This is a genomic window from Bacillus sp. FSL R9-9834, assembly GCF_038006905.1.
Classification (GTDB): Bacteria; Bacillota; Bacilli; order Bacillales; family Bacillaceae_G; genus Bacillus_A; species Bacillus_A pacificus.
The window spans coordinates 2592988-2650658 of the sequence record NZ_JBBOWD010000001.1; the positions used below are offsets into that span (position 1 = coordinate 2592988).

At 33.6% G+C, this 57671-nt stretch carries 67 protein-coding genes and 1 pseudogene (1 of these 68 running past the window's edge); 16 read left to right on the forward strand and 52 right to left on the reverse strand.

Features of this window, described 5'->3' with window-relative positions; genetic code table 11:
• Window positions 1–31 precede the first annotated feature (31 nt).
• From MKY00_RS13390 to MKY00_RS13405, 4 genes are all read right to left on the reverse strand, one after another.
• Entirely contained in the window at window positions 32–631 is a 600-nt protein-coding gene (locus MKY00_RS13390) for an undecaprenyl-diphosphatase (RefSeq protein ID WP_016717640.1), read from the reverse strand.
• Between the two features lie 266 nt (window positions 632–897).
• Window positions 898–3444 (reverse strand): type I pullulanase, encoded by a 2547-nt coding sequence (pulA, locus tag MKY00_RS13395; RefSeq protein ID WP_016717641.1) that lies wholly within the window; start codon window positions 3442–3444, stop codon window positions 898–900.
• A gap of 482 nt (window positions 3445–3926) precedes the next feature.
• A complete protein-coding gene (locus tag MKY00_RS13400) occupies window positions 3927–5630 on the reverse strand; it encodes a M4 family metallopeptidase (RefSeq protein ID WP_016717642.1) in 1704 nt (567 codons plus the stop codon).
• A 382-nt stretch (window positions 5631–6012) separates the two neighbouring features.
• Window positions 6013–6513 carry an AraC family transcriptional regulator gene (locus MKY00_RS13405; protein ID WP_016717643.1) on the reverse strand — a complete coding sequence of 167 codons (501 nt, stop codon included), beginning with the start codon at window positions 6511–6513 and terminating at the stop codon, window positions 6013–6015.
• A gap of 268 nt (window positions 6514–6781) precedes the next feature.
• Between MKY00_RS13405 and MKY00_RS13410 the strand changes: the two genes are divergently transcribed.
• Window positions 6782–7054 carry a spore coat protein GerQ gene (locus MKY00_RS13410; RefSeq protein ID WP_016717644.1) on the forward strand — a complete coding sequence of 91 codons (273 nt, stop codon included), beginning with the start codon at window positions 6782–6784 and terminating at the stop codon, window positions 7052–7054.
• Window positions 7055–7445: 391 nt separating this feature from the next.
• Entirely contained in the window at window positions 7446–8750 is a 1305-nt protein-coding gene (secY, locus tag MKY00_RS13415) for a preprotein translocase subunit SecY (protein ID WP_016717645.1), read from the forward strand.
• 18 nt (window positions 8751–8768) lie between these two features.
• Here the strand turns inward: secY and MKY00_RS13420 are convergent, their stop codons facing one another.
• Entirely contained in the window at window positions 8769–9800 is a 1032-nt protein-coding gene (locus tag MKY00_RS13420) for a DnaA N-terminal domain-containing protein (protein ID WP_016717646.1), read from the reverse strand.
• 134 nt (window positions 9801–9934) lie between these two features.
• Window positions 9935–10852 (reverse strand): DMT family transporter, encoded by a 918-nt coding sequence (locus tag MKY00_RS13425; protein ID WP_016717647.1) that lies wholly within the window; start codon window positions 10850–10852, stop codon window positions 9935–9937.
• A 146-nt stretch (window positions 10853–10998) separates the two neighbouring features.
• On the opposite strand from MKY00_RS13425, the gene pdxR reads away from it, so the two are divergent.
• Window positions 10999–12432 (forward strand): MocR-like pyridoxine biosynthesis transcription factor PdxR, encoded by a 1434-nt coding sequence (pdxR, locus tag MKY00_RS13430; RefSeq protein ID WP_016717648.1) that lies wholly within the window; start codon window positions 10999–11001, stop codon window positions 12430–12432.
• Window positions 12433–12509: 77 nt separating this feature from the next.
• Here pdxR and MKY00_RS13435 read toward each other — a convergent pair whose 3' ends face one another.
• Window positions 12510–13436 carry an NADP-dependent oxidoreductase gene (locus tag MKY00_RS13435; RefSeq protein WP_016717649.1) on the reverse strand — a complete coding sequence of 309 codons (927 nt, stop codon included), beginning with the start codon at window positions 13434–13436 and terminating at the stop codon, window positions 12510–12512.
• Window positions 13437–13619: 183 nt separating this feature from the next.
• On the opposite strand from MKY00_RS13435, the gene MKY00_RS13440 reads away from it, so the two are divergent.
• Window positions 13620–14483 (forward strand): alpha/beta fold hydrolase, encoded by an 864-nt coding sequence (locus MKY00_RS13440; RefSeq protein ID WP_016717650.1) that lies wholly within the window; start codon window positions 13620–13622, stop codon window positions 14481–14483.
• A 109-nt stretch (window positions 14484–14592) separates the two neighbouring features.
• Here MKY00_RS13440 and MKY00_RS13445 read toward each other — a convergent pair whose 3' ends face one another.
• Together MKY00_RS13445 and MKY00_RS13450 are read right to left on the reverse strand one after the other, a co-directional pair.
• Window positions 14593–14928, reverse strand: coding sequence for a hypothetical protein (locus tag MKY00_RS13445; protein ID WP_001257756.1), 336 nt, complete (start codon window positions 14926–14928; stop codon window positions 14593–14595).
• Window positions 14929–14939: 11 nt separating this feature from the next.
• Window positions 14940–16109, reverse strand: a complete 1170-nt coding sequence (locus MKY00_RS13450) for a ParM/StbA family protein (protein WP_000025611.1) — start codon at window positions 16107–16109, stop codon at window positions 14940–14942.
• A gap of 210 nt (window positions 16110–16319) precedes the next feature.
• Here MKY00_RS13450 and MKY00_RS13455 point away from each other — a divergent pair, with 210 nt between their 5' ends.
• Window positions 16320–16721, forward strand: coding sequence for a hypothetical protein (locus MKY00_RS13455; RefSeq protein WP_016717651.1), 402 nt, complete (start codon window positions 16320–16322; stop codon window positions 16719–16721).
• 44 nt (window positions 16722–16765) lie between these two features.
• On the opposite strand, the gene MKY00_RS13460 is transcribed toward MKY00_RS13455, so the two are convergent.
• The 7 genes from MKY00_RS13460 to sleB form a co-directional block, all read right to left on the reverse strand.
• Window positions 16766–17302: a DUF1697 domain-containing protein gene (locus MKY00_RS13460; protein ID WP_016717652.1), complete on the reverse strand. Its 537-nt coding sequence runs from the start codon at window positions 17300–17302 to the stop codon at window positions 16766–16768.
• A 16-nt stretch (window positions 17303–17318) separates the two neighbouring features.
• The gene (locus MKY00_RS13465) at window positions 17319–18386 is read right to left on the reverse strand and encodes an aromatic acid exporter family protein (RefSeq protein WP_016717653.1); all 1068 of its coding nucleotides are present in this window, start codon (window positions 18384–18386) and stop codon (window positions 17319–17321) included.
• A 97-nt stretch (window positions 18387–18483) separates the two neighbouring features.
• Complete coding sequence (locus MKY00_RS13470; RefSeq protein ID WP_016717654.1) at window positions 18484–18981, reverse strand: GNAT family N-acetyltransferase; 498 nt, start codon at window positions 18979–18981, stop codon at window positions 18484–18486.
• A gap of 25 nt (window positions 18982–19006) precedes the next feature.
• Window positions 19007–19363 (reverse strand): lipoprotein, encoded by a 357-nt coding sequence (locus tag MKY00_RS13475; protein WP_000976539.1) that lies wholly within the window; start codon window positions 19361–19363, stop codon window positions 19007–19009.
• Window positions 19364–19475: 112 nt separating this feature from the next.
• Window positions 19476–20072 (reverse strand): YhcN/YlaJ family sporulation lipoprotein, encoded by a 597-nt coding sequence (locus tag MKY00_RS13480; RefSeq protein WP_000697993.1) that lies wholly within the window; start codon window positions 20070–20072, stop codon window positions 19476–19478.
• A 26-nt stretch (window positions 20073–20098) separates the two neighbouring features.
• Window positions 20099–21439: a germination protein YpeB gene (gene ypeB / locus MKY00_RS13485; RefSeq protein WP_000943716.1), complete on the reverse strand. Its 1341-nt coding sequence runs from the start codon at window positions 21437–21439 to the stop codon at window positions 20099–20101.
• Window positions 21440–21454: 15 nt separating this feature from the next.
• Complete coding sequence (gene sleB / locus MKY00_RS13490; protein ID WP_001249040.1) at window positions 21455–22234, reverse strand: spore cortex-lytic enzyme; 780 nt, start codon at window positions 22232–22234, stop codon at window positions 21455–21457.
• A gap of 295 nt (window positions 22235–22529) precedes the next feature.
• Here sleB and MKY00_RS13495 point away from each other — a divergent pair, with 295 nt between their 5' ends.
• Window positions 22530–22862 carry a DUF3889 domain-containing protein gene (locus MKY00_RS13495; RefSeq protein WP_016717655.1) on the forward strand — a complete coding sequence of 111 codons (333 nt, stop codon included), beginning with the start codon at window positions 22530–22532 and terminating at the stop codon, window positions 22860–22862.
• A gap of 180 nt (window positions 22863–23042) precedes the next feature.
• On the opposite strand, the gene MKY00_RS13500 is transcribed toward MKY00_RS13495, so the two are convergent.
• The 5 genes from MKY00_RS13500 to kynU form a co-directional block, all read right to left on the reverse strand.
• A complete protein-coding gene (locus MKY00_RS13500) occupies window positions 23043–23678 on the reverse strand; it encodes a Pr6Pr family membrane protein (RefSeq protein ID WP_016717656.1) in 636 nt (211 codons plus the stop codon).
• 16 nt (window positions 23679–23694) lie between these two features.
• Window positions 23695–24612 (reverse strand): serine hydrolase domain-containing protein, encoded by a 918-nt coding sequence (locus MKY00_RS13505; RefSeq protein ID WP_001009748.1) that lies wholly within the window; start codon window positions 24610–24612, stop codon window positions 23695–23697.
• A 116-nt stretch (window positions 24613–24728) separates the two neighbouring features.
• The gene (gene kynA, locus MKY00_RS13510) at window positions 24729–25568 is read right to left on the reverse strand and encodes a tryptophan 2,3-dioxygenase (protein WP_016717657.1); all 840 of its coding nucleotides are present in this window, start codon (window positions 25566–25568) and stop codon (window positions 24729–24731) included.
• A gap of 32 nt (window positions 25569–25600) precedes the next feature.
• A complete protein-coding gene (gene kynB / locus MKY00_RS13515) occupies window positions 25601–26230 on the reverse strand; it encodes an arylformamidase (protein ID WP_000858052.1) in 630 nt (209 codons plus the stop codon).
• 2 nt (window positions 26231–26232) lie between these two features.
• Entirely contained in the window at window positions 26233–27519 is a 1287-nt protein-coding gene (gene kynU / locus MKY00_RS13520; RefSeq protein WP_000287847.1) for a kynureninase, read from the reverse strand.
• A gap of 159 nt (window positions 27520–27678) precedes the next feature.
• On the opposite strand from kynU, the gene MKY00_RS13525 reads away from it, so the two are divergent.
• Window positions 27679–28290 (forward strand): TetR/AcrR family transcriptional regulator, encoded by a 612-nt coding sequence (locus MKY00_RS13525; RefSeq protein ID WP_016717658.1) that lies wholly within the window; start codon window positions 27679–27681, stop codon window positions 28288–28290.
• A gap of 35 nt (window positions 28291–28325) precedes the next feature.
• Here the strand turns inward: MKY00_RS13525 and MKY00_RS13530 are convergent, their stop codons facing one another.
• Entirely contained in the window at window positions 28326–28763 is a 438-nt protein-coding gene (locus MKY00_RS13530; RefSeq protein WP_000062910.1) for an NUDIX hydrolase, read from the reverse strand.
• Window positions 28764–28859: 96 nt separating this feature from the next.
• Here MKY00_RS13530 and MKY00_RS13535 point away from each other — a divergent pair, with 96 nt between their 5' ends.
• Window positions 28860–29663 (forward strand): arylamine N-acetyltransferase, encoded by an 804-nt coding sequence (locus MKY00_RS13535; RefSeq protein WP_016717659.1) that lies wholly within the window; start codon window positions 28860–28862, stop codon window positions 29661–29663.
• A 29-nt stretch (window positions 29664–29692) separates the two neighbouring features.
• Here the strand turns inward: MKY00_RS13535 and MKY00_RS13540 are convergent, their stop codons facing one another.
• The 7 genes from MKY00_RS13540 to MKY00_RS13570 form a co-directional block, all read right to left on the reverse strand.
• Window positions 29693–30151 carry an SRPBCC family protein gene (locus MKY00_RS13540; RefSeq protein ID WP_016717660.1) on the reverse strand — a complete coding sequence of 153 codons (459 nt, stop codon included), beginning with the start codon at window positions 30149–30151 and terminating at the stop codon, window positions 29693–29695.
• A gap of 115 nt (window positions 30152–30266) precedes the next feature.
• Window positions 30267–30506, reverse strand: a complete 240-nt coding sequence (locus MKY00_RS13545; protein ID WP_001080079.1) for a DUF3953 domain-containing protein — start codon at window positions 30504–30506, stop codon at window positions 30267–30269.
• Between the two features lie 136 nt (window positions 30507–30642).
• Window positions 30643–30900, reverse strand: a complete 258-nt coding sequence (locus MKY00_RS13550; RefSeq protein WP_000873848.1) for a DUF3977 family protein — start codon at window positions 30898–30900, stop codon at window positions 30643–30645.
• 112 nt (window positions 30901–31012) lie between these two features.
• On the reverse strand, window positions 31013–32863 hold the full coding sequence (locus MKY00_RS13555; protein ID WP_016717661.1) for a sigma-54-dependent Fis family transcriptional regulator: 1851 nt from the start codon (window positions 32861–32863) through the stop codon (window positions 31013–31015).
• Window positions 32864–33177: 314 nt separating this feature from the next.
• Window positions 33178–33516 (reverse strand): NIPSNAP family protein, encoded by a 339-nt coding sequence (locus MKY00_RS13560; RefSeq protein WP_016717662.1) that lies wholly within the window; start codon window positions 33514–33516, stop codon window positions 33178–33180.
• 26 nt (window positions 33517–33542) lie between these two features.
• On the reverse strand, window positions 33543–34085 hold the full coding sequence (locus MKY00_RS13565; RefSeq protein ID WP_029141129.1) for a GNAT family N-acetyltransferase: 543 nt from the start codon (window positions 34083–34085) through the stop codon (window positions 33543–33545).
• A 12-nt stretch (window positions 34086–34097) separates the two neighbouring features.
• Window positions 34098–34868 (reverse strand): DeoR/GlpR family DNA-binding transcription regulator, encoded by a 771-nt coding sequence (locus MKY00_RS13570; RefSeq protein WP_016717663.1) that lies wholly within the window; start codon window positions 34866–34868, stop codon window positions 34098–34100.
• Window positions 34869–35120: 252 nt separating this feature from the next.
• On the opposite strand from MKY00_RS13570, the gene MKY00_RS13575 reads away from it, so the two are divergent.
• Both MKY00_RS13575 and MKY00_RS13580 read left to right on the forward strand, forming a co-directional pair.
• The gene (locus MKY00_RS13575; RefSeq protein ID WP_000836196.1) at window positions 35121–35618 is read left to right on the forward strand and encodes a hypothetical protein; all 498 of its coding nucleotides are present in this window, start codon (window positions 35121–35123) and stop codon (window positions 35616–35618) included.
• 304 nt (window positions 35619–35922) lie between these two features.
• A complete protein-coding gene (locus tag MKY00_RS13580; protein ID WP_029141130.1) occupies window positions 35923–36519 on the forward strand; it encodes a hypothetical protein in 597 nt (198 codons plus the stop codon).
• A gap of 82 nt (window positions 36520–36601) precedes the next feature.
• On the opposite strand, the gene lpdA is transcribed toward MKY00_RS13580, so the two are convergent.
• The 5 genes from lpdA to MKY00_RS13605 all read right to left on the reverse strand — a co-directional run bounded on the left by lpdA (window position 36602) and on the right by MKY00_RS13605 (window position 41923).
• On the reverse strand, window positions 36602–37981 hold the full coding sequence (gene lpdA, locus MKY00_RS13585; protein WP_016717665.1) for a dihydrolipoyl dehydrogenase: 1380 nt from the start codon (window positions 37979–37981) through the stop codon (window positions 36602–36604).
• A 15-nt stretch (window positions 37982–37996) separates the two neighbouring features.
• Complete coding sequence (locus MKY00_RS13590; RefSeq protein WP_016717666.1) at window positions 37997–39196, reverse strand: dihydrolipoamide acetyltransferase family protein; 1200 nt, start codon at window positions 39194–39196, stop codon at window positions 37997–37999.
• Between the two features lie 27 nt (window positions 39197–39223).
• Window positions 39224–40258 (reverse strand): acetoin:2,6-dichlorophenolindophenol oxidoreductase subunit beta, encoded by a 1035-nt coding sequence (acoB, locus tag MKY00_RS13595; protein WP_000198893.1) that lies wholly within the window; start codon window positions 40256–40258, stop codon window positions 39224–39226.
• A 17-nt stretch (window positions 40259–40275) separates the two neighbouring features.
• Complete coding sequence (gene acoA / locus MKY00_RS13600; protein ID WP_016717667.1) at window positions 40276–41274, reverse strand: acetoin:2,6-dichlorophenolindophenol oxidoreductase subunit alpha; 999 nt, start codon at window positions 41272–41274, stop codon at window positions 40276–40278.
• A 169-nt stretch (window positions 41275–41443) separates the two neighbouring features.
• Window positions 41444–41923, reverse strand: coding sequence for a DinB family protein (locus MKY00_RS13605; protein ID WP_016717669.1), 480 nt, complete (start codon window positions 41921–41923; stop codon window positions 41444–41446).
• Window positions 41924–42088: 165 nt separating this feature from the next.
• Here MKY00_RS13605 and MKY00_RS13610 point away from each other — a divergent pair, with 165 nt between their 5' ends.
• Both MKY00_RS13610 and MKY00_RS13615 read left to right on the forward strand, forming a co-directional pair.
• Window positions 42089–42934, forward strand: coding sequence for an oxidoreductase (locus MKY00_RS13610; protein WP_029141131.1), 846 nt, complete (start codon window positions 42089–42091; stop codon window positions 42932–42934).
• 41 nt (window positions 42935–42975) lie between these two features.
• Window positions 42976–43485: a GrpB family protein gene (locus MKY00_RS13615; protein WP_016717671.1), complete on the forward strand. Its 510-nt coding sequence runs from the start codon at window positions 42976–42978 to the stop codon at window positions 43483–43485.
• 35 nt (window positions 43486–43520) lie between these two features.
• On the opposite strand, the gene MKY00_RS13620 is transcribed toward MKY00_RS13615, so the two are convergent.
• The 9 genes from MKY00_RS13620 to MKY00_RS13660 all read right to left on the reverse strand — a co-directional run bounded on the left by MKY00_RS13620 (window position 43521) and on the right by MKY00_RS13660 (window position 49320).
• Entirely contained in the window at window positions 43521–44117 is a 597-nt protein-coding gene (locus MKY00_RS13620; RefSeq protein WP_016717672.1) for a uridine kinase family protein, read from the reverse strand.
• A gap of 44 nt (window positions 44118–44161) precedes the next feature.
• Window positions 44162–44542, reverse strand: coding sequence for a DUF4181 domain-containing protein (locus MKY00_RS13625; protein WP_016717673.1), 381 nt, complete (start codon window positions 44540–44542; stop codon window positions 44162–44164).
• A gap of 19 nt (window positions 44543–44561) precedes the next feature.
• Entirely contained in the window at window positions 44562–45002 is a 441-nt protein-coding gene (locus MKY00_RS13630) for an NUDIX domain-containing protein (protein ID WP_016717674.1), read from the reverse strand.
• Between the two features lie 28 nt (window positions 45003–45030).
• Entirely contained in the window at window positions 45031–45354 is a 324-nt protein-coding gene (locus MKY00_RS13635; protein ID WP_074585608.1) for a DUF4181 domain-containing protein, read from the reverse strand.
• A 68-nt stretch (window positions 45355–45422) separates the two neighbouring features.
• Complete coding sequence (locus MKY00_RS13640) at window positions 45423–46247, reverse strand: PP2C family serine/threonine-protein phosphatase (protein WP_016717675.1); 825 nt, start codon at window positions 46245–46247, stop codon at window positions 45423–45425.
• Complete coding sequence (locus MKY00_RS13645) at window positions 46231–46716, reverse strand: HIT family protein (protein ID WP_029141132.1); 486 nt, start codon at window positions 46714–46716, stop codon at window positions 46231–46233. Before MKY00_RS13645 ends, MKY00_RS13640 begins: the two co-directional genes overlap by 17 nt.
• A gap of 102 nt (window positions 46717–46818) precedes the next feature.
• Entirely contained in the window at window positions 46819–46989 is a 171-nt protein-coding gene (locus tag MKY00_RS13650; protein WP_001992228.1) for a hypothetical protein, read from the reverse strand.
• 296 nt (window positions 46990–47285) lie between these two features.
• On the reverse strand, window positions 47286–48122 hold the full coding sequence (locus tag MKY00_RS13655) for an ABC transporter permease (protein ID WP_001084762.1): 837 nt from the start codon (window positions 48120–48122) through the stop codon (window positions 47286–47288).
• Window positions 48115–49320, reverse strand: coding sequence for a quaternary amine ABC transporter ATP-binding protein (locus MKY00_RS13660; protein ID WP_016717677.1), 1206 nt, complete (start codon window positions 49318–49320; stop codon window positions 48115–48117). Before MKY00_RS13660 ends, MKY00_RS13655 begins: the two co-directional genes overlap by 8 nt.
• A gap of 170 nt (window positions 49321–49490) precedes the next feature.
• Between MKY00_RS13660 and MKY00_RS13665 the strand changes: the two genes are divergently transcribed.
• Window positions 49491–50348 carry a glycine betaine ABC transporter substrate-binding protein gene (locus MKY00_RS13665; protein ID WP_016717678.1) on the forward strand — a complete coding sequence of 286 codons (858 nt, stop codon included), beginning with the start codon at window positions 49491–49493 and terminating at the stop codon, window positions 50346–50348.
• A 44-nt stretch (window positions 50349–50392) separates the two neighbouring features.
• Here MKY00_RS13665 and clpP read toward each other — a convergent pair whose 3' ends face one another.
• Window positions 50393–50974, reverse strand: coding sequence for an ATP-dependent Clp endopeptidase proteolytic subunit ClpP (gene clpP, locus MKY00_RS13670; protein WP_001992188.1), 582 nt, complete (start codon window positions 50972–50974; stop codon window positions 50393–50395).
• Between the two features lie 21 nt (window positions 50975–50995).
• Window positions 50996–51682: an RNA polymerase subunit sigma-70 gene (locus MKY00_RS13675; protein ID WP_016717679.1), complete on the reverse strand. Its 687-nt coding sequence runs from the start codon at window positions 51680–51682 to the stop codon at window positions 50996–50998.
• 143 nt (window positions 51683–51825) lie between these two features.
• Between MKY00_RS13675 and MKY00_RS13680 the strand changes: the two genes are divergently transcribed.
• From MKY00_RS13680 to MKY00_RS13690, 3 genes are all read left to right on the forward strand, one after another.
• On the forward strand, window positions 51826–52146 hold the full coding sequence (locus MKY00_RS13680; protein WP_001125397.1) for a 2Fe-2S iron-sulfur cluster-binding protein: 321 nt from the start codon (window positions 51826–51828) through the stop codon (window positions 52144–52146).
• Window positions 52147–52150: 4 nt separating this feature from the next.
• Complete coding sequence (gene rpiA, locus MKY00_RS13685; RefSeq protein WP_016717680.1) at window positions 52151–52813, forward strand: ribose-5-phosphate isomerase RpiA; 663 nt, start codon at window positions 52151–52153, stop codon at window positions 52811–52813.
• Between the two features lie 105 nt (window positions 52814–52918).
• The gene (locus MKY00_RS13690; protein ID WP_000555726.1) at window positions 52919–53353 is read left to right on the forward strand and encodes a GNAT family N-acetyltransferase; all 435 of its coding nucleotides are present in this window, start codon (window positions 52919–52921) and stop codon (window positions 53351–53353) included.
• 248 nt (window positions 53354–53601) lie between these two features.
• On the opposite strand, the gene MKY00_RS13695 is transcribed toward MKY00_RS13690, so the two are convergent.
• The 7 genes and pseudogenes from MKY00_RS13695 to MKY00_RS13725 form a co-directional block, all read right to left on the reverse strand.
• The gene (locus tag MKY00_RS13695; protein ID WP_016717681.1) at window positions 53602–54795 is read right to left on the reverse strand and encodes a macrolide family glycosyltransferase; all 1194 of its coding nucleotides are present in this window, start codon (window positions 54793–54795) and stop codon (window positions 53602–53604) included.
• A 55-nt stretch (window positions 54796–54850) separates the two neighbouring features.
• Window positions 54851–55495: a formylglycine-generating enzyme family protein gene (locus MKY00_RS13700; RefSeq protein WP_050558058.1), complete on the reverse strand. Its 645-nt coding sequence runs from the start codon at window positions 55493–55495 to the stop codon at window positions 54851–54853.
• Between the two features lie 65 nt (window positions 55496–55560).
• Complete coding sequence (locus tag MKY00_RS13705) at window positions 55561–56079, reverse strand: DNA topology modulation protein (protein ID WP_000755805.1); 519 nt, start codon at window positions 56077–56079, stop codon at window positions 55561–55563.
• A pseudogene (locus tag MKY00_RS13710) lies at window positions 56076–56168 on the reverse strand (aminoglycoside phosphotransferase); the annotation flags it as partial. The pseudogene MKY00_RS13710 and the gene MKY00_RS13705, both read right to left, overlap by 4 nt.
• A gap of 17 nt (window positions 56169–56185) precedes the next feature.
• Window positions 56186–56572 (reverse strand): ribosomal maturation YjgA family protein, encoded by a 387-nt coding sequence (locus MKY00_RS13715; RefSeq protein ID WP_016717685.1) that lies wholly within the window; start codon window positions 56570–56572, stop codon window positions 56186–56188.
• A gap of 65 nt (window positions 56573–56637) precedes the next feature.
• Window positions 56638–57345, reverse strand: coding sequence for a class I SAM-dependent methyltransferase (locus MKY00_RS13720; RefSeq protein ID WP_016717686.1), 708 nt, complete (start codon window positions 57343–57345; stop codon window positions 56638–56640).
• 21 nt (window positions 57346–57366) lie between these two features.
• Window positions 57367–57671, reverse strand: partial view of an MmcQ/YjbR family DNA-binding protein gene (locus MKY00_RS13725; protein WP_016717687.1) — the 3' portion only. Its footprint extends 49 nt past the window's final position; the window shows 305 of its 354 coding nt (coding positions 50–354); the start codon falls outside the window, past its right edge; its stop codon occupies window positions 57367–57369.

The following is a 57671-nucleotide window of genomic DNA, read 5'->3' on the forward strand; positions in this document are numbered from 1 at the left end:
GAATAGTAATGGAGATGATAAAGGACTGTACTTACAACCCCTTTGATTTGTTTTTGAATGGTAAAACTTGTTTCTCTACTCTTTCATATTGAGTAAGTAATTGCCTAATAAAAGAGAATTTCGGTACTAACCAATACGAAATTACCGCTGAAATACACCCTATTAAAGCCCCTACTGCAACATCAAAAGGATAATGAACCCCTACCCAAATACGAGAGATCGCTATACAAAGTGCAAGTATAAGCCATAGCCATCCAGTTTTTTTACGAACAAGCCAAAACGAAAAACAAATTGAAAAAAAGAGAATCGTATGGTCACTAGGAAATGAATTATCTACAGCATGGTCAACAAGTTTATTAACATCAGGCAATACTGCAAACGGTTGATAATTCAGATGGAATTTCCCTGCTATTTTCCCGATTACTTCAGCAATTACAAAAGCAACCATCGCTTGAATAACCATCATCCTACTTTTTCTGGACCCAGTAAACCAATAAGCTAAAATAATTAAAGCAAAAATATATACCATATATTCTGCCAAAAATACGATGGCCGGGTTTAGGAATGAATATTGTTTACCTAAATCATTAAGTGCTCGAAAAATATCAATATTGAATTGAGAAAAAGACATTTCAAATCCCTCCTTTTTCACTTTAATAAAAAAAGAAACAGGAAAACATCGAACTTTCTTACAAACATTCGTGCATTCTTACAGTTTTGTCATTTTCTCGTCACTTTGTAAATAGGTTCATCGTCTTGCCTTTTGCTATATTCATAAACTCGTATGTCTACAATTACGGAAACTCTAATCACACATAAAAAAGAGAAGAACTTTGGTGAGTTCTTCTCTTTTTTTATTTATTAAATTGTAATATAATTACAGTATGTGAAATTATATTATTTTAACTTTAAAACAAATGAACTTAACGCAGGAACTTTAATTTTATTATCATGGACAACATAAAGTGGTTTACTTCCCGCCTGCTTCCCGTCTACTAGTACTTTCCAAGGACCTTTCGATGGAAGTGTTATTTCAACAGCTTCTCTATTTGCATTGTGAGCCACCGTAAAGTATTCATTTTTATTCCCCTCTATTGTATAAGCTACAGTATTTTTCGGAGCATCAATAAATGATACATGTGTTTTTATTTGTTCTGCAGATGTCATTCGAAAAGCTGAGTACTTTTTGCGTAATTCTATTAAACCCTTCATATAATCTACTTCATTATTAAACGTTGCTCTGCGCAGCCAATCCATCTGGTTAATTGAATCTGGAGATTTGTAACTATTATGATCACCATATTTCGTGCGCATAAACTCTTGTCCCGCATGTAAGAACGGAATACCTTGTGATGTTAATAAAATCGAAGAAGATAATTTATGCATTTGTTTTCGCACTTCTTCACTGTCACTTGGATTAGTCAACTCAAGTTTATCCCATAATGTATGATTATCATGTGCTTCCACATAAGTTAGCACCTGCTCTGGATCTTGATAAGTCGACGAATTTGTATCGTAGTCAATCCCTGCCGTAATGCCTTTTTTAATACGATCTTCCATGTTTTCCTTTCCATTTATAAAACCATTTTCCTTCTCCTCAAATACACTACCTTTCAATCCATCACGTATATTATCGTTAAAATGAGCAATCCTTTTCATTTTCTCTGCATTTTTTTGATTTGCTTTCAGCTCAGCTGCAAGAGGTGTATTTAAATCCCATCCTTCTCCATGCAGTATAATAGAAGGGTCAATTTGATTAACAGCTTTACGTATTTCATTCATCGTTTCATAATCATGAATACCCATTAAATCAAAACGGAATCCATCTAAATTGTATTCTTTTGCCCAATATGTGACGGAATCTATCATAAATTTCCTCATCATTTTTCTTTCCGAAGCAGTATCATTTCCTACTCCAGTGCCATTTGCGAATGTTCCATCTTCATTGTAACGATAATAATAACCTGGAACTAACTTATGAAAATTAGATTCAGTAGCACTATACATATGGTTATACACTACATCCATTACAACACGAAGATTATTATCATGCAGTGTTTGAATCATTTGCTTTAATTCTGTTATTCGAACAGTTGGCTCATATGGATTTGTAGAATAGGATCCCTCTGGAACATTGAAATTTTTCGGATCATATCCCCAGTTATACTGTGGTTCGTTTACATTCTCTTCATTTACTGAAGCATAATCAAATATCGGTAAAAACTGAACGTGAGTAACACCAAGGTCCTTTATATGATCAAGTCCTGTTTTTACACCTTCTGGCCCTTTTGTTCCTTTTTCTGTTACACCTAAATATTTTCCTTTCTGTTTAATGCCACTTTCGGGCTGAATAGAAAGATCACGTACATGCAATTCATAAATAATAGCATCTTCTGGATTTATAAATTTTGGCTTTTTGTTTGCTTTCCATTTTTTCGGATTTGTTTCTTCTAAATCAACAATCGCACCTTTATCTCCATTTACAGAAGCAGCACGCGCATACGGATCAACGGCTTCAATCCACTTATCACCAATTTTTACCTTATACGTATAATAGAGACCTTTTTGATTCCCTTTAAGTTCTGCTTTCCAAGTGCCCTTTTCACTTTGTTGCATGTTTATTTCAGTACCTATTTTATCGTTCCATTTTTTATATGTAACTAATTTCGCTTCACTCGCAGTAGGAGCCCATACACGGAACTTTGTATGTTGTGGTGTATATATATTCCCTAAATCGTTACCACCATAATAAAATGAATGATCAAACTCCTCACTACGAATTACTTTACCGATTTCAGTATTCGTATCAGCTACGTTTTCGATTTTAACTTTGTATGTCTGTTTTAAATCAATTTTCTGCTCCGTAATTATTTTAAACTTATTCGTAATATTCCCACTGTTTCTATCATAAGGACTAATATTCTTAATTTTAATGCCTTCAATTTCAATATTTCGTTCCTTAATATGAAACGGGACATTAGTCGTTACAGTAATTTCATTGAAACTATCAATAGATGCTTTTTGAATTGATAGATCCGATGACGGCTTAGAATTATATACTTTTTCATCACCCGAAAGAATCCATACTTCAGCACGACCGTCCTTTATATTTTCAATCCAACGATCGCTACCATCTTTTTCCCACTCATTTGTACGAATGATAAATCCTACACGATTATAGTCACCATCTATATTAATCTTTGCGTACTTTCCAAATTCATCTTCACCAGTAAATTCATATGAGTTACCATTTGCATTTTCTCCCCATATCCAAAGCTTCCAGTCTTTTGTATTTCCAGACTGTTCTTTGTAATGAATGATAACTTCAGTTGTTTTCGAATTTGAAACTGCCTTTACACTTTGAAAAGAGAAAACAGATGATAACATAACGATTATAGTAAGTAATAAAACTGATTTGTTAATTAATCTTTTTATCATTTGCACCACATACACCCTTTCTTTAAATAGCATGAACGTTATATTCTGCTCGTACTACATTACAACTACTTAAATTAATCTAAAAATCTCTTTTATTTCACCCCCATATTGGCTGATTTCACATATGTATTTCAATGATCTTTTAATACGAAAACGTTTGCATTAATGTATAAAAAATAGGTTTGTTTATGTCTTCATATATTTGTAAATACTAAAAGATCAGGGAATCATTATAAAGCAATCGTTTGTTATCGCTTTCATTCTATAGCACTTCCTGTTAAGAGGTCAATATATTATTAATTTTCTGTTTTTATACACTATAAATCTTACATATTTGACGTAACTTTTAAAGATACCCTCCCTAATTATTGTTAAGTAAGTATATTTTCACTAATGCATAGTTACGTAAAAAAACAGCTAATGTCCTTTAAGGATATTAGCTGTTTTTCATAATGTAATAATAAATGAATAATAACTATATTTCTAACTTACTTAATTTTTGCTGCATCAAATGCCTTTTGTACCGCCTGAACTTCCGCTGTATTCGCACCATATTTACTAGTTGCCACTCGAATACATGCTGATCTCAATTCTTTGAAATTAGAAGTCATGTTTAACTCATCTGTATTTGCGTAATAGAAGATATCGAACATTTTATCTTCACCAATTCCTTTAACAGTTACACCATTATGAGTTCCGCCTTTTGCAATGAGATATGCAACTTTATTAATAATACTTGAGTTAAAGTGAACGCCGCCTTGATCCCATCCATTAAAATCGTTAAATTCACTGTAATCATCTGGATAAGGTACTCCAAGTGAAGATGGAACAGAAGCTGGGTTTTCCATATCACGGAAGACAGATCCAGTTTGTTCTCCCATCGTCCAGTTAAAGCTTCCATTATTTACGTATTTCTCAATAGATGTTCCCATAATATCAGATAGTGCCTCATTTATCGCACCAGATTCACCGTAATATTCAAGATTAGATTCACTAGAAGTAACAGCATGTGTAAATTCATGCCCAGCCACGTCATATGCTTTGACGATAGGATCTCCATATACAAGCATACTACCATTATTAGCACTTAATGCATTCTGCCAATTTTTCGGATTATTCGTCTCTTCAGAATCCCAAGCGTGTACAACTGAAACTACCTTTTGTCCCTTATTATCAAAGCTATTACGATTGTATTTATCTTTATAAAAATCAAAAACTTTTGTTGCTAAGTAATGAGCACTTACTGCTTTTGGATCGTTAAATGTTATCGAAGTACTAGTTGCTAATGTACCAGGATAATAGCTTTCTTCTTTAGTAATATCTCTGTAATTCACATCATATGTTTCAATTCCTTGCCCTCTTGTATAATCAGCCAAAGCATATTTGCCATTACTTTGTTTAGAAATACCAAATGAACGAGAGATACCTAAATCATCTTTGCCAGTGCCTGTTAATGACGTAAGACTGCTTTTTTTACTATTCTTTAAAGCGCTAACTAATTTGTCACTGGCTTTTAAGTTAGACTCTTGCACCATATTTTTTAACATATCACCATTTTGTGCATTTACTAAATATGTACCAGAAACATATTTTGGTGTGGCAGCTTCAAATGTAACCTGGTACGCATTGCTAGCTTGTCCATTCTTTTCATCCACAAAAATAACTTCCTTAACTTCTGGCTCAGAAATAAAATTGATATCGTTCCCGTACTTCTTATAAATATATTGTTTCGCTTCATCTTTTGATAGATTGATAGGCTTTTTCAATTCTTCTTGTTTTAAATTTTGCGCGCTATCGCCTGAAACACTTTTAATAACACCGTTATTATCTACGTGTGCAGTTAATTGATGGCCATATACTTCTTTTCCTTCATATGTTTGTTGTATACGTACAAGTGTAGTCCCATCATATGAATCACGTTTTTGAAGAACTTTATAATCTACTCCAGTTTCTCCATTGACTTGCTTTGAAGAAAGGGCTTGTTCTGTTTTCTCCTTAAGAGCATCTTTTACTACATTCTCTGGTGCCTTTTGTGACGGTTGTGTAAGTTCACCTGAACGGAATGATTCCTCCTGAATTTGAACTTGTAGTTGATCTGTTTCCTCTGCATGACCTACTCCATACGGTGCTACTGCTGTTAAAGCTAAACCTGTTGTTAATGCTACCTTAGTTAACGTCTTTTTGTTTTTCATTTTTTCACCTCGTATAATTTTGAAATAGAAAGCTTGTACAAAGTATACTTCCTGTTCCTGTCGAAAAAAAGGGAAAATACACAATTTATGTAACATTATGCAAAATTACATAATGTAAGGACGATGATTCAAATTAAGAACAACTTATATAAGTGCATGAATTTCAATAAAAAAAGAGCACTTTAAGGTGCTCTTCAAATACGATTATAAATTATGCATTGTGTCATTTATTAGTATATGCTCGTCTCATTTAATTGTTTATTTAATGATTTCTCTACCCAATAACCTTTTAAAAATACATCATCCAATACACCGGTATCCTCCGTTACTGTTTGATTAGTAAATAAATAATATAGTAAAGATAATGCTAGAAAGAAACATACTACTTATTTGCATTCATATTTATTGGTACTTTTTTAATTGGCACAAATAAATCAACCTTTAACTTTCCTTCTAAATCTTCTGCAACATTATTTAAGCAAAACTCTAAATTATCTCTATCATAATCTGCATCATACTCACTATTTGGTAGCCACTCTGCGTACATGTATTGATACGCTACACTTAATTTATGAGGTTCATCATAGAATTCGTATAGAGCGTATAGACCTCCATCTACACTTTTAAATTGCACACCCTCATGTTGTTCTTTTTCAAAGTTTTCAGGTATGGTCACGCAAGCATCATGTCGGCACATATGGCTTGCAACAAGTTCAGGATTATCTAATGAGATTCCGATAAATGATTGCTCCGGTGGATAAAGTTTATTTTCATTTGCCCACTGTAATAACCTTCCCCAGTGATCTTGTGGTTCAAAATAACTACCAGTTCGTCTTATATAGGCTACTTTTAATGGTGGTAATTTTTTTATAGTCACTTTCATTTATATCAGCCCCTTTATAACTATCTACTCCATTTATTTAGACTTCATTAATAAATATCCCTTCATTAATAGTACAAAACTCCAATGAAAACACGCGGAAATATGCTACAAATAAGAACAATGAATGAATAGATACTGATTTTAAAGAGCTGGATGTTTTCACAAAAAATATTCTTTTATACTAAATGGCTTGATAGAATTCTTTTCATCGTCCAAGCACATTACTAGAAACTTAAATAGTATATTAAAAACTAAAGGGGTCATATTGATGCAAAAAAACTCGTATAATGATTGCAATTGTAGTGTTCAAGATTTTTTATGTACCAATATAGGTGTACAAGTTACGGTGGTTTTGACATATGTGAGAGATTCATCACTTGGTACACAATCATACACCGGGATTCTTACATCAGCTGGAACTGACTATTTTACCATTGAAGATCCAACAAGCGGTAAATTGTATCTATTACAACGAATTTACCTAGATTATATAGAATTTCCAAACAGTCAAACTATTAATAAACCGAAATGGTGCTGTTAAATATTTGAAATACGTTTTATGAACTTGTGGATAAAAAAACACCTTTTTAAGGGTGTTTTTTTTTTTTCTAATCTACCCTCCCAGAAAAAACAACAATTAATAACATGTCATATCAATTTATCATTAAATAAATGTAAAAAATGCCCCTATTCATTCATTTTTCATGCGTATGTATGTACATTTGTTAATTTATTCGATATATTATGTGTATTGAATGATTACGAAAGCTTATTGGTCGCTAAAAAATACCTTATATTTTTATATCCATGAAAACTACAAAATGTATATAAATCCATTTGTCAAATGAATTTAATGCGGAAGGAGGTTTGTGGTTACTTCATCGGGATATAATAATCAGTTTTAAACTGATAAAAATATAGGAGGCGACAAAATGTTTCGTACGATTTCAAATTTCATGAGAGTAGCTGAGATAAGAAACAAAATTCTTTTTACATTAGCGATGCTAATTGTTTTTCGAATTGGCACGTTTATTCCAGTTCCTCATACTAACGCAGAGGTATTAAAAGTACAAGATCAAGCTAACGTTTTAGGTATGCTAAACGTATTTGGCGGAGGAGCACTGCAACACTTCTCAATCTTTGCTGTAGGTATTACACCTTATATTACAGCTTCCATCATAGTACAATTACTACAAATGGATGTTATACCTAAATTTTCGGAATGGGCAAAGCAAGGTGAGATGGGCCGTAAGAAATCAGCTCAATTCACTCGATACTTTACAATCATTCTCGCATTCATACAAGCCATTGGGATGTCTTATGGTTTTAATAATATAGCAGGCGGACAATTAATAACAGATCAAAGCTGGACTACATACTTATTTATTGCGACAGTTTTAACTGCAGGTACTGCATTTTTACTTTGGTTAGGTGAACAAATTACCGCTAATGGAGTAGGTAATGGTATTTCGATGATTATCTTCGCAGGACTTGTAGCAGCGATTCCAAATGTTGCGAACCAAATTTATTTGCAACAATTTCAAAATGCAGGCGATCAATTATTCATGCACATCATAAAGATGGTCTTAATTGGTCTCGTAATTTTAGCGATAGTTGTTGGCGTTATTTACATACAACAAGCCGTGCGTAAAATACCGATTCAATATGCAAAAGCTGTTTCAGGAAACAATCAATATCAAGGAGCAAAAAACACTCATTTACCTCTTAAAGTAAATAGTGCTGGTGTAATTCCAGTAATCTTTGCTTCTGCATTTTTAATGACGCCGCGTACAATTGCGCAGCTCTTCCCTGATTCAAGCGTCTCAAAATGGATAGTTGCAAATCTTGATTTTGCACATCCATTTGGAATGACACTTTATGTCGGTCTTATCGTTGCTTTCACATACTTCTACGCATTTATTCAAGTAAATCCTGAACAAATGGCTGAGAATTTGAAAAAGCAAAATGGATATGTGCCTGGTATTCGTCCTGGCAAATCAACAGAACAATATGTAACGAAAATTTTATACCGTTTAACATTTATCGGCGCGATTTTCTTAGGTGCAATTTCAATTTTACCGCTCGTATTCACGAAAATTGCTACATTACCACCTTCTGCACAAATTGGTGGTACAAGCTTACTGATCATTGTCGGTGTGGCACTTGAAACAATGAAAACGTTAGAAAGTCAGCTTGTAAAACGTCATTATAAAGGGTTTATAAAAAAAGCGAATTAAGTAAAAAAACACAGTTGGTTATTTTTCCAACTGTGTTTTTAATTCTACTGCATCTAATTTTTCTACTAATGTACCAATGACCTTTTCCAAGTTCATTATTTTTGCTTCTAACGCTCGAATACGTTTATTGCTCTCATCTACATCATTATATTTTAAACTGTTATTAGAGACTTTGAACTGCTCTCCTAATTCGGAAGTGATATCTTCAATTGTTGATTTTTCATTATTACTGGTTGTATTTGTATTTGATTTTAATTCAAATTGAATTTCATATGTATTTCCAGTTAACTCTTTAGCTATTTGCGAAATTAAATCTTTATAAGACTTTTTAACCCACTCTTGTTGGAATTCGTTTTCAAAATAAATGATCAATGAATCTTCATTTATTCTAGCTGTCGTTTCTTTGACCCAAGTTTCATATGACGGTCTCGAAATTTTTAATTGTATTTTATCTTTTATTTTATTCCAAATTGTTTTTGATTCCTCTTGTCCGGAAGTACGTTGATTATTTTGCACGTGATGAACCTGTGCTTTAGAAGTAGCGCTTGATTCTATTTCGAACCAAATTTGATATTTTTCATCGGTTATTTTCTGTACGGTACTTGAAATTATATTTTTATACTCCCCTTCAAGCAAGTCACGATGAAACGCATCTTCACAAAAGATTATTAATTTATTATCTTCTATCGTAGCATTTGTATTTCTAATCCACGTCATAAATGTTTTCTCCGCTAATTTTGGTCTTAACGCTTTCTTTACTTCATCCCAGCTACTAAGCCTTGCTTTTTGAATATCTTTCAACTTAGATGGTTCGCCATTACATAGATCAAACTGAATTTCAAACGTCGTATTAAACATTTCTCTTAATGTATTAAATACTAATTCTTTATAATGAGATTCTAACCAGTCACGTGCAAATTCATTTGGACAATAAATTGTTAATATATCATCCTCTAAATAAACAGTAGTATTCGTAAACCAAGTTTCATATGATGGTTTTGAAATTTGCGGTCGAATTTTTTCCTTGACTTCAGTCCAATTTATTTTCATAATAACTCCCCTCTTCTTGCAGATCTCTTTCATATAGCTTAATAATATTACGCCTTTCCAATAAATAAAGTCAATCCGTATCATGAATAAAATGAAAGCAGCCCTGCTATATACAGGACTGCTTCTTTATATAATTACATTTCTTTCTCAAATAATCTCCCTTTTCTGAAATAAGACCGGAGTGTGGATCGATTAGCTAAAAATACACCAACCAAAATGAAACATGCACCTATTCCCATTGTAGCGTTTAAAGGTTCTCCTAATATAATATATCCTACTATAATAGCAATTAACGGTGATACGTATAACCACGTTGACGGGAATACAGGATTTGTTTTTGATAAGAGCCAATAATATAATCCGTGTCCACCAATTGATCCGATAAAGATAAGATATAAAATAGGCCACTGTACACTCCATGAAGCTAATACAGTTACATTCGGTTGTTCTACTATGATGGAGGCGATTAGTAGTAACACTCCTCCATAAAACATTTGAATACCATTTATGAGAAATGGCGATACATTTTGTAAATCCGAAAGTATTTCTTTTGAGTAAATAGAGCCTATTCCGTAAAATAACTCTCCTATTATTAATACAAAACAAGCGATACTCCATATAAAACTTACTTCTTGGTGCATTCCTGGTAAAGAAACAAAAACAACGCCTATTAGCGCAATGATTAAAGCAAGAAGTTGCTCCTTTTGTAATTTTGTCTTATTTCTCTTTGCCTGTAATAACAAAATCATCATCGGTCCCGTAGCAGATAGCACAGCAGCTAGCCCTGAAGAAATATATTGTTCCGCCCAGTACAAACTTGCGAATGTCATAAACGTTAAGCAAAAACCAGCATATATAATACGTTTTGAAAATATATGTGGCATAATTTCTTTTCGTTTTAGCTTAAATATAATCATTAAGATTACTCCTGCTAGAAAGAAACGAATTCCTGCCGAAAATAATGGGGGTGCACCTGCTTCAATTCCGATTTTTATTGTTAAAAATGTTGTTCCAAAAATTATACATACTAAAATATAATTGAAAATGACCATTTTTCTTCCTCCTTTTTACTCTTAACATGAGTATAGAAGGTATGGTGTATAACAGTGTATTTATGTATATAACAGTTTCCTAAAATCGTAGTTGATTCTCTTTATATTTTCCGCTTAAATTAAATAAAAAAGAAAAAGGTGAAACCATGAAGATTGTCCTTCGTAAAGAATCCAACATACCGTATTACCAGCAAATATATATGCAAATCGTTGAAAGAGTACAAAGCGGCATGCTTTCACATGGTGACTCACTTCCATCTTTACGCTCGATGGCCGAAGATTTACAGATTAGTCTATTAACTGTTCGTAAGGCGTATAAACAGCTAGAAAAGAAAGAATATATACGAATTGAACAAGGTAAAGGGGCTTATATACAAAAACATGTAAAGAAAAATTTCAAAACAGTTCCGTATAAATGGCAACAAACGAAAACGATTAATGTTATGCGATCTCAATATGCAATGAATCAGCACCGGAAATATTACGATTTTTCACAAGCGATTTTATATCCTCGTTTATTGCCAAATCCATTCTTGGCAGACGAAATGCATAAAATACTTAATAAAGACCAGATGATTCTAGCAACTTATGGACCAGTTCAAGGAGATTATGAATTGCGAGTTGAAATAGCAAATCACTTAAATGAACACCAAAAATTATTGACAGATCCATCTCAGTTATTAATTACAAGCGGAGCACAACAAGGAATTGATTTAATTGCTCAAACACTAATAAAACCTGGTGATATTGTATTAGTGGAAAGTCCTTGTTATAGTGCTGCGCTTGATATTTTCATCAATAAAGGGGCTCGAATTATACCTGTTTCTCTTGATAATTATGGAATTCGCTCCGACTTAATCGATGATATTTGTCAAAGTAAAAATCCCGTTTTATTGTATACGAATCCAACTTTTCAGAACCCAACAGGTACAGTAATGAGTAAAGAACGGAGAATGGAACTTATAGAATTGGCAGAGCTATATGAGTTTTTTATCATTGAAGATGATTCTTTCGGTGAAATATATTTTGAGGGCGTGACTGTTCCCCCTCCTATTAAAAATTTTGATACAAACGGTCACGTAATATATATAAAAGGATTTAGTAAAACGTTAGCACCAGGACTGCGTATCGCATCACTTATTGCCGATGGCCCTATTTTCGAATGGTTATATGCTGTAAAAGGTTCAATGGATATCGGTAGTCCTTTATTAACACAAAAAGCACTTCTACCATTTTTACGTGCAGAACGTATGAAAAATCATTTAGAAAAATTACGTACGGCTTTACAAATTAGACGTGATATAACGATTGATATGTTATCACCACTTAAAGAAATGCACTTTGAAATACCAAATGGCGGCTTTAATTTATGGATTACTCTTCCTGATTCGATAGATCCCTTTACCTTATTACAAAAAGTAAATGAAGTAGATGTGTCTTTTTTACCAGGTACAGCTTGTCTATTAAATCCCGAAACAAATAATAATCATTTAAGAGTTAGCTATTCGATGTTAAATGAAAAAGATATGATAATTGGATTAGAGAGATTACATGATATAATGCGAAAGTTTATGCTATAAAAGCAAATACCCCAAAATATTTTGGGGTATTTGCTTTTTATTACATAAAACTCACCATATAAATAATATTTTCATTATCATTCCATTTTAATTACAATCTTACCTCTAACATGCTGACCTTCACTCAAATTATGAGCTTCTCTAATCCCTTCCTCACTAAACGGCATAACTTTACTTATAATTGGTTTTACTTTTCCATGTACAATTAAATCTGATAATGCTTCTAATTGTTTTCCGCTTGGTTTTAGCCATAAAAAACCTGATTTTATCTCTTTTACTTTTTGAATTGGTTCATGGACAATCGAAACTAATACACCACCAGGTTTTAAAATCTGAAAGCTTTTTTCTTGTACTTCCCCACCTATTGTATCTAATACAATATCAAAATCTGATAGTAATTCTTCAAATTTATCTTTTTTATAATTAATAACGAGATCTGCCCCTAAAGACTTTAAAAACTCTTCATTTTTACTACTGGCAGTTGTCGCAACAAAAGCTCCAAATGATTTTGCGATTTGGATTGCCAAACTTCCAACTCCACCAGCTCCAGCATGAATAAGTACTCGGTCATGTTCTTTTATTTTTGCGTAATCTACAAGACTTTGCCATGCAGTAAGTCCTGCAAGAGGAATAGAAGCTGCCTCTTCAAAACTCAGATTTGTAGGCATATAGGATACTAAATCCGATTTTACTGTAATGAATTCAGCATAAGAGCCCTGCCCTATATTTTCAGGTTTCGTATACACCTTATCTCCTATTTTGAAACATTCTATCTCTTCCCCAACTTCTTCAATAACTCCCGCTACATCTAGCCCTAAAATGATTGGAAATGAAAAACGCAACTGTTCTTGTAAGTCTCCTTTTCTTATTTTCCAATCAACAGGATTAATAGATGTTGCGAGAATACGTATTAATACCTCATTATTCTTAACAACTGGTTTTAAAACTTGTGTTTCTTTTAATTCTTCAACACTACCATATTGATCTATAACAATTGCTTTCATTTCCTCTCCTCCTTACTGTTTATTTTAATAACATACAAATATTTCTCAAAATTTTTTTCCTTAAATTATCATAAACTTATTTTTGGGGGTAATTATGCAAGAAACATAGAAAATCTTACACACACCTTAGAGTCATTCAAAATTGTGTTTTTAATTACATTCAAAAGAAATGGAGAGAACTCTATGACTGAAAAGATATTTAAAATAAACGGGATTGATATATGTACAGAAAGCTTTGGAAACCCTAAAAATCCAGCTATTTTATTAATTATGGGTGCTACGTGTTCAATGGTTTATTGGGATGAAGAATTTTGTGAACAGTTGGCGAATAGCGGGGCATTTGTTATTCGTTTTGATAACCGTGATGTGGGGCGCTCCGTCGCATATGAACCTGGAACTTCTAATTATTCCGTTACGGATATGGCTGAAGATGCAATTGGGGTACTTGATGCTTATCATATTGATCAAGCGCATCTATTCGGGATGTCTTTAGGGGGTATGATCGCTCAAATTGCTGCTGTAAAACATCCCGAAAGAATTTTATCGTTAACATTATTAGCTACAAGTATAATAGGCTCTGACGATAACACGCGCGATTTACCTCCGATGGATGAAAGAATTTTAACACATCACGCAAATGGCACGCATTTAGATTGGACAAATGAAAATGTTGTAGCAGAATATTTAGTTTCAGGGTCCCGTCTATTATGCGGGTCCAAACGCACATTTGATGAAAAAAGAGTCTATAATCAAGTAAAACAAGAAATTGAACGAGCTAACAATTTATTAAGCATGTTTAATCACGCTTTACTTCAAGGCGATGATGCATATGAAGGGGTGCTTCACTCCATACAAGCACCTACATTAGTCATTCACGGAACAGACGATACCGCACTCCCTTTTGAACATGGTCTCGCACTTATCGACGAGATTCCTAACTCAGCTCTATTAACTCTTGAAGGCGCCGGACATGAGATTCATCCTGATGACTGGGAAGACATCATTCATGCTGTTACTGAACATACAGCTAAAATAATAGAAAAATAATGAATAGGAGGGGCACGCCGCAATTTGTATCCCCCTATCTTTACATGTAAAAAAGCCCATCACTGTATCCGTATGTATAGTGATGGGCAATACTTATATTTTTCTATGTTTAAAAAAACGGACAATCTAATTGGTCAACAGCTTCCCATGATTTTTTTTTTTTATTATCGGTGGATTTATTTGCTTCTAGTGGTACGCTTTTAAAAGGATTAACTTCTACTTTTAATAAGGATGATGGCTCCACGTATAACGAGAAAACATGGCTACTTGGTATAGCTTTTGACACATCAATATCTCCTACTTGTTTAAAAAGTTGCTGCGCTGCAAAGAAAAAGAAGTTGGTTGGATTTGATTGTTTATTCAGCCATGCAAGCATTTCAGGTGATACTGACTTATGAATATTAATTTTTACTCGATCACCACGTTTATATCGCCTAGATCGCATACTTCCACCAACTAACTTATTGTTAAGTTTGTAAATCCTAACTCTTTTTGCTTATGCTCTCTATATTTTGGCGAACAAGTGTAGACTAATAATCCACGTGCATTTGTAAATAATGGATTATCTACAAAGATTACATTTGTTAAACGCCCTTTTTGTTTTAAAATCATTTTCAGGCTATTTTTTATGATAACTGCGCCCCCGCCATAAATAAATACATATGGATCGTCTTTCATATCATCAATTTTGTTAATAATATCCGTTGCAACACGCGCTGCTAAACCTAATAGTGCTGGTTGTGATTCCTCAACTAATAATGCATTTCTAGGGTGTTTATCATTTAAATAAATTTGATTGAATTCTGTAATACTATCAATTGTCTTTGTTGGATACTTCCGGTTCCATCTCGTAATAATTTGTAGTAACGTTTCTTTCACACCGTACGATAAACCCTTACTTAGTTGTGGTCTAAAGTTTACACCTAGTGAAACGACTTCTTCTGTTGTCCCTGCACCAATATCAAAAGATAATAATGTTTTATCAACAAAATCAATTTCTGACACTTTATTTTGTTCACATTCTATTTTATGTTTTACAACATTTCCTTCTTCATCATATACAATGCCCCACGTCCCAGAAGCACCCTCAGGTAGGCATTTACAATATTCGATGGAAATATTAATTGTAACATCACGTCCGTTTGGATAATGGAACACAACCTTATGATTCCCCATATAACGTTTCGCATTTTCCGCAGCTATTTCTTGTGTAATAAGCTGCATAGGGAGAGCAACAGATAAATCATAACGAATGTTAATATGACTAGAAGTTGGACTTTGACGCATAGCACTTACCGCTAAACCAGATAGAATCGTAATAACCATTAACTCATCAGTTGACTTATTCGATTTCTTCTCAACTTCAGTACCTTTTAATTGATCTTGAATGACTTTTTCTCCAACGATATACCGCACATTATTTAACATTAACGATGGAGAACTAATGGTCACGTCAATGTGATTTTCTAATTCAGATAATGAAACATCTCCCTCATCTAACAATCCTGTAGGCTCTCCTATATATAAAGCATATATACTCGGAATAAAAATAGGATCTTGCCCTTTCACCATTAACTTCAAACCGTTATTTCCTGCATCAGCACCAGCTTTTAAAAGAATAGACATAACTACCCCCTAAATTAATCTGACATCCCTTCCAAATATATGCGAGCCCATTCTTTTACATTCAAATGTAATGTAATTTTTTATTCATCGTAAAAACAAAATATAATATTGTTTCACCCTTCATGTAAAAAGTATTTGACATAAAACTTCCCAAATTTTATACTATGGATGTAAATAGTTTTTTACAACAATGGAGGTGCCATTTCTAAATTGAACCATAAAAAATTTATTTTCATAATTATCGTTTTATCATTAATTGTCGTTCTCATACATGGGGCATATAAATATGTAACGGAAGGTTCGATTTTAGGAGGAACAATATTCGCTTTTTCGTTAATTATCGGTAATTTAATTAATCAAATTACTTGGGGAGATCCGAACGGAGTATCGAAAGAAAGCCAAGATGAAATGGGACAGCAAATCAAATATAAAAGTTTTAAAGTTTCTTATTTTGTACTTATATGCCTTATGTTTTTAATTTTAATAGTATCAGAAGGATTTGCATTCCTATTACTTGATGAAATAAAAAACCTTCCTCTGTTCATCGCGCTTTGTTCTTCATTCTTTATTTATCCTATTGTCGAACTTATAGTCACAAAACAATATAAATAAAAAGATGAGATTTTCTATATACAGAAAATCTCATCTTTTTATATTTACATCCCTTCTACTATCGCTTTTAATTTATTCACAGTCCGCCAATTCCTTATCGTAGCTGGTGTATGTAACTTCTGGAACTGATTCATTAACTTTGAATTTCGAATGCTATTTTTGAAAAATAAATACACAACTTTTTCATGTATATAACAATCTTCAGTCTCATTTTTTTGCATAAGTAGCTGATCTTTTTCTAATTCAGAAAGTTCATTTGCTAAGAAGGCAACATGTATACTTTCGCCTTCTCGCAATGAATTGACTTCATAGGGGCATCTTTTGGTAATGTTTATAAATTCCTCATGTGTTCTTAACATAACCGGAACATCAAAACCAAAAACGTTTTTAATTTCAGATTGTATTCGTTTGTTTAAAAAATCAATATCTTTTTCAGATTCGAACACGATATTACCACTTTGAATATATGTTTTTACTTGTTTTAGCCCTATTGATTCAAACGTTTGTTTTAAATCAGCCATTTTAATTATCTTATGACCGCCTACATTGATTCCTCTTAGTAGTGCAATATAAATTGTCATAGCAATCCTCCACATTTTAATGAACTGAACAATTGAATTGATTTTCCCCCTCATATTTCTCAAATATTTGTTTTAATTCCTCTAACATATCATGTATAGATAATACCTCAAATAAAATGATAGATTCACTGGAAAAATGATGATGATATTGATTCGGTTTACAATATGCTAAATCATTTTTATAATTCCAAAATTGCTTGTCTAATTCATCAATCAGTTTAAAATGTTCCTCATCTATTTTATTACAATTATTTCTTAATATTGAAATTATAGAATGAATTGTTCGTCGTAAAATCTCTTTTTCATTTTGCGACCAGTCACATGTTTCAATTGGTGTTCGAGCTAAATTATCTATATGATAAATAATTTGCTGTAATAAATGAAGTTGCTTTTGTACAAGTAAAAAACTTCTCATTTCTTTTTTTGTATGTCGATGATATTTCCAATCTTTTTGCTCATATTGAACAAATTGTACCGCTTTATGTAATAATAAATTCACTTTAGATAGATTATGAGCTGTCTCTTTGGTTATCACTTTCCCTTCAATTAATGCATTAAGCCATTCCTCTATAATATGTGCCGTTTTAACAAATAGCTCCTCTGTACATCCCGAAATTGTTTTAACATAATGTGGTGGTAAGATGAAAAAATTCACTAAAGTAGACACTATAATACCAGTAGATGTAGTAGCTAATCGAATTAAAAATGCAGTAAAATAGTGATCTGCCGTAATTGGGATCATTGCAACAGCAGTTAATGTTGCAACTAACGTTCCCGCATGTAACTTTAGTTTTTGACATGTAACGATTGTAAACATCGCTGCTAACGCATAAGAAAGCGCCTGATGACCTAGGAAAAATGTGAAAGTCATTGCATATGCTGATCCAATTGTTGAAGCTGGAAAACGAATCAGTCCTTTTTTTATAGAATCCGTTGCAGTTGGCTCAATCGTTACAATTGCGGTGATAACAGCAAATATAGTTGGAATATTGAAAAATTCACAAACTAGAACTGTAAGAAAAACCGCAATTCCTGTTTTTATCACCCTTCCACCAATAATATTCCATTTTCTAACTTGATTCATTTTGTATTTCCTTCATTTCTATTTCAATTATTTATATATTATATATCTTTCTAAATAAAAAACTTACTACTTTTGTACAAGAGTAAGTTTTTTCTCGTTATTTTATGATAGGTAAATGCATTATGATTTGTTGACCAATTGGTCCCATTCTTCTAAAACCTTTGTCTTGGAAGCCAACTTTTTCATATAAATTTTGTGCAGGAATATTTTTTTCATTCACAGCAAGTACAACTTCATTTTTCATCGGAAAATAACATTGTACAAACTCTTGTAATAGTGCCAGTGATTTTTTAGCGTATCCCTTCCTTTGTCTATTGTGATTTATAGAAAATGAAGTTAAAAGTAAAGCGTTCTCATTTTTTGTGAACTCCTGCACTCTATCTCCTGTTTGCAATGCAAAAAGACCAACAGGTACCCCATTGTAATCTAAAATAACAATCACATTTTTTGTACGATCATTTTTTGCTTTTTTCAATAATTCAACTGGGTCCGATGTAAATTGAACTTGTTCACTTGGTAAAGTAAATGTTTGTATAACTTCCTTAAATTCCTCTTTATACGGAACTAATTGAATTTCCCCTGTATGTATGTTCATGATAAACTCTCCCATTTTTTACTTATTAACTTAAACCTTGCTGCACTTTAGAATGTACTTTGCCATCTAAAAATGTAATTTCAACTAATGCAGTTGGATTGCTTCCCTTCCAAGCAAAGATTTGCTTAATTTGTGTAGAATGTTCCACCCCTTCTTCTATGAGTAAATCCCCCTCAAAACCAATTAAATCTTTCACTTCTTTATAAGTCATTCCTTCATTTATATTGGAGAAATGATTTATATTGATAGATTCTTTCTTTTGATTTTCCATCACAGTAGAAGAAGTCGCTGTTTGCTTTTTTACTTCTTTCTTCTGTTCACACGCTGTCATACTGAAACCTAAGCATAAACTACATAATATTAATGTGCTTTTTTTCATCATAACAGTTGTCCCTCCCATAATAATTAAACCATATATTCCCTTAAAAATAAACTGAATATTTAATATTATATTGAAAAACCCTGTACAATTTAGTACAGGGTTACGGTTAAATTTATTTATTTAAATGATTATTTGATTGGTCATTCTGTTCTTTTCTCAGTTCTTGTTCTTCATCTTTTGGTAATTGTTTATCATTATCTTTTATTGGATTCGTTTCTCGATTTTCAATCATGTCATTTGGAACTTGTGGCATTACTCGGCCAACAATTGCTGCTAACTCATCCAGTATACCTTCACCTGTTTTTCCTTTTTTAATTTGCTTTCCAATTTGTTTCAGTCTTTCATACGTATCAACATCTGCTACAACGACTGCATTAGCACCATCAGGATCGTTTTTTAAGCTTTCTGCAACAGAGTATTTTATGGACTCAACACGTGTTCGATCTAGTTTCGCTTTTACATCAATTCCTACAATAGCATATTTCCCAACTACTACCGCTGTCGCATCATTTACACCTGGCACACTTGCCGCTAAAGATGCTAAATGGTCCGCTGCTTTTTCATTTGGCTTATTTGACTTATTTGTATAATTAACATTTTTCATTGAAACATTTTTTTGCTCGGGCTTTTCGTTTGGATTATCCTTTTTTCCAATACTGCATCCAGTTATTAATAAACAAACCATCAATAGGTATATTAAAATCTTCATTATTCTCACCACTTTACCATTCAAGTTTAATCATAAATTTTTTCAACAGCTTGCATTTTCTTCACTTTTTCTTCTGCTCCGCTATTTGCATTAATGAAAATTTGGTACGTATCTTTCCCTAAAGTACCTACAAATTCATAGCAAAGTACTTCGTTATGCAAATCGTTTACTACCATTGCTTTTCGCTCTTCCATTACCTTTACATCAGGGTTTATTTTCTTTCTTGCTTCTGCTGCAGTTAGCTTTGCCGAAGGGATTGTTCGTTTTTGGTGTGATGCTAAATATTCTTTCGCCGAAAATCCGACGATAGAACCGTCATCTAAAGCAATTTTCATTTGAATTGCTTCTGGATAAATTCGTACGCCATTCTCATTTACTACATACGTAAATACACCAACATTATCATATTGTGAGCTATCATAAAGCTCCATATTATGAAACTTATGGTCCTTTAAAAATTTCAAACCTTTACTTCCCGCATCGTTTAAACTAATTTTCTGTTCTTTAATTTCTCGATTATTCATAACCCAAATTGGATATCCGCCTTTCCCGGTAATATCCATATAAAACTCATTATTCGTTGCCTCATCTTTAATTTTCACACTATAGAAAGATTCTTTCGCACCTTTTCCGCTTTTCTCGACTTCTACCTTTTCATTTCCTTTTAAATTTAAAAACGATTTTGCAATTTTCGCCGCTTCATCTTTTGAAATTGCTTTTCCTCCTGCTTCAAATCCACCTTTTTTATTTTTTTGTGCACTTGTAAAGGTAGGTCCGAAGTTTGTAGAAGAATACGATGTTACATTTTTTTCTACTGTCTTTAATCCGTCAATAATTGTATTGTCTGCAGGATCACGATTTGATGCGAGTGCCATCTCGACATCCATCCAGCGTAAATTGTTTTTCAAAACAAGATGTTGCACTTTTCTTAGTTCATCTTGTATATTTCCTGCATTGGAATATAAAGTTTGCAACGTTTTGTATTCTTGATCATTTAACGGCTCTTTTTCTAAATCACGAATGGCTGCACGGTAACTAAAATCACCGATATTCGCTAAAAATTCTTCCGTTTTATTAAAAGGCATTAATGTTAAAGGAAGTTGTCCTACATCCGAACGAGCTTCCGATGTTAATCTCCATACATCTGCTAATGCAGGCGATAAAGATGCGCGCGAATTCATCGCAAGCGTTGTTCCAATTTTATCGTGCAATAAATCAACCTCATACGCTAAATCATGAAACGCACGTTGATAGCTATTTTCTGCCCGAATTAATACTGCATTCTTCTCTTGATGCTCTTTATAGCCCCAGTATCCTGTCCCGACTACACCAACTGTTAATAATACGATTATAATACCTCGTAACATAGTTCCACCTCCGCTCTATTTACAGAAAATATGTTTCCCGATCTTTTTAATTTGTGGACGAGTCCAAATCCATTTACTTGTTGCAGTATCTGGATTGAAATAATACAATGCGTTTCCTGTTGGATCCCATCCATTAATTGCATCTAATACAGCTTTCTTCGCTGTTTCATTTGGCGTTAAATATATTTGTCCGTCTGCTACCGCTGTAAATGCTCTTGGCTCAAAAATCACACCCGAAACAGTATTTGGAAATGATGCACTTGTAACACGATTTAAAATAACTGCAGCGACTGCAACTTGTCCTAAGTACGGCTCACCACGAGATTCTCCATATACTGCGTTTGCCATAAGCTGAATGTCATTTTGGGAATAACCATTTGGAACATTTGTCCCTTTATTTTGAGGTGGTTTATTTTCTTGTGCTGTACCACCACTATTTCCTTTATTCGTTGTCGTTCCTTTATTAGCAGTTGACTTATCATACTTCGTTGCCTTCACGAGCATTTGCTTCGTTTTAGCTCCGGCTAAACCATCAACAGGTAAACCGAATTTCTCTTGAAAATTTCGAAGTGCCCAGTATGTACCCCAGCCGAAAACACCATCCACTTTTCCTGTATAAAACCCGTTATATTTCAAACGAGATTGCAGTTCAATGACATCTTCGCCAGATGCTCCCCTTTGAATGACCTGATTAGAAAAGGCTTCTACATTTTTTAGTTGTATACTACTGACCATGAAAGACAGTCCTATGAACGCAAGCAAAACTGCTATTTTAAAAATAGCTTTTTGGCGCATAATTTTCCCTCCTTAATTACGGAAATGATTTCTTGGTTATGTTTTGTAAAAGCCTCGCTTTTATGTAAAGAAGACAAAAAAATCCAAACTAATATCGTTGAAAAAATATGTAAACAATATAAAGTGAGACTTTAATCAGTGGGGGTTTTGTTCATCCCCACTGATTATTAGTTGAACCAATCGAACTTTTATGAGCAGCCCGACCCCCACCTAATTTCTTTACTTTCGCTGAATTTTGAGATGGGGGGCTTACTGCCCATTAAAGTGGGATAAAAAAGGATAAAAGGAGTTCATCGTGAAGAAATTGTTAAAGCGTGTCGCATTCGTCCTTCTGTTCCTAATAACATGTTCAAATGTATATACAGGCTCATCAATTGTTCATGCTCAGCCACCTTATGCGAAATGGGGTAAACTTGCTGTAGAGAAAACGAAAGAACAATACCCAAAAGCGGAGATTATTGATTACCTTCATATAGGTAGAAAACCAAAAACCGTTCAAATAACAATTGAAAAATTTAAATTGTGGCTACGTGAGGATGGAAAAGAATATGGTGTTTTTGTTGATGTAGAGTTTGAAACGAAGACGGAGAAATTTATTAAAATGTCGTTTCAGAAAACGAGTAGATAAAGTGAAACTTTAATCAGTGGGGGTTTTCTTCATCCCCCACTGATTATTAGTTGAACCAATCGGGCTTTTACGGGCAGTTGAGATCCCCACCTAACTTCTTTGCTTTCGCTGAATTTTGAGGAGGGGGTCTTACTGCCCGTTAATGCGGGATAAAACGAAAAAAACCCGGCTGTTATGAATTTAAACAGCCGGGTTTCTTTCATTTCTAAAATTTCGATTCCCTAAAAATCTTACCAATATACAAATAGCACCAATTACAACTGCTATTCCTATACTGTATAAAAGTACTCTACCATATCCACTTATTCTCGGATCTAAAAACGGATAAGGATACCAATTCACGATTGGACCACGTATTAAGCTATATAGAACGTAAAAAAACGGGAATAAGAGCCAACTTGCGGCTTGTTTCCAAGTGATTTTCTTATTTGGTGGATTTAATATCCAATCTAAAATCATGGCAATTGGCATGATATAATGTAACACCGTATTTACCCATGGTATTGCGGTTTGAAGTGATTCTTCTAACCCTCTTAATAATAAAAAATAAATGAGTCCAGTAGTAAGTATGTATACAGCCGCTGCACCACGAAGTACACCAAACTGTTCTGATCGACCAAATGTAGCTGTTCCGATACTACTTAAAAGGAGAATACATGCAACTAAAATGTTACTTTCGATAGTGAAGAAACTGAAAAAATTAACTGGATTGAACGGTTTCACTTGTGCCCGTATTATAAATTGCGTAATGATTGCACTAAATGCTAGAAGGCTTAAACATAGTCTAAATAAAGATAATGTTTTTACATCCCCCATACAGTCCCTCCTCTTCTTATACAAACTTATAATTCTCCTGTACATGCTCAATAAATAACTTTAATGGAACGAGCCCACGTTTAGGCATATGACTACTAATTACAGCAACCACCTCTAACTGCGGAATGACAACGATGTATTGCCCGCCGTATCCCATAGCAAAGTACATACAATACGGTATGTGAAATCTTTCGTTATTCAATACCCACCAGTGATATCCATATGCCCCGACATGTTCATACGTTTCAAATAGAGGTGTACTTGATTCTTCTAACCATTTCGATGATACAATTTCATTCCCCTGCCAAATTCCATTCTGCAAACATAATATTCCGAGTTTTAATAAATCTTTAGATTTCATTTTCATACCGAAACCACCAACATATATTCCCTGGGAATCTTGTTGCCACTCATATTCTGTAATCTCTAACGGATTAAATAAGTACCTTTTCGCAAACTGTTCTGTCGGCATTCCAGTAGCTTTTTGGATAATGTAACTAAGTAAATGCGAAGACCCTGAGTTATAATTCATTTTTGTAGCCGGTTCTTCAATTATTGGTTTTTCTAATATATATTGCACCCAGTTCGCTGATTCTACAAAGTCATTCGGGAATACTACTCCATTTCCAAACTCTTTCCACTCCTCACCAGTAGTCATTGTTAATAAGTGATAAAGCGTCAAATCATGTTTTCCCTCAGGTACATTTTCAATCCACTCTGTAATAGGTGTATGTATATCATTTATATAGCCTTTATCAATTGCAATACCAATTAATAAAGATACTATACTTTTTGTAATCGAATTTATTTTATATAAGTTATTTGTACATTCGGGTGTTTTATAATACTCGGTTGTTAATTCTCCTTTTTGATAAACAAGAAATGTATTCACTTTTTTCTTTTCAAATTTATTTTCTAGCTGCTTGAAATTCAAAACTTTACCTCCGTTTAAAAAATCACTTCATTTATTTATATGTTGTAGCTTCTATTAAAACATAATTGAATTCAAATAAAAAAACAAACCTGTCAGTTTAGCTGACAGGTTTGTTTCTATAATTTCGTGCGAACATTCCAAAGCTCTGGGAAGAATCGTTGATTAAGTACTCGTTTTAAATAAGATACACCTGAAGAGCCACCTGTTCCCATTTTATGTCCGATAATTCGTTCTACCGTTTTCATATGACGGAAACGCCATTGTTGTAGCCAATCTTCAATATCGATTAATTTTTCAGCAAGTTGGTATAAGTTCCAATACTTTTTCACATCGGCATACACTTCAAGCCATGCCGCTTCTACCGTGGCATCTTCTTCATAAGGCTGCGTAATATCACGATTCAACACATCTTTATGAATAGGGAATCCTTCTTTTACAAGTGCTTGAATTGCGACATCATACAAACTTGGTGCATGTAGCGCCGTATGAAGTCGAGCGTGTAATTCTGGATCTTTTTCATAAATTTTTAATGCATGCGGCGTTTTATAACCAAGCGCATACTCAATCATACGATATTGATACGATTGAAAACCTGAAGCTTGACCGAGCGAGTCACGAAACTCAATGTACTCGGATGGTGTTAATGTCGCAAGAATATCCCAAGATTGAATAATTTGCGACTGAATTTTTGATACACGCGCTAACATTTTAAAAGCTGGTTGTAATTTATCTTGTTTAATAGATTCAATTGCTGCATGTAATTCATGTAAAATAAGCTTCATCCAAAGTTCACTTGCTTGGTGAATAACGATGAACAACATTTCATCATGGTGATCTGATAATCTCTTTTGAGAAGATAGTAAACTATCTAATTGTAAATATTCCCCGTACGTCATATTCTCTTTAAAGTCCGTATGAATCCCTTTTTCCATAATTACCTTTTCATTTTCTTTCATATTAGCCAAACGCCCCTTTTATATATTTCTACTTATATTGGTCTAATAACTGCTCGAACTGGACTTCCATCTGCATCTGTTAAGGCAAGTGGTAATGCAATTAATTCATAATCGCCGTCTGCTACGTGATCTAGTACGACATTTTCTAAAATGTGTATGCCATGTTTAAACAATTGATGATGCGCTTCTAATTCTTTATCATCTAATGGATCAACTGACGGTACATCCACCCCGATTAAACGTATACCTTTCTCTGAAAGAAACGGTGCTATATCTGCATGTAAATGCGGGATTACATCTGGGAATTCATTCACTTTACCATGTGAAGATGTGCGTAATAACAACCGTTCTACTCCTTCTAAATTAAAGTTTTCTAATTCTTTTTTTCCGATGCTTTCAAGATTAGAAACGTCAATGATTCGTACTGGGCCGACATAAACTTGAATATCTAAATCTATTACTTTCTTTCCTTCATTATCAAAATGAAACGGTGCATCAATATGAGTACCTGTATGAATACTCATCGTTAATTTTCCAACATTTACTGAGCCACTCTCTTCTTTCGGCCATGATACTTCATACGAGAACGGTGTGTCCCCTGGCCAAGTAGCAATATCATTATTTAGCGGTTGTGAAATATCAATCCACTCTGATGTTTTCATACTTATGCCACAACCTCTCTCTTATTTTCAAACTGTTTATATTCTTCATCTTTCATGATTTTCTTTAATATTTGTACAGATTTCCACACTTCTTCGTATGTGTTATATAAAGCGACTGGCGCAAGTCTTACTCCATTAGGTGCACGGAAATCAGGGATAACTCCATTTGCTTTTAACGCTTTACATATGCGTGCTGCTTCTGCATGCTCTAAATAAATATGCCCGCCTCGTTTTTCATCCTCTAATGGATTTCCAATTGTAAATTCAAAATCACTTAATTCATGAGCAATTAAATTAAGCATGTAACTTGTAATATGTAAAGATTTTTCACGTAAACGTTCTATACCAGCCTCTTTAAAAATTTCAAGAGAACCGATTAACGGCGCTGTACTTAATACGTGAGGGGTACCAATTTGATATGCACCTGCATGATCAGCAGCTGTTAATGTATGTTCCATATCAAACTGCTTATCTTTTCTAGAGCTGAACCATCCAGACAATCCTGGAAGTCTATTACAATGCTTTTTATTTACATAAAGACCAGCAACACCACCAGGTCCTGCATTTAAGTATTTATAATTACACCAAATAGCGAAATCAACATCCCATTCTTTGAAATGATGCGGAATAGAACCAATCGAATGACATAAATCAAATCCGATATGAATACCACGCTTATGCGCTTCCGCTGTTAAACGTTTCATATCAAGAACTTGGCCACTTCTATATAGTACAGAAGGTAATAAAATTAACGCGATATCATCTGTCATTGCATGAATAATATCATCTTCAGAAAGTGTTCTACCATCTCGGCTCTTCACTCGTACTAAATTCTCATCTGGATCTAATCCTTTTAAACGAATTTGACTTTGAAGTGCATATATATCGGACGGGAATGTCAACTCATCCGCAAGAATTTTTGTGCGAATTCCTTTCGGCTCATAGAAAGTTGCGATTACTTGATGAATATTCGTTGTCGTGGAACCGGTTACAATAGTTTCTTCTGGTAAAGCTCCAATAAGAGGCGCAGTCAATTCACCTAATTTCTCCGAAAGGAAAAACCACGGATGCTCACCCTCGGTCCAGCCGTCAATACCGTACTCTTTCCATGAATCTAGCAAAGTAAGTAATGATTTTTCTGCTCTTTTTGAAAGTAGCCCTAATGAGTTTCCATCTAAATATATTGTTCCTTCTTTTTTATAAAATTCAGTTTGAAAATCTTTCAGTTCATCATGTTTATCACATTCAAGCGCATACTCATAAGTTGGTTGAAATGGTTCTGTATACATGGTGTCACCTTCTCTTAATTTTCTTTTTATTCTAACTAATTGAAATATATCACCTTAGTTGATATAACGTCAATGATATTATGTCAGTTGACTTTATATATGAATTTCTTTTACAATACAATTATATTTTCAGATATTTCAGTATAAAGAGGTGATTTTTTGAAAAACACTACTCTTTCATCAAGAAAACACCGCTCCTTAGAAACTAAAAAGAAACTTTTACATTCCGGATACATTGTTTTTATTAATAACGGATTTCAGAAAACAACCATTACGCAAATTATTAAACATGCAGAAACTGGTTATGGAACGGCATATGTATACTTCAAAAACAAAGATGATCTCCTCACCGTTTTAATGGAAGATGTTATGAATCAATTTTATGATATTGCTGAGCGCTCTTTTTCCCCTCAAACAAAAGAAGAAGCGCGTAATATGATTCAAAACCAAGTGAGGGCATTCCTCCAACTAGCAGAGAAAGAACGAGCTATTTTACAAGTTGTAGAAGAAGCAATCGGGCTATCAAAAGAGATACGTCAAAAATGGGATGAGATTCGAGAACGATTTATAAACAGCATTACGCAAGATATTACATACTCTCAAGAAAATGGGTTAGCGCATCCTGAATTAAATAAAGAAACTGTAGCACGTGCTTGGTTCGCAATGAATGAGATGTTTCTTTGGACGATTGTGAAAAATGATAAAAAATTAGAGTTAGAAGAGATAGTACATACATTGACGGAAATGTATACAACGGGGTTATATAAATAGCACACCTTCAATAAATAAGGTGTGTTATTTTACATCTATAAAAATATTTTATCTGGGTATGGTAGTGCTAAAGGAGGCTTTTCAGATAATGAGAAATATTGTAGTTTTAAAGATTCACCATCTATTGATTTCAGTTTTCCACTAGTAATTTCACATTCAAACACAACAACAATATATTCTACTTGATCGCCATTCGGATATGTATGGCGATACTCTTCTCCTCCAAACACCCCTTTTTGTTTTTTTACTTGCACTTTCAATCCTGTTTCTTCCCACACTTCACGAACTACTGCTTCTTCTGGAGTTTCTCCAGGCTCAATTGCTCCAGCTGGCAAACTCCAGTATTCCCCGCCAGGATATTGAAATAAAATATCTTCTTGCTCATTTTTTATAACCGCAGCTACACTCGGCATAAAAATTAGTTCATGGCCTAATTTCTCCCGGATTTTTTTATAATATAGCGACATAGACATATAATTCTCTCCCACTCCATTAATAAATACCTGTATTTTCTGATATCTATTGTATAATAATACCAAAAACGATTTCTATATAGAAAGGATCAGAAAATGTCTCAAGAAAAACTAGTAAATAAATTTCTATCATTTTTAGGTACTACAAATCAACCTACTAGCTTAAAGTTTTTAAATGAGCTTATTAAAGCTCATCAAGAAAAAATAAAGTGGGAAACTCTTACTAAAATAATTGACTGGGAAAAAGGTAATGAAACAGGTAATTATTTCCCTTCCATTGATACATACATAAACCGTATTACTACAAAAGGTCTGGGGGGTACTTGTTGGACGCACTCAATTGGATTTCATTGGTTATTATCAAACCTTGGTTTTGACGTTCATTATTTGTATATGAATCCCGGACATTTATGCTTACGCGTTAACTTAGAGCAGCCTTACTATGTTGATGTTGGTTACTGTGCACCTTTATTCCAAGCTTATCCACTTTATGAATCATTTCAAGTAAGTAATGTAAGGGAAACTTTTACTTATGAAGTCTCAAATAATAAGATTGAAATTACTAGAAATCCAGGTCCAGCAAAAATCTTACATACAGAGCCAATAGATTTATCAAGTATGAAAGAACTCATTACAAAGTCTAACGATTGGCATACATCTCCTGTATTAAAGAAAATTCAGATTTTCGGTTATATCGATGGTATTCCAACTTCTATTAATGATAATGTTTTAAAACAATATTTCCAAGATAAGAAAAGAGAACAAAGCCTTACATCTTCTGAACTTAATTATTGGATAACAGAAAGATTTTGTATTGATAAAGAAATATATGAAAGAGCTATTGAGGTTTTCAATAAAAAATCTTTAAACAGTAAAAGCGTTACTCCTGAGATTGAGTAACGCTTTTACCTTCATACATATCTTTAATATTAATTTTCTTTATGATAAGCAGCTTCTACACATTCTGCTAGCCGCTCAATTTGTTCCATAGTTAAACCTCGTGAAATCCAGCCTGTTAACTTATACATAATTTTATAGTAAAAATTACTAGGTTCATATTCTGAAATTAATGTAAGTGCTGTACCCTCCTCATCTTCTTCTAACATATAAGTCATTGCTGAATAACCTTGCTTCATTTCACTGCCAAGTGAAATAATATGAGGTGCATCGTATTCAAGGATTTCTACTTCAGCCTCGAATATTTTCTTACCGACTTTTTGAACAGTAATATATTTATCTCCTTCACGTGGATTCTCTTTATCCATATTTGAAGGATAGCGATTTTCTATTATAAACGTATTCCATTCTTTTATTTTTTCATCTTCTATTATGTAGTCACATACAACATCCATTGGTGCTTTTATTACTATTTCTATTGCAAAACTCATTATACTGCCCCTCTCAAATACCCTATCCATTTCTATTTTAACTAAATCATTATGCCATATTTTATATAGTGAAATACAAGTAGAATTTTAATTTTTTATTAATTTAAAAACTTATTCATACAAAATATTTTATTAAAGATACAACAATTAAAAACAAAGCCACGAGTAATAAAGCGATCCCTATACTTCTATTTTCTTTTTCGTTATTTTTTAAATTTTGCACCCCTAAGCTAACTAACATAAAACCTAAAAGCGTTTGTAAAATTAGCATACTCATTTCCGAAGTATCATTCCAACTATAAATGGAATACCCCATTATAATAATTGCAAGTAAAACCGTTACGATCCTATTCATACGAAAATCCCTCCCATTTAAAAAGAAACCGCTAAGTTTCCTTAGCGGTTTTATTATCAATTTATATTTATAAAAATTGCTTTTCATGAATTTGATATAAGTCAAAAGGATTTTCTGGTCAATATAACTACGTATGTTAGTACACCTTTTCTTTATTCAGTCTACTTACAATTCCAACTATAAATTTATAATCAATCCTCCTCTTCTTAACCTTTTTAAACCCTTCTTTCGTATCAAAAATTAAACACGTTTTCCGAAACCACATTCGTACGTACAGTGACTCAAAATAAATAGGTTTTATAATTCCTCTTTCCTCAAATTCAGTTCCATCTTTATTTTCGGTTTCTGTTCGAACGAACCACCTATTTCCAATACCAATTTCAATATACTTCACATAAGTCCCCCTTTCGGAAATTTATTTCTAACTATTTTATTATTTCCCCGGTAAGCGCATATTCCGACAGAACATGAGCCCACAAAGAAAAAGTAGATTACAAAAATCTACTTTATAGCTTATATTTTTGCATTCGTTTATAAAATGTACTTCGAGGTACATCTAAAAGTTTTGCAGCTAACGAAACATTTCCGTTCGTCTTTTCTAGCGCTTCAATCATGCTGTCACGCTGTATTCTTTCGCGGAAATTTAATGTGTTCTCTATTTTATTTTCTGCTTGCAATGCAAGTTGATGTTGATTTCCCATCATTGTTTGTAGTAAAAAAGAGATTTGTTTTTCGCATATTTCCTGTCCTTGCGATAAAATGTAAATGCGTTCTAATACATTTAATAATTCTCGAATATTTCCGGGCCATGTATGCTGATAAAATTGATTACAAATACTTTTTGGAAATACAACATTCCAATTCTTTTGTTCACAAAAATGTTTTATGAAGTATGGAATATCCTCTTTTCTTTCTATTAACGTTGGAACATAAAGCGGATAAACATGTAACCGATAATATAAATCTTGACGAAATTTCCCTTCTTCTACTAATCGCAATAAATCTTTATGTGTCGCAGTAATAATACGAATATTTACCGGTACCTCTTTTGAACTGCCAATTGGGGTTACTGTTCGTTCTTGTAAAACACGCAATAATGCGACTTGCATCTCTGGAGGCACTTCACCAATTTCATCTAAAAATATTGTTCCTCCATCTGCTTGTTCGAATTTCCCTTTATATCCTTGGCGCCGTGCACCTGTAAACGCTCCTTCAGCATAACCAAACAATTCACTTTCCATTAATTCTTTCGGTAATGAACCGCAGTTAACAGCTATAAATGGACCATCTTTTCTTGGACTATTTTCATGAATCGCTCTCGCTACATATTCTTTCCCTACACCTGTTTCACCACAAACATATACACTTGCGTCAGTTGGTGATACAAGCTTAATTTCTTCTAATGTATGTTGAAATGCACTACTTGTCCCAATCACTCCAGGAAAAGTGATGCCATTTATAAATGGGGACGTTGAAAATGATTTTACTTGTTTATTTTCCTTTACATAGATACATTTCCCAATCATTCTATTATTACTGTATACTGGAACTTCTAATTTAGTTTTCAATCCATAGTGCATTAAATCTGCAAGTTTCATTCGTGACCAATTACATACTCGTTCCCGAACCCTCTTGCTCGCAGAAACGATAACATCGCGATGATTACAAATTACTACTTGTTCATTACTGTCAATTACATCTAAAAAACGATGGATTAACTGCAATTCATTTTGATGTACTCGAATACTACATTCACGTTCAATCGCATGTGCAATCGAAGTTACCATACCGAGCATATATGGATGCGAAAACTCAATCGGACAAGAGAAATCTAGAACGCCTATTAATTTCCCATCATCATTATGAATAGGAGCGGCCGCACAGCTCCAGCTATGAGATGCGACAGAATAATGCTCTGTACCACTTATCATAATAGCCTCTTCAATTTCTAACGCTGTTCCTATCGCATTTGTACCAACAGCCGCTTCCGTCCATTTCACACCTTCAACGAAATTAATATGTTTCGCTCGTTGCAACGTTTGTTTATTTCCACTTAACGATAGAACGTAACCGTCTGGATCGATTAATAATGCCATCATTTGCAGTTCATCAATGGTTTTTCTCATATTTTGTATTTGAGGTATTGCTATATCTAGGAAGATTTCACTCTTTTTCTTTTGGTCTTGAAAAATATCAGAAGACAAAATTTTCTGACCTTTATTCATATGTGGATTCACATTTGCTTGTTTACATCGATACCATGACTCTGAAATTCTTTCGTTTATACGGTTCGAATCAAGGACACCTTCATCAACAAACTTTTTCCATGTATGTAAGTAAAACGGTGAAGCTAGCATTATATCATCTCCCTATTCATTATTTTGGAGATTTGTAAAAACATACTTTTATTATAAAACTGAATAAAAGCGTTTTCAACAAAACTAGAAAGACGACACAAATATGTTAATAATTTGGATATCTTAATGCACTTCTTTATTCTTTTTTAGTAGCACTATATTTTGTATAATGGAAGCAAAGAAAATACATAACCAAAACCACTTTTGTGGATTTCCATTTATAAAGAAAACAATCACGGCTATTGCAAATAAAATTGTGGATGCTACACTAAAATATAATTTTGTTTTCATTCCCATTATCCCTCACATCTCTATCACTTTACAGTACACACTAACTCTTCATTTTTCATCTCTACTATGTACTCCTGAAAAACATATTTTTTCCCGCCATGTTTTTCATACCATTCATGTATTCTTCTAATATGCTTCTCGTCATTTCTAATCTTTGATTCTATTTCTTTATATTGTTCATAACTATCATATTCCCATATTGCAAACACTTCAGTCGTACCATTCTTATTATCTTTCATCCAGCGTCCTATTAGCTTGGAACCATGCTTTAACTGATTTGGTAAGTTTGTTTTATTAAAATGCTCATTAAATATTTCTATAAATTCATTCTTTACTATATAGTACTTTCTTCTATAAAACATACATTTCCACCTCTTTTATAAACACCTCAAATACACCTTCCCATTACAACCGTATTATAATACTTTTCATCTGACAGTCTTTTATCATTTTTCAAAATTCCTTCTACTTCAAAACCTAATTTTCTATAAAGTTGAATGGCTTTTTCGTTTATCTCTAATACTTGTAATGATATCTTTTTAATCTCATTTTCATCAGCCCAATGAATAGATTGTTGCAATAGACTCTTACCTATTCCATATCCCCAAAACTCTTTTAAAATACAAACGCCAAATTCTACTTTATGAGATAATCTCTTCAAATTTGACCCTTCGCATCTTGAAAACCCAACGATTCGGTTGTGCACTTCTGCAACTAAAAACAAATTCTTTGTCTCGCCACTATCTGCTTTTATTATTTTTTGAAAACCTATCTTATCTATAAATCCCTCTCCAGCTTCTCTATCCATGTTTTCAGTTTCTCCATCGATTTGAACTCTAATTTCCGATAACTGTTCCGCATCTGTTTCAGTTGCCGAACGAATTGTATAAACTAATCCATTTATGTGGAATTTTTGTCCTTTTATAATCATTTCAAGCTCCTTTTAAAAGTAGTCTATTGATGCTATTACAATTTTTTTACCTTGTTTCTCAAATTGTTGAATCGTTTCTTTACTAGCCTCTGAATCTGTTATTATAAGGTCAATTTCAATCAGTGATTCTCCTTTTATAAAGTAGTCTATTCCAAGTTTATCGTGAGGAGCTAAACAAATATTTCGTCTAGCAATCTTATTTACTGTTTTACTAAAATAAGCAACTTCAGGCGTTGCAGTACTTATACCATTCAATGAAATACCACCACCTGTAGAGAAATACAGATCAATAGAGAATCTACTTATCAATTCTGAGGCAAGTGTATCTGTCATATTTCCTGATGGTTTCACCTTTCCACCAATTAAGTACGTATCAATGTTCTTATATTCCCGTAACGTACTAGCAATTTCTATAGAATTTGTAACAACTGTAAATGATGTTTCAGGTAAATATTTTAACATGACATAATGAATAGAAGTCCCACCAATAAAAACAGAATCTCCTTCTTGTATATAAGAAGCTGCGATTTTTGCAATTGCGTCTTCATATACAGAACCATTACTATAACGTTCAAATCGCTCAGCAGCTAAATTCCTTACTCGAGCAAGTTCAATTGCACCTCCGTGCGTTCTTTTTAATAAGCCATCCTTCTCCATAATAGACAAATCTCTTCTTATTGAATCAATAGACATATCAAAACTTTCCGCAAGATCTTTAGCAATTACCCTTCCATTTTTCTTAAGTAACTCCAAAATTTTCTCTCTACGCTCTTCAGTAAACATGTTCTCACCACCATCATTGAATATTCGTAAAATTTATCCATCTTTTAATTATATGCATGTTTTTTTCTGTTTTACAATATTTTCAATGCTTCTTTATTCAGCTCTATACAGGTTTTCTCCCTTTTTCTATCCCATTAAATTAACAACTAAATAAATGCATATTTGCATGTTTCACAATTATACTTCCATTCATCCTTCTATTAATGTAAAATTATTCCTATGTCTCACTTTTTAACACAGAAAGGAATTATTATGAAATCTATAATGAAAGTAACTTGTACAGCATTATTATTTACAGGACTAATGGCAGGATGTAATGGGAATACTGCACCAAAACAAGAAAAGAGCGCTCTTGAAAAGAATGCAATGCATTATGGGGAAATAGTTAAAAATGAATACTATAGAGCAACTGTTGAAAATGCTAAATTCGAAAAAATAGACAAAGAATGGCGCATTACTACTCGTGTTATGATTAATAATGTTCGAGATGATGGACAAACTATTGATCTTTCGGAAATAAAATATTTCATACAAGATGAAAAAACTGGTCAGAAATATGAAGGTGAAGCTCATCCGATATATGACGAGCACTATAAAAATGTTCCACACGAATTCTCTTTAACTACTGACGTTGTATTTGAACTGAAAACTTCACCAAAAGATTTAAATAATATGTATCTATACATAGATAGCAAAGCCGCGCCGTTAACAGATACATATTGGAAACTTGATAATTTAGCAACTAAATAAAAAACAGTCAAATACGACTGTTTTTTTGTTTGTAAAGTCATCAAGTTTACTAGTAATCTATCTCCAGCAATACATCTTTTGCACAAATCGTTACTTCTTCAGCTTCCCTCCTAAAACATTTTAACATCCAACAAAAGCGATATATCTATTTATTATATCATTCTAATACCTATTTTTTCTAAAGAAAAAATGCAAAACTGTAAATATTCCACCTTTTACTTCTAAAACCTCAGAATATTTACGATAGTTGATAATTAGAATACATTTTACTAGTACAAAAATCTAAACAAAAAGGGATGGTTATATATTAAAGAAATTAGTAGCAGGTACATTAGTAGTGGGATTTGCATTAACTGGAGGACTAGGAGTAGCAAGTGCTGAAGAAAAAGGTAACACAATTAAGTCTTTTGATTATTTAAAAGTGGATGAACAGAATGTTAATTCTCTTACAAAATTAAGTGATCAAGATAAGAAAGACATCCAAATTACTATGGTATTACCAGGGCAAAATGAAAATGGAGATTGGCTAGCTTATGGTTTTACTAGCCGCGAAACATTAGATACTTATATTGAAAAGGATAAAAAAGTACTTAAAAATAAAATCAATCCTTTAGGTAGCGGTGCTGGTAGTACTGATTTTTATGAACATAAAGATAAAGGTGGCCAATATATTTACTGGAGCAGCGGTTTTAAAAACTTACCTTCTAGCTGGAATGACAGAATTTCTTCTGTAAGTACAGCATCGCCTTCAGCAAGTTATTCAACGACACTTTGGGAGCATACTTCTACACAAGGATATGGAAAAGGTGTTATATTTAAACACGCTGATTGGTACGGTAAAACTGCTAATTTAGCTGCTGATTGGAGCGATATTACTTCAGCGATTGAAGTAAAAAAATAATAGGATATTCAATTTCTTCTGTAAAAATTCAAACCACTATTCTCTCATACATTTAGAGAATAGTGGTTTATTACACTTCCATTTAAGCGTGTACAGCATGTCCTATCGCTTGCAATAGCGCTTCATGAATCGCTTCAGATAAAGTTGGGTGTGCTGCAATATAATCTCTCATAATATCAGCAGTAACTTCTGTATGAATCATTACAGTTCCTTGTCCAATCAGTTCGGTTGCACGTGGACCAATAATAGAAATCCCTACAATTTCTTGATATTTAGGTTCCACAATGACTTTTACTTTACCCGTTTGTTCTCCAATAATAAGCGCTTTTCCATTTGCTGAAAAAGGAAACTCTCCGATAAGAATATCACCATATTGCTCTCTTGCTAATTTTTCACTTAAACCGACACTAGCAATTTCTGGAGCTGTATAAATACAGCGAGGTACAGCATGATAGTTTACTTTTACATCTTCTCCACTCGCATGTAATGCTGCTGTCGTTCCTTCATGGAAAGCAACGTGAGCAAGCTGGATTCCACCAATCACATCACCCGCTGCGTAAATATGTGATACATTGGTTTGCATATGTTCATTCACAGAAATTCCTTTATTTGAATATTGAATGCCTGCTTTTTCTAAATCTAATTGTTGTACACGTGGTTTTCGGCCGACAGAAACGAGAACAAATTCTGGATTAACTACTTGGGTACTTCCTTCATATTCAAATGAAGCTTGCTTTTTATAATTATTTAATCCTTTTAAAGCTGCTCCTGTAAATATTTCTACGCCATCATTTTCTAGTTTCCCTCTTAAAATGTGTGCGATATCTTCATCTTCACCAGGTAATAATTGCGGTGCCATTTCAACAATCGTAACTTTTGTTCCAAGACGACTATAAATACTTGCAAACTCGCATCCTATTACACCACCACCAACAATTAATAATGATTTCGGTATATTTTCTAGGGACATTGCATGGCTACTATTTAAAATCCATTTCCCATCAAATGTAGCAGAAGGTAATTCAGTCGGTTCTGAACCTGCTGCAATAATGAATTGTTCTCCATCTACTACAATTTCTTTACCACCGTGTGTAACTCTCACACGATGATCCGTTTCAAATCTTGCTTTACCTTGTATAACTTTTATTTTATTTTTCTTCATTAAATATTGAATTCCTTGGACGAGCTGTGTTACAACTTGTGATTTCCTCGCCTGCATTTGCTTCCAATCAACTGAAATACTTCCTTCGTTAAGCATAACTCCATAATGATTCGCTTTTCTCACAATGTCATGCACTTCTGCACTTTCTAACAATGATTTTGTAGGCATGCACCCAACATTTAAACAAGTCCCGCCAAGATCAGCTTCATCAATAAGAGTGACTTCTTTTCCACTTTGAGCCGCGGTAATTGCTGCTACATAGCCAGCAGGTCCGCCACCAATAACGACTAGTTTACTCATTCTCTCACCTTCTCTTTATAAAAGAATTGTTACAGGTTCTTCTAAATAACGTTTAATTGTGCGTAAAAATGCAGCTGCTGGTGCACCATCTAATACACGATGATCGAATGTTAAACTTAAAGGTAACATACTGCCTTTTTTTATTTTCTTCCCTTTATATACTGGAACATGTTCAATTGCACCTACACCTAAAATACCAGTTTCAGGTGTATTTAATACTGGCGTAAAATATTCAATACCGAAGCTACCTAAATTACTAATTGTAAAGGTTGTCCCTTGCATATCATCACTACTTAAACTACCTTCTCTTGCTTTTTGTGCAACATTTTTAATTTGTTTAGATAACTCTACTAAAGATAGATGATTAGCAAAGCGAATAGCTGGAACGACTAATCCTTTTTCTAATGCGACTGCCATGCCTAAATGAACATGTTCAAATTGATGAATTGTATCATCCATATAAGCGCTGTTCATTTCTTTATGCTCTCCAAGCGCTAATACAACAGCACGAGAAACGAAATCCGTAATAGTTAGTTTGTTATCGTATCGTTTTTGTACAACTGCCGCTATTTCTTTATGTAAAGCAGCTAAATCTGTAACATCTACTTTCATCGTTAATGTTAATTGCGCACTATTTTGTAAACTTGCATGCATACGGTTTGCGATTGCTTTCCGCATACCAGTAACAGGAATTGCTTTACTTTCTTCTTGTTCAAGTACTTCTGGAATTGTTACTCTTTCTTCAATCGCTTTTAATACGTCTACTTTTGTAATCCTTCCGCCAGGGCCTGTACCAACTAATGCTTTGATATCTAGATTTTCAGACTTTGCAATTTTCTTCGCTACAGGTGAAATTTTGATTCTTTGCTTCGCCACTTCTTTCGCATATGGTTCTGGATGTTGGACCTTTTTAGGCTCTAGATTAGGTGCTTTTTCTTCTACAACATTTATACTTTCATTGATTTCTACTTTTTCGTTCAGCTTACCGATATAGCAAATGACAGTGCCAGGTGGAACTCCCTCATCTTCACTTACAGCTATATCAAGAACAGTTCCATCTGCTGGTGCTTCTATTTCAGTTTCGATTTTTTCCGAATTAATACTAGCAATTAGTTCACCTTTTGATACATGATCGCCTGCTTTAATATTCCAGCTCGTAATAATACCTTCTTTCATCGCCATACCTAACTTCGGCATTACAACTTCTACAGCCATGCTTCTCTCTCCCTTCTCATCGTTTTATTACACATGTAATAAAGATTGGTCTCCGATCATTTCTGATACAGTTTCAATTACTTTTTCCGGCGTTGGTAAATATAACTTTTCAAGTGGTGGCGAGAACGGAACTGGTGTATGTGGTGCTGTAATTCGTTTAATAGGTGCATCTAACAAATCGAATCCTTTATCCGCTACAATTGCCGCAATATCCGTTGCGATACTACATCTTGGATTTGCTTCATCAATAACAATAAGGCGATTTGTTTTTTCAACTGATGCTAAAATCGTATCTTCATCCAGTGGTGATAAAGAACGTGGATCAATTACTTCTACTTCAAGTCCTTTTTTCGATAATTGCTCAGCGGCTGCAAGTGCTGTATGAACTTGTTTTCCAATGGCGACGATTGTTACATCAGAACCTTCACGTTTTATATCTGCTTTACCTAATGGAATTGTATAATACCCTTCCGGCACTTCACCTTTCATATTGTAAAGTGTTTTATCTTCAAAGAAGATTACTGGGTCATCATCTTCAATTGCCGCTAATAATAAGCCTTTTGCGTCATATGGAGTAGAAGGAACGACAACTTTTATACCTGGAATGCTCGTAAATAACGCATACAAACTTTGTGAATGTTGTGCAGCTGCGCTAAAACCTGCACCATGCATCGTACGTACCGTAACTGGCACTTTCGCTTTACCACCGAACATATAACGGAATTTTGCACCTTGGTTTAATACTTGATCAAGACAACTACCGATAAAATCATTAAACATTAATTCAGCAATCGGACGTAGTCCTGTTGCCGCAGCTGCCATTGCTGCTCCCATGTAACCCGCTTCTGAAATTGGTGTATCTAAAATACGATTTCGGCCAAATTCTTGTACAAGGCCTTTCGTAACACCAAGAACACCGCCCCATGCTTCATCATCTTGCAAGTGATCAACTTGTGCACCACCTGCAACGTCTTCTCCTATTAAAATTACGTTTTCATCACGACGCATTGAGATTTTCATCGCTTCATTAATTGCAGTTGACATACTTACTGTTCTAGTCATTATTTTTCACCCTCCTCTTATTTGTAAGAAACGTATACATCTTTTAATAACTCTTCATCCTCTGGATATGGACTATTTTCACTAAATTCAATTGATTTTTGAACCGCTTCATCTACTGCCTTTTCCATATCTACAAGCTCAGATTCAGTTAATAAAGCTTCATGAATTAAATGCTTACGGAAATTCACAATCGCATCTTTTTCATTTAAATGTTCTTCTTTTTCTTCTGAAGTTTTATACGTTTGTGCTTCACCTTCGAAATGACCGTAATTACGATATGTCATACATTCAATTATTGTTGGACCACCGCCATTACGAGCACGTTCTACTGCTTCTTCCGCTGCTTTATACACCGCAAGCAAGTTCTTTCCATCCACTTGAACACCTGGAATGTTATAAGCTTTCGCTCGATCTGCAATGGAATCACAACTTGAAGCATATTCAAATGTTGTCGCTTCACCATAACCGTTATTTTCTGCGATAAAAATAACTGGTAATTTCCAAATCGCCGCTAAATTAACCCCTTCGTGAAATGTTCCTTCATTATTTGCTCCGTCACCGAAGAAACAAACACTTACGTCTTTCGTTCCTTTATATTTAGCTGTTAATGCTGAGCCGCAAGCAAGCGGGAAACCACCACCTACAATGCCATTTGCACCAAGCATTCCTTTATCTAAATCAGCAATGTGCATGGAGCCGCCTTTACCTTTACATAACCCTGTCGCTTTCCCAAAAAGTTCAGCCATCATACCGTTTAAATCACAACCTTTTGCGATACAGTGTCCATGTCCTCTATGCGTACTTGTAATACTGTCACGATCCGTTAAGTGGGCACATACACCAACTGCTACCGCTTCTTCACCTGCGTATAAATGGACGAAACCTGGCAGCACGCCTTGAGCGAACAATTCATGTACCTTATCTTCAAACTTACGAATCTCTAACATTTTTTCATACATCCAACGAGCTTGTTCTTTCGTAATTTCATTCCCTTTACTTTCAGTTGTTTTTAACATGTCCAGCCCTCCTATTTTCTTGTTCATCTTTTATATTGCAAGTACTGTGCCAAATTCTAATCCTTGATTTAATAGGGTTTCTCTTTTCTTTCAAAATAAAAAAGTGGACAAAATGAGACATCTGTCTCGTTTTGTCCACTTTTGTTCACCTAATTTGAGAATCATTATTTTATTCATGATCAAAACTCTTCTGTAACTTCTGAATGTAAATAATTTGACCAATATGATAAGCATTATGAGTTGTGACATTTGCTAGCACTTCCCACCACTTTGCACATACTGGGAATCCAACTACATCACTTTCTACCTTTTCTTTATTTATTAGCTTTTGCCATAGTAACAGTTTCTCCAGTAGTTTTTCTCTTAATTCATCGAAAGATTGATTATCTGAAAGCATAAAACTTTTGTTATTATCACCAATAGCGGGCACAGCATTCACATTTGATTCTTTATACCTCGTTTGCCACGTTGAGTTCCAATACAGTAAATGTTGTACAATTTCAGCTATACTATTACTCTCTTCATTCGGTTTCCAGAAAGCTTCTCTCTCAGATAGATCTTTCACTGCATCTGAAAACGGAATATACCAACTAGGATCGTTCGCATTCGCTAATAACTGATCTGCTAATACATCTTTCACATGGGCCATTTCTCTTCCCTCATTTCATTATCATATTAATATACACTACTTTATATACGCTGATTTCCTATAATCCCCTTTTTTACATACAAATTGGTTTCATAATGAATGTAAGAATAATAGATTTTCTTACTATAACTCGTTATGATAAAAGAAAAAGAAAGCGAGCGACCAATGAATAAAAAAATCGCGGTTATTACAGGAGCTTCAAGTGGATTCGGACTATTAACTACACTCGAACTCGCAAAAAAAGATTATTTAGTTATCGCAACAATGAGAAACCTTGAAAAACAAGGAAACTTATTATCTCAAGCTACTCAACTCAACTTACTGCAAAACATAAAAATTCAACAATTAGATGTAACCGATCAAAACTCTTTACATAACTTTCAATTATTTTTAAAAGAAATAAACAAAGTGAACCTCCTCATTAATAATGCAGGATATGCCAATGGGGGCTTTGTAGAAGAAACTCCAGTAGAGGAATACCGTAAACAATTTGAAACGAACCTATTTGGAGCTATTTCAATTACTCAGCTTGTTTTACCTTATATGAGAGAACAACAAAGCGGAAAAATTATTAATATAAGCAGCATTAGTGGTCAAGTTGCATTCCCTGGTCTATCTCCTTACGTTTCTTCAAAATATGCATTAGAAGGATGGAGTGAATCCCTTCGTTTAGAAGTAAAACCTTTTGGAATAGATGTTGCTTTAATAGAACCAGGTTCTTATAACACAAATATTTGGGAAGTTGGTAAACAACTAGCTACAAACCAATCTGATACATCTTCTCCTTACAAAGAATATATGGATAAAATACAAAAACATATTAATAGCGGCAGTGATACATTTGGCAATCCGATAGATGTTGCTAATAAAATTGTAGAAATTGCTGAATCTAAGCGTACGAATTTACGATATCCGATTGGAAAAGGTGTAAAATTTATGATCTTTGCAAAGAAAATTCTTCCTTGGAGATTGTGGGAATATCTTGTTTTGAGAAGCTTTAAGAAAATGTAATTACCTTTATTGAAAAACATTTTGAAAGAGGTGCTAATTAAATGTTAGGTTTACCATATGGAAAAGTGTTTTTAGCTCCGTGGACTGAAGAATGGGAATTTGAGTTTATGAAAGAGAAACAATTCATTGAGAAACAAATTGGCGAACATATTTTAGCGATACACCATATTGGTAGTACTGCTATTCCACAATTAAGTGCAAAGCCAATTATTGATATTGCAATCGAATTAGAAGATTATAACGATGGCTTAAACTGTATTAACAAGTTAGAACTGCTAAACTATAAATATAGAAAAGATGTACTGCCTGAACGATATTATTTTAATAAAGGTGAGCCAAGAACTCATCAAATTCATATGTATGAACAAGGGAATTCATATTTAATAGAACAATTACAATTTCGAGATTACTTAATAGACAATAAAACCGCTCGTATACAGTATGAACAGTTGAAGATTCAACTTTCACAAGCTAATCCTAATGATAAACATCAATATGCTGAGGATAAAACAAATTTTATTACATCGATATTAGCTAAAATACATGCTTAAATTCAATAAGAAACCATTTAGTAGTAAATGGTTTCTTATTTATTAGTTATCTCATTATTTGTACCATCAATAATAAAATCTGCAAATTCATGTGGCTTATGACTTTCTACATACATATCTTCAGCAACCATCCAATTGTTTTCCCACATATCACGCGCAGCTTCTCCATCTCTAGCAATTCCTCTTTTTATACGTGTTTCACGAGGACAATTCACCCATATTTTTAAATCATACATTCCCGCTAGCTCCTGACGTGTTGCATATACACCTTCAATAATTACAATACCACCGGCAGGAACAATATGGGATCCAACTAAAGAATCCTTTTCCCAATCATAACGCTTATAACGCCCTTCTAGTCCATTACTAATCGGATTTAAAACTTCTTTTAAAAGGCGTTTCCAGTCAAAATCTGCACCAATTGATTTATTCGTAGGATTATCATTTACAATCTTTGCAGATGGTAAATAAAAATCATCCATATGAACAATCGTTACAGTTGAAAAATTACTTTTTATTTTATTTGCTAACGTACTTTTACCTGCACCGCCACAGCCATCAATACCTATTATTAGTAGTGATTGTTCTGTACATTTTTCTTCAGCCCATTTTAAAATTAAGTCTAAATCCAAACTAACCCATCCCCTTATATCTCTTACATTCCGTTATTAAAGTTTTACGTTGCAGGTGGAACGAAATAAAATAGTATCGAGAGCATCAATATAAAAGAAACCATTCCCGTTATCGAAAGTATATATTCTTTTGATTTTCTATCATATTTCCATTCCATCCATGCTCTTAAAGTCCATGATATCCCTAAATAAGTGAACATGACATAAGCCATTTTAGCGTTTTCAAATTTAAACATATAATAACAACTACTTATTACATAAATAATAATAAGTCCTATTTCTAATTTTACATGTAAACTATTCACATGCTTATATCCAAAGAAGCCTCTTTTCTCAATATTTAATTTTCTTCTTAAAAACTGTTCTATAAAGTAACCACCTATGCCAAGTCCAATAATAATAAGCAAAATTGTAGAAATACCCATTGCTCCCTCTCCTATTACCTTATTTATCTTTAGTAATAAAGTGGACTATATTACGTTTATTCTCTTCTAAATAACTTACAATTCCTTCAGGATATGTTGGTTTCTCCTTTAATTCCTCTATGCTCTTCCATATTAATATAATATCCCCATATTCTTTATGTCTTATTTCATTTGTAACTCTCTCTTTAACAGTTCCCCAATGTATCAATGTACAATGATGTCCTTTTTCGTTGTTCCACTCGAAAATATGCTCATTTACAACAGCTAGCTCTTGGACATCAATTTTCAAATCGTATTCTTCCATTAATTCTCGTATTATCGCTTCTTTTGCTGTTTCACCGAATTCAATAGAACCACCTGGAAAACGATAAAATGTTTCTCTTAAATCACATTGTACAAGTACTTTAGAATGATCTTCATTTAAAATCATTGCTTCAGCACGTAATTTAGGCATCTTCATTTCGTCTCCCCATTCATTCCACATATGATTAAATCCAATAGTTATAAAAGAAAAGATTAATCATAATTCCAGTTATTATTAATAATGGAACTACGCCTAAAGAAATGACATATTCCCTCGATTCTTTATCATATTTCCACTCCATATATGATTGAAAGCAGTATAAAGTTATTAAAAATAATATGGGTAAATTACTAATATAAATAGGATTTAAAGTGGCACATATCAGCGTAACAATTATATAAAAAACGATAAGAGCCCTAGTGCCCCATTTATGAGCGTTGTTTACATATTTACTATTCCAGTCTGTTTGTTTCGGTATATTTAATTTTTTTCTCACTACTTTTTCCAAAACAACTAAGAATATGATCCATACTATTAATAAAATTCCTTTAACTAAAAACAGTGATGTCTCCTCCTTTACTTTTTATCTGGCTGATTACTCGGATAAGTAGCTTTTCCTTTATTATCAATGTCCCAACTAATAATTGTCGCACTATCTCGTCCGAATTGATGATGAACGTGCTCTAATACATGATGAACACTTTCTTCAAGTTTTATATTATTTCTATTCATATCATTATATAGATTTAATGGTGTTTCATATCGACGTTCTCCGTATTCTAATACCCCATCTGTCACCATTACAATTCGATTGTTGCCAGTACGTAATTCACGAATTCCTGATGAATAGCAAGGAACAGGTAAATCAAAAGTATTTACGTTACCAATCCATTCGTAAAAATGACGTTGATTTAACGCATATTGTCCTAATTTGTGTAATTCATCATGAAATACATACACTAAACAGTCGCCGATAGATAACCACCATATGTAGTTTTCTTTTCTTACACATAGTAAGCAAGCTGTTTCACCTTTAATTCTTTGGCACTTTTCCTTAAATGAAGAAGATTGAAAGATAGTAAGAATATGATTTTCAATAGATCGAAATACTGTATCAATCGATTCATTCATCATTTCTTTTATATTTTCATATTCTTTTTGAATTGTATTTACTACTAAATCAACACTTTCTGCACTATTATGTCCATCTAATATAGCTGCAAATTCCCAATCACCATTTGACCAAACTAACGCACCATCTTCGTTCTTGTTTGCTCCGGCGCTTATATTTCCGCCGTATTTACCAATTACGATTTCACCATATTGCTTTATCGAAATTTCGTCTAAGCACATTTCTCTACTTCCAACCCATGAATATTGTCTATTATTTGTTATATTCATATTCACTCACCATATACTTTCGTATTCTTTCGCATAGTTTTTTGATTTTTTCTGTATCACCATAAGGCGCACCCATCCATTTCGCTACTTCAGTCGGTGACCAAAACTCTTTTGGTGTATTTGCATAACGCGGTATGATGTGCATATGCATATGTGGTACACCATTTCCTGAAACAAAAGTGTAAATATGTTCTGCACCTTCACTTTCTTTTAGTGCTTTACTTACTCTACTTGATATAAGTCCGAACCTTTTCGCTTCTTCATCTGTTAGTTCAGCAAGACCAGGTACATGTCTTTTTATATCTATCATTACATAACCAAGATACGTTTCTTCGCTATCCCAGTGGACATGTCCAACGTAAACGAGTTCATCTTCGTAAATAGCTCCACCTGGAACTGTAATATTTCCTTTATGTTTTTCACAAATGAAGCAATTTTGTTCTTCTTGATTATTTGTTGGCATATCCATCACCATCCTTTTTATATATAATATCATAAAAAAAGGAAAAATAGGATTTACATTCTGAAAATTCATTCTTTTAATGCAACAATTTTGAATTGAATTTACAACTCATTTTTTCTTCAAAACCACAACTCCAATTACAATCCCAATCACAATTCCGATTACTAAATTATTTGTAAAATAACCTTGGACTACACCAATTACAACCCCTATACCGACGCCTATTGCCAAGGCATCATTGCTTTTTTTCTTTTTAGACAAAATAGCATCTCCTCTCATAATTTCTTCCAAAATAATATCTATTTACATGACTTCACTGTCTCCTAATATATTCGCTATTCCACTTAATAATTTCCAAAAAATGTACTTTATTACTTATACTTTTCCACCACATAATCCTCTTCTTAAGAAGAGATTTTCAAGTCGCTATTAAACAAACATATCGTTATTCATTGAAGAATTAAATCAATGAAATAAAAAAACAAGTTTTTGCGTCAGCTGACGGTTCTGTTATCGTTCGAATATAATTTATTCAAACAAAAAACACACTTTGTATAATAAAGTGTGTTTTTTGTTTATCTTCTTTTTTGATGAAATCCTTGTGTAATGCGGTCTAATATAATCGCAATGACAACAATGGCTAGTCCGGCTTCAAATCCCATTCCGATATTAACTTGCGTTACAGAACGGTATACATCAACTCCAAGACCTGGAGCTCCTACAAGCGATGCTGTTACTACCATTGATAAAGAGAGCATAATACTTTGGTTCACACCAGCCATGATCGTTCCAGTTGCGAGTGGTAATTGTACTTTAAATAATTTTTGTGATGCGGTAGAGCCAAACGCATTCGCTGCTTCTATTAAATCTTCTGGAACTTGTCTAATTCCTAAGTCAGTAAAACGAATTGTCGGTGGCATTGCAAAGATTACTGATGCAATAATCCCAGGTACTACACCTACTCCAAAAAATGTAATCGCGGGAATAAGATATACGAAAGCCGGCATTGTTTGCATAAAATCTAATGTCGGTTTTAAAAATTTTGAAAACCGTTCATTTTGCGAAGCTAAAATACCAATTGGTATACCTACAATGATTGAAATAATAACAGATGTAAGTACAAGAGCTAATGTCTGCATCGTCTGTGCCCAGTAGTTAATATTTAAAATAAATAATAATCCGATCAGTGTAAAAATAACTAAAGATACTTTTCTCGTTGTGTACCAAATGAGGAAACACAAAATAATAATCATCAATATAGCCGGTATTATTGTTAAAAAATTAGTGAGTAAATCAACGAATCCGCCGATAATATAAGAGAATCCTCGGAATAAGCCTTCAAAGTGCTCATATAAACTTGCAACAAATGAGTCGACCCATTCCCCTAAAGGAATACGTGGTATACTATTCATCGTCTTTCACCTCTTCTTCAATATTACCTGCAAGAGCTTGAATGACACTTTCACGTTTAATAATTCCTCTTAACCTTTTCTTCTCATCAATTACTGGTAACGGATATTTCATCTCCGCCATTTTCGCATACGTTTCTTCCAGTAAAGTATCTAAATACACGTGCGGGATATCGGTAAGTAATAAATCAGCAATTGGCCATTGCTTTTGTACTGCTTTACTCGCATCATCTGCCGTTAATATTCCTAAAAACTCATACTTTTTGTTAACAACATACACTGTAGAAACGCCAGCATTTCTCATAATTTGAAGTGCTACACGTGGTCCACGGTCAATTAATAACGTCTCTGGTCGTTTTAATATAGATTCCGCCGTTATTACTTTCCCTAAATTCACATCCGCCACGAATTTCTCTACAAATTCATTCGCAGGACTCATCATAATTTCTTCTGGCGTTCCAATTTGGACAACTTCTCCATCTTTCATTAACGCAATTCGATCACCAATTCGAAGGGCTTCATCTAAATCATGCGTAATAAAAATAATTGTTTTTTCCATTTTATCTTGTAATTCTAACAGTTCATCTTGCATTTCTTTTCGAATCAGTGGATCTAATGCACTAAATGACTCATCCATAAGTAAAACATCCGGATCATTCGTAAGCGCTCTCGCAATGCCGACACGCTGTTGCATACCACCACTCAGTTGACTTGGATAATTATCTTTATGATGATCTAATCCAACTAACTTCAAGGACTCTAACGCTTTTCTCTCTCGTTCCTCTACTGGAACTCCTTGTATTTCCAACCCATATGCAACATTTTGCAAAACGGTACGATGAGGGAATAGAGCGAATTTCTGAAACACCATGCTCATCTTCGTTCTTCTCACTCTTCGCAACTCTTCTTTGCCCATCGTTGCGATATCTTCTCCATCTATGTATATATGCCCCGCTGTTGGTTTAATCAGTTGGTTTAACATACGAACTAACGTCGATTTCCCGCTACCAGACAATCCCATAATAACGAAAATTTCTCCCGTATATACTTCGAACGTCGCCTTTTTTACGCCAACGTTCATTCCTGTCTCTTTCAAAATTTCCGATTTACTTTTTCCTTCTTTTAATAAGGTAAGCGCTCTTTGCGGGTGTTTCCCAAATACTTTTGTTACGTTTTCAACACGTACCTTTGTATTATCCATGTCACTACTCCTTTTCTACCCATCTATTCACATAGTGTTGCGATTTTGCAAAGAAATATTACATAAAAATAACATTTATAAGATTTCTTTAAAATTCTCTTTTCAGTTCATAATAAGAATGCTTACTTATACATTTATTTAAAAAGCAAACGTTTCTTAGGAGGTTTTTAATGAGAAAGAAAATATGGCTCATATGCCTTGCATTATTTATTACTATGATTTTCTCTTCATGTAATGCAACAAATGCAAATTCGAAAGGAAAAATTAAACTAGGTGTAACAAGTTGGAAAGAAAACATTGCAACAGCAAACATGTGGAAAGTTCTATTAGAACAAAAAGGCTACAAAGTTGAGCTTATGTATTTAGAAAAAGCGGCAATTTGGACTGGTGTTGCTCGCGGTGATGTTGATGCTAATTTAGAAGTATGGCTACCCGTTACGGATAAACCACTAAATGATCGTTATAAAGATGATATTGTCTTAAAATCAAAATGGTATGAAGGAACCGGACTAGGTTTAGTTGTCCCTTCTTATGTGAAAAACATAAACAGCATTGAAGATCTAAATGCACATAAAGATGAACTAGATAATAAAATTGTCGGAATTGAACCTGGCAGCAGTCTAATGAATTTAACAAATAAGGCGATGAAGGAATATGATATTAAACTAAAACTTGTCCAATCTTCTGAAGCGGCGATGATGAGTGAACTAAAGAAAGCATATACGAAAAAGAAACCAATCGCTGTTACGCTTTGGAATCCGCATTGGGGCTTTTCAGAATTTGATTTAAAATATTTAAAAGACCCTAAGAAAGTATATGGTGAAAAAGATGACATTTATTACTCTGTTCGTAAAGGTTTCGAAAAAGATCATCCAGATATCATAAAATACTTTGACAAATGGAAAATGAACGATGAACAGCTCGGTACATTAATGGTCGAGTTAAATAAAACGAAAGATCCCGAAGAAGCGGCGCGAAAATGGATTAAAAAGAACCAACCGTTAGTTGATGAATGGATTAAAGATTAAAAAACCAGGCTAGAGAATGAGCATATTCTCTAGCCTGGTTTATATTATTTTTTCTCAACGACCCCATCAACAATCCCATATTCTTTAGCTTCCTCTGCTGTCATAAAATAATCTCTTTCCGTATCATGTGCTATTTTTTCGATTGGCTGTCCTGTTCTATCAGCAATAATCTTATTAATGTCATGCTTTAATTTCAATATTCTTTTTGCTGTAATTTCGATTTCTGTTGCTTGCCCTTTTACACCGCCAAGTGGCTGATGAATCATGATTTCACTATTAGGAAGCGCGAATCTTTTTCCTTTTGCACCAGCTAATAGTAAAAGGGCACCAAATGATGCAGCTAAGCCCATACAAAGCGTTTGCACATCCGGTTTAATAAGATTCATTGTATCTAATATTGCAAATCCCGCTGTCGTTGAGCCACCAGGACTATTAATATACAGAAATATATCTTTCTCCGCATCTTCCGCTTCTAAAAATAATAATTGCGCTACTACACTGCTCGCAACCTGATCATTAATCTCTGAACCGATTATAATAATGCGGTCTTTCAATAACCTTGAATATATATCATAGGAACGTTCTCCTAATTTTGTTTGTTCTACTACATATGGAATTGCATTCATTTTAAATCCCTCCAATAATTTTTATGCCGCGCAAAGCATACAACTGTAGGAAGAGGATTGTTTCACATTAAATAATAAGACTGGCTGTTTAGATGGTAACTTAGTAAAATCTATTGTCGGAAGCAGTTTCGTTAATAATTCCGGTCTCTCCTCTCGAATAGACGTCACTACAACTTCCATATCATCTGTGAATTCAACTATCTCAATCCCTTCTTCACTTACAGTTTTCAACCTATTTCTACTCCGAAACAAAGAAGCTTTTACTGCCCCTTCCGATACGGAACATACTTTAGCAATATCAACGATACTATATTGAAAAACATCCTTTAATAATAAAATCGTGGATTGCTGTACATTTAATGAAGATAATACTTTCCCTACCATTTCATGCAAATCTGCAATATTCTCTTGTGGCTCTTCAAAAGTGATTTGTTCTCTTATTTTTTCATGAACAGACTTAGACTTCATCTGATCTAACCAACGATTTCTTGCTATTTTATAGACGAGTGCCATACAAATATCTTTATTTCTATATTTTTGAAGTACTTTACACACTGTTTCTTGGGCGAGATCTTCCCCATCCCATTTGTTTTTCGTTAAAAAAGTACAGTATCTTTTTAACTCTCCATATTGCTCAATTAAAAAATTTATATTTGAATGATTCATATCGATATGATTCTTTAAAATATGAGTAACTTTTGTGCACAAAATAACCACTCCTTTTCAGCGCTTACTTAATTAACGATTCAACAAATAAAAAAGTTACGGGGCATATAAAAAAATTATGTTTATGTTCAATAATTCGCGGTCATAAATATGTTATGTACCATTTTACGTGAGGAGGAACAAATTTGCCAAAATTAACAATTGAAGGTACGGGAACTTTTGATGTACAAGAAGGCACAAAATTAGTATTAGCAATTGAAGACAACGGTGTAAACATACTCCATCGTTGCGGCGGGAAAGCACGGTGCACAACTTGTAGAGTAGAAATTATAGCAGGTGATTTTTGTGAAGCGAATGCAAAGGAAAAAAATGCGATGACAGAAAAAGGGATTGAAGATCATTTACGATTATCTTGTCAAATGCGTGTACATAAGGATATAGTAGTTCGTCCGGTACTTACAGTTGAAAATTCAGGTCTTGATGCTGGACCACGCCCAGCGGAGTAAATCGATGAATTTAAAACAACTCGCTGGTGAATATGCTGCAACTTTCGTAAAAGATGGAATGAAGATTGGGCTTGGTACAGGTTCTACCGTATACTGGATGATAGAAAAATTAGGTGAACGTGTAAAAGAAGGACTATCATTTCAAGCTGTCCCGACATCAAAAGAAACTGAAGTATTAGCTCAGCAACTAAATATCCCACTAATTTCATTAAACGACATACAAAGTCTTGATCTTACAATTGATGGAGCGGATGAAATTGATTCAAATTTACACCTTATAAAAGGAGGCGGTGGCGCATTACTTCGTGAAAAAATCGTTGCCTCCTCCTCTAAAGAACTACTTATCATTGCTGATGAATCAAAACTTGTAACGCATTTAGGTACTTTTCCATTACCTGTTGAAATCATACCTTTTTCATGGAAACAAACCGAAAGTAAAATTCAATCTTTAGGTTGTCAAACAACGTTACGCTTAAAAAATAATGAAACATTTATAACCGATAATAATAACATGATTATTGATTGTGTATTCCCTCATAACATAACGAATCCTGCCAATTTACACAATCATTTAAAAATGATTACTGGTGTAGTTGAAACCGGATTGTTTGTTAATATGACTAGTAAGGCGATTATTGGAACAAAAAACGGGATACAGGAATTATAATGGATGCTGACCCTTACAGTCAGCTTTTTATATTTCTCTTTACTACGTATCATTATGATATACTATGAAAATAAAAGTACATTACACTAGAAAGGGCTGAACAAATTGCACTCCAAACTCATAACAGAACGTACAGATTTAGAAACTGCCTTCTACATTCGAAAAGAAGTATTTGTAAAAGAACAAAATGTCCCTCTTGAAGACGAATTCGATACATTCGATGAAATTGGTGAGACATGTAAACATATTTTAGTTTATTATAATGAGCTTCCCGTTGGTACAGGTCGCATACGATTTGTTGATGGAGCTGGAAAATTAGAACGTATTTGTATTTTAAAAGACTATCGTAAATATGGATTAGGAAAAGTAATTATTCAAGCGTTAGAAGAAATTGCTCGTGAAAAAGAATCTACAAAAGTAAAACTACACGGTCAAACACAGGCTGAAGGATTTTATAAAAAATTAGGTTATCAAACTTCTTCTGATATATTTATGGAAGACGGTATTCCACATATACTTATGACGAAAATATTATCATAATAAAAAGGGCAGTATATGAAACTACATTATGTATTCATATACTACCCTTTTTATTAATAGAAAAATGAATTCTCAAGATGTCCTTTTGCATCAAAGCCCATTATCTCTTAGTTTATATCTTAGTAAAACTTATACTGTTTTCCATAATGATAAGGCATAAATCCAGTTTGGATCCCCATTTCCTTTATAACTCTGGACTATTTCATATAGACACTCTTCTCATAAATAATCTTCTATTATTACTGATATTACTGACCTACAAATGTAGAAATTTCATCAACAGCTTGTTTATGCCCACTAGATTTTCGAAATGACTCCTTCAAATGCAACGCAGCTTTTTTATATGATGGATTATTTAATACAAGTTCTACACTTTCACGTAGTTGTTCTACAGTTAATTCTTTCATAGATAACTTAATCCCAACTCCTAGATTCTCTACTTGCTTTGCAATTACTGGCTGATCTGCACTTTGCGGAATTACAATGAGTGGAATCCCGTTATTTAATCCTTCATGTGTACTGTTCATTCCGCCATGTGTAATAAACAACTTTGTATATGCAAGTAGTTTCGTTTGTGGCACATAATTTTTTACAATGAAGTTTTTAGGAATTTCACCTAAATCACTTATGTTCGTTTTATTACCAATAGACATCACAATTGTATGATCACTATTCTCGAACGCCTTCATACAAAGTTTATAAAAATCAAGCGCTTCATTAAAAACAGTGCCTAGCGAAATGTAAATCGGGCATTTTTCTTCAATTGAAGTAAAATCAAAGTCTTCATTTTTTACTTGTGCAGAAATAGATGGGCCTACAAATTTATATGTTTCATTAAACGTATCACCGAAAGGTTGAAACTCTTTAACCGTATACACAATAGTGAGTGGCGCTGGGTTACAAAAAACTTCATACGTTGAGTTTATTTCAACACCATATTTCTCTGAAATTCCTTTTGTTAAGCGTTCAAAATCATTATGTATGTTATCTTGAACTTCCACTGGTATATTTTTAGACAAGTGATCTAACATTTGTTCAAACGATCTTTCATCCTGCGCAAAAGATGTACAAGAATTTATTGCTGGAAGCTTTAGAATTTGAGCAATTAAACGACCGCACCCAAACATCGAATCGTGAATGATGTAATCAAACTGCTCTCCTTCAATTTGCTCTAAAACACTAGGTATTACCACATCTGCTGTATATAAGAGACCATTTATTCTTTCTTGCAAATAATTTCGACCACCGGAAAGAAATGCTTTTATAAATCTTTGGTCGTCAATTGTTCTTACAATAGCCCCTGTTTTTTCAATACGTTCTCTGAAAGCTTCTATTGAAAAATAAACTACCTCTTCCCCGCGCGAAACTAATTCTTCTACAACTTGCAACGTTGGATTTATATGTCCTTCTGATCCAGTATTAATGAATAAAACACGTGCCACTTTAAACACTCCTTAATTTAAATCTTCTCTACATTATTTTGCTCTTATAATTCTTCTAAATGGACTTAGCGAGCCTAAATCCAAGGTCATCTATATAAAATGTTGGATGACTACGGCGACGACAAGTCGCGCCACAACCTCTAGCTTCTTCAGCCCAACTACCACCTCGAAAAATCCGGTATGCTCCATACACCTTTTCATCATACAAATCATAACACCATTCCCAAACGTTCCCCAACATATCATACAAGCCCCATGCATTCGGCTCTTTTTTACCGATGTCTTGAATTTGTCCGTTTGAATTTTCATTATACCAAGCAATCTTTTTCAATTCACCATATATGTATCCAGTAGTTCCTGCTTTACACGCATATTGCCACTCTGCTTCTGAAGGTAATCGGTACCCATTTGAATCTAAATTACAACTAACAATTTGACCACCGTCATTAATAGAATAATATTCTTTTAACCCCGCTTTTTTTGAAAGCAGATTACAAAACATAATGGCATCATTCCATGAGATATTTACAACTGGTTTGTATTTATCTTTGGATAAATTTGATGTATGATTCGTAATCGCATCATACAATTCCATCGTTACAACATACTTTGCAAGAAGAAACGAATTAACTTGGACTTTCCATTCTTTCTTTATTCGATCATCTCTTAATTCTACTTTTCCTGTTGGAATTTTCACCATATTAGAATCAACTAGCCTAATAAATCTATCCAATTCTATCCCCCCAGGTTATTTCTTTTTATAATCTAACTATTTATAGCATCGTACTTCTCTAAAAATAGTCTTACTTCATTTGTAGATTTTAAAATAATAATATCTTTATCCTTACTCAATTGATTTAACTTCTTTAAAATTGTAGGTCGCTTCGTCTTAGGATATTCCCATATCCATTTAAAAAATTGCAAATCAAATCTTTCCTTACATCCCGCGCCCATATCCGGTCTTGTTTTATTCCGATATTGTATAACTCTTTTAAAAGCACGATAAGCACATATTGTTCTATGAATATCAAGAAAGATAATTGTATCCGCTGCGTTCATTCTTATATCCATTGTCCCACCATAATTCCCATCAATAATCCACTCATCTTCTTTAACTAATTCATTTTGAACCTTTCTTTGCTTTTCTTTCGAAACACCCTCCCAATTCGGTTTCCAAAATAACGCATCAAGATGATGTACTTTAATATTTAATTTATTGCCTAACTGCCTTGCTAATGTAGACTTCCCTGAACCACCAGAACCTATTAATATAACTTTTTTCATATTTGCACACTCCTTTCTATTAATTCTTCAATAGTTTCTTTATTAGCAAAAATCCAGAAAAACATCTCTTCATTTAACTTTAATAAATCCCCCCATTTAAACTCACTTATTTCTTCCATAAAATCAACTCAAAAAGAAATCCTATTCCAACACCAATTGTGTAAGCCACTAAATCACTCCACAAAAATCCATAACCTAACACGAGTCCACCTAAAGTCGTTGCACGAATGCTATCTATCCATTCGGCATGGTACAATTGGCTCACTTCAATCCCGTAGCAAAACATTAAACTAATAAGAGCCAATTTCTTCATTTCTATTTTAGGAAATAAAAATCCGAATCCAATGAAAATCATTAACGCCCATAAAGCATCACCTAAATAATCATTTAATAGAGCCGGCAGCGCAAAAGCAAACTTTCTTGAACTAAGTCCTAAAATAATAACAAGGATTGTAAACGTTGCGTATAGTAATCTATTCCGTTTCATATTCATTTCAAAACTCCTAATTCATCATTTAAAACTGCAAAATAGCTAGTAAAATACAATCATTTTACTAGCTATTTATTCACTGCTTTAACAATAAGAAAATGTGGATTTGTATTTAAATAATGATAAGATTTTTCATTTACTTCTTTCATCTTTTCAACTGGCCTCGGCTCAACTATTTTTTCCAACACAAAATAATTTGTTGTTTCATTAACAATGTCTTGAAGTGACCTTCTAAAAAATTCAACTTCAATTGTAATGTTTGGTTTAACCCAAGTATCTAATAATAATTGTTTTTCGAAATAATTTTTACAAGTAAACTTTGTAAAATCCATAAAAGGATGATGAATGGAGTATATAAATTCTCCACCTGGCTTCAGTACACGACGAAACTCCTGAAATACTTGATTCCAATTTTCTAAATAATGAAGGGTTAACGAACTTACAATTACATCAAAAGTATGATCTTCAAACGGTAATATTTCTTGCAAATCATGACAAAGAAACGTTGCCTTATCACCCATACTTTCCTTTGCAGCTTTTACCATTTCAGAACTTACGTCAATTGCTGTTACATTTGCTCCACTTTCTACAAATTGAGAAGTATACCATCCAGCTGCACACCCAGCATCTAGCACACTCTTCCCTTCTAATTTCTTTGGAATCATCTCTATCATCGCTGGTCTTTCATAATAGCTGTTATATGGATTTGCGACATCTAGATTTTCTTTATATGTACTCGCTAATTTATCATATGTATCTTTAATCGTGTCTTTCAACACACCCACCCCTTATACATATTAATCTAATAACTCTTGCTGCTTTTTCTTTGAAAATGACTGCAGAACTAAATCATACGACCAATCAATCATCTTATTAATTTGCATCTGTTCCACATCTTTATGTATATACACCGTATTCCAATGTTTTTTATTCATATGATACCCCGGAATGATTGTTTCTGGATACTCTTCTCTTAATCTTAGCGCAAGTTCTGGATCACATTTTAATGTTATTGCCGCTTTTTCGCCTTCTTCATGGTTCAATATCGCAAAGATTTTATTATTAAGCCTCATACATGTTGCATTCCAACCATCAGGAGAAT

Coding starts and splice junctions, on each gene's coding strand:
- MKY00_RS13390 (WP_016717640.1), bottom strand. CDS start 631: ATGTCTTTTTCTCAATTCAATATTGATATTTTTCGAGCACTTAATGAT.
- MKY00_RS13400 (WP_016717642.1), bottom strand. CDS start 5,630: ATGAAAAACAAAAAGACGTTAACTAAGGTAGCATTAACAACAGGTTTA.
- MKY00_RS13405 (WP_016717643.1), bottom strand. CDS start 6,513: ATGAAAGTGACTATAAAAAAATTACCACCATTAAAAGTAGCCTATATA.
- MKY00_RS13410 (WP_016717644.1), top strand. CDS start 6,782: ATGCAAAAAAACTCGTATAATGATTGCAATTGTAGTGTTCAAGATTTT.
- secY (WP_016717645.1), top strand. CDS start 7,446: ATGTTTCGTACGATTTCAAATTTCATGAGAGTAGCTGAGATAAGAAAC.
- MKY00_RS13420 (WP_016717646.1), bottom strand. CDS start 9,800: ATGAAAATAAATTGGACTGAAGTCAAGGAAAAAATTCGACCGCAAATT.
- MKY00_RS13425 (WP_016717647.1), bottom strand. CDS start 10,852: ATGGTCATTTTCAATTATATTTTAGTATGTATAATTTTTGGAACAACA.
- pdxR (WP_016717648.1), top strand. CDS start 10,999: ATGAAGATTGTCCTTCGTAAAGAATCCAACATACCGTATTACCAGCAA.
- MKY00_RS13435 (WP_016717649.1), bottom strand. CDS start 13,436: ATGAAAGCAATTGTTATAGATCAATATGGTAGTGTTGAAGAATTAAAA.
- MKY00_RS13440 (WP_016717650.1), top strand. CDS start 13,620: ATGACTGAAAAGATATTTAAAATAAACGGGATTGATATATGTACAGAA.
- MKY00_RS13445 (WP_001257756.1), bottom strand. CDS start 14,928: ATGCGATCTAGGCGATATAAACGTGGTGATCGAGTAAAAATTAATATT.
- MKY00_RS13450 (WP_000025611.1), bottom strand. CDS start 16,109: ATGTCTATTCTTTTAAAAGCTGGTGCTGATGCAGGAAATAACGGTTTG.
- MKY00_RS13460 (WP_016717652.1), bottom strand. CDS start 17,302: ATGACAATTTATATTGCACTACTAAGAGGAATCAATGTAGGCGGTCAT.
- MKY00_RS13465 (WP_016717653.1), bottom strand. CDS start 18,386: ATGAATCAAGTTAGAAAATGGAATATTATTGGTGGAAGGGTGATAAAA.
- MKY00_RS13470 (WP_016717654.1), bottom strand. CDS start 18,981: ATGAACATACATACAGGGGAAATTCAATTAGTTCCGTATAAAGAGGAA.
- MKY00_RS13475 (WP_000976539.1), bottom strand. CDS start 19,363: ATGATGAAAAAAAGCACATTAATATTATGTAGTTTATGCTTAGGTTTC.
- MKY00_RS13480 (WP_000697993.1), bottom strand. CDS start 20,072: ATGAAGATTTTAATATACCTATTGATGGTTTGTTTATTAATAACTGGA.
- ypeB (WP_000943716.1), bottom strand. CDS start 21,439: ATGTTACGAGGTATTATAATCGTATTATTAACAGTTGGTGTAGTCGGG.
- sleB (WP_001249040.1), bottom strand. CDS start 22,234: ATGCGCCAAAAAGCTATTTTTAAAATAGCAGTTTTGCTTGCGTTCATA.
- MKY00_RS13500 (WP_016717656.1), bottom strand. CDS start 23,678: ATGGGGGATGTAAAAACATTATCTTTATTTAGACTATGTTTAAGCCTT.
- kynA (WP_016717657.1), bottom strand. CDS start 25,568: ATGAAAGAAAATGAAAAGGTAATTATGGAAAAAGGGATTCATACGGAC.
- kynB (WP_000858052.1), bottom strand. CDS start 26,230: ATGAAAACATCAGAGTGGATTGATATTTCACAACCGCTAAATAATGAT.
- kynU (WP_000287847.1), bottom strand. CDS start 27,519: ATGTATACAGAACCATTTCAACCAACTTATGAGTATGCGCTTGAATGT.
- MKY00_RS13530 (WP_000062910.1), bottom strand. CDS start 28,763: ATGTCTATGTCGCTATATTATAAAAAAATCCGGGAGAAATTAGGCCAT.
- MKY00_RS13535 (WP_016717659.1), top strand. CDS start 28,860: ATGTCTCAAGAAAAACTAGTAAATAAATTTCTATCATTTTTAGGTACT.
- MKY00_RS13540 (WP_016717660.1), bottom strand. CDS start 30,151: ATGAGTTTTGCAATAGAAATAGTAATAAAAGCACCAATGGATGTTGTA.
- MKY00_RS13545 (WP_001080079.1), bottom strand. CDS start 30,506: ATGAATAGGATCGTAACGGTTTTACTTGCAATTATTATAATGGGGTAT.
- MKY00_RS13555 (WP_016717661.1), bottom strand. CDS start 32,863: ATGCTAGCTTCACCGTTTTACTTACATACATGGAAAAAGTTTGTTGAT.
- MKY00_RS13560 (WP_016717662.1), bottom strand. CDS start 33,516: ATGTTTTATAGAAGAAAGTACTATATAGTAAAGAATGAATTTATAGAA.
- MKY00_RS13565 (WP_029141129.1), bottom strand. CDS start 34,085: ATGATTATAAAAGGACAAAAATTCCACATAAATGGATTAGTTTATACA.
- MKY00_RS13570 (WP_016717663.1), bottom strand. CDS start 34,868: ATGTTTACTGAAGAGCGTAGAGAGAAAATTTTGGAGTTACTTAAGAAA.
- MKY00_RS13575 (WP_000836196.1), top strand. CDS start 35,121: ATGAAATCTATAATGAAAGTAACTTGTACAGCATTATTATTTACAGGA.
- lpdA (WP_016717665.1), bottom strand. CDS start 37,981: ATGAGTAAACTAGTCGTTATTGGTGGCGGACCTGCTGGCTATGTAGCA.
- MKY00_RS13590 (WP_016717666.1), bottom strand. CDS start 39,196: ATGGCTGTAGAAGTTGTAATGCCGAAGTTAGGTATGGCGATGAAAGAA.
- acoB (WP_000198893.1), bottom strand. CDS start 40,258: ATGACTAGAACAGTAAGTATGTCAACTGCAATTAATGAAGCGATGAAA.
- acoA (WP_016717667.1), bottom strand. CDS start 41,274: ATGTTAAAAACAACTGAAAGTAAAGGGAATGAAATTACGAAAGAACAA.
- MKY00_RS13605 (WP_016717669.1), bottom strand. CDS start 41,923: ATGGCCCATGTGAAAGATGTATTAGCAGATCAGTTATTAGCGAATGCG.
- MKY00_RS13610 (WP_029141131.1), top strand. CDS start 42,089: ATGAATAAAAAAATCGCGGTTATTACAGGAGCTTCAAGTGGATTCGGA.
- MKY00_RS13615 (WP_016717671.1), top strand. CDS start 42,976: ATGTTAGGTTTACCATATGGAAAAGTGTTTTTAGCTCCGTGGACTGAA.
- MKY00_RS13625 (WP_016717673.1), bottom strand. CDS start 44,542: ATGGGTATTTCTACAATTTTGCTTATTATTATTGGACTTGGCATAGGT.
- MKY00_RS13630 (WP_016717674.1), bottom strand. CDS start 45,002: ATGAAGATGCCTAAATTACGTGCTGAAGCAATGATTTTAAATGAAGAT.
- MKY00_RS13640 (WP_016717675.1), bottom strand. CDS start 46,247: ATGAATATAACAAATAATAGACAATATTCATGGGTTGGAAGTAGAGAA.
- MKY00_RS13645 (WP_029141132.1), bottom strand. CDS start 46,716: ATGGATATGCCAACAAATAATCAAGAAGAACAAAATTGCTTCATTTGT.
- MKY00_RS13650 (WP_001992228.1), bottom strand. CDS start 46,989: ATGAGAGGAGATGCTATTTTGTCTAAAAAGAAAAAAAGCAATGATGCC.
- MKY00_RS13655 (WP_001084762.1), bottom strand. CDS start 48,122: ATGAATAGTATACCACGTATTCCTTTAGGGGAATGGGTCGACTCATTT.
- MKY00_RS13660 (WP_016717677.1), bottom strand. CDS start 49,320: ATGGATAATACAAAGGTACGTGTTGAAAACGTAACAAAAGTATTTGGG.
- MKY00_RS13665 (WP_016717678.1), top strand. CDS start 49,491: ATGAGAAAGAAAATATGGCTCATATGCCTTGCATTATTTATTACTATG.
- clpP (WP_001992188.1), bottom strand. CDS start 50,974: ATGAATGCAATTCCATATGTAGTAGAACAAACAAAATTAGGAGAACGT.
- rpiA (WP_016717680.1), top strand. CDS start 52,151: ATGAATTTAAAACAACTCGCTGGTGAATATGCTGCAACTTTCGTAAAA.
- MKY00_RS13700 (WP_050558058.1), bottom strand. CDS start 55,495: ATGGTGAAAATTCCAACAGGAAAAGTAGAATTAAGAGATGATCGAATA.
- MKY00_RS13705 (WP_000755805.1), bottom strand. CDS start 56,079: ATGAAAAAAGTTATATTAATAGGTTCTGGTGGTTCAGGGAAGTCTACA.
- MKY00_RS13715 (WP_016717685.1), bottom strand. CDS start 56,572: ATGAATATGAAACGGAATAGATTACTATACGCAACGTTTACAATCCTT.